58 protein-coding genes and 1 tRNA gene (1 of these 59 running past the window's edge) are annotated in these 55712 nt (G+C 74.1%); 28 read left to right on the plus strand and 31 right to left on the minus strand.

The window, feature by feature from the left end:
* Window positions 1-1281 precede the first annotated feature (1281 nt).
* The 3 genes from BM414_RS21000 (at window position 1282) to BM414_RS31000 (ending at window position 3804) form a co-directional block, all read left to right on the plus strand.
* Window positions 1282-2424 (plus strand): glycosyltransferase, encoded by a 1143-nt coding sequence (locus BM414_RS21000; protein WP_093582650.1) that lies wholly within the window; start codon window positions 1282-1284, stop codon window positions 2422-2424.
* A complete protein-coding gene (locus BM414_RS21005; protein ID WP_093582652.1) occupies window positions 2421-3407 on the plus strand; it encodes a Gfo/Idh/MocA family protein in 987 nt (328 codons plus the stop codon). Before BM414_RS21000 ends, BM414_RS21005 begins: the two co-directional genes overlap by 4 nt.
* Window positions 3408-3498: 91 nt before the next feature.
* Entirely contained in the window at window positions 3499-3804 is a 306-nt protein-coding gene (locus BM414_RS31000) for an MDR/zinc-dependent alcohol dehydrogenase-like family protein (protein ID WP_245784883.1), read from the plus strand.
* A 404-nt stretch (window positions 3805-4208) separates the two neighbouring features.
* Here BM414_RS31000 and BM414_RS21015 read toward each other — a convergent pair whose 3' ends face one another.
* Together BM414_RS21015 and BM414_RS21020 are read right to left on the minus strand one after the other, a co-directional pair.
* Window positions 4209-4919, minus strand: coding sequence for a histidine phosphatase family protein (locus BM414_RS21015; protein ID WP_093582654.1), 711 nt, complete (start codon window positions 4917-4919; stop codon window positions 4209-4211).
* Between the two features lie 116 nt (window positions 4920-5035).
* A complete protein-coding gene (locus tag BM414_RS21020) occupies window positions 5036-5776 on the minus strand; it encodes a ComF family protein (protein ID WP_139245967.1) in 741 nt (246 codons plus the stop codon).
* 178 nt (window positions 5777-5954) lie between these two features.
* On the opposite strand from BM414_RS21020, the gene BM414_RS21025 reads away from it, so the two are divergent.
* A complete protein-coding gene (locus BM414_RS21025) occupies window positions 5955-6194 on the plus strand; it encodes a hypothetical protein (RefSeq protein WP_093582817.1) in 240 nt (79 codons plus the stop codon).
* Window positions 6195-6474: 280 nt separating this feature from the next.
* On the opposite strand, the gene BM414_RS21030 is transcribed toward BM414_RS21025, so the two are convergent.
* The gene (locus tag BM414_RS21030) at window positions 6475-7359 is read right to left on the minus strand and encodes a glycerophosphodiester phosphodiesterase (RefSeq protein WP_093582658.1); all 885 of its coding nucleotides are present in this window, start codon (window positions 7357-7359) and stop codon (window positions 6475-6477) included.
* Window positions 7360-8030: 671 nt separating this feature from the next.
* On the opposite strand from BM414_RS21030, the gene BM414_RS21035 reads away from it, so the two are divergent.
* Together BM414_RS21035 and BM414_RS21040 are read left to right on the plus strand one after the other, a co-directional pair.
* Window positions 8031-8450: a tyrosine-type recombinase/integrase gene (locus BM414_RS21035; RefSeq protein WP_093582659.1), complete on the plus strand. Its 420-nt coding sequence runs from the start codon at window positions 8031-8033 to the stop codon at window positions 8448-8450.
* 355 nt (window positions 8451-8805) lie between these two features.
* Window positions 8806-9045, plus strand: a complete 240-nt coding sequence (locus BM414_RS21040; RefSeq protein WP_093582661.1) for a hypothetical protein — start codon at window positions 8806-8808, stop codon at window positions 9043-9045.
* A gap of 2 nt (window positions 9046-9047) precedes the next feature.
* On the opposite strand, the gene BM414_RS29565 is transcribed toward BM414_RS21040, so the two are convergent.
* Window positions 9048-9278: a WhiB family transcriptional regulator gene (locus BM414_RS29565; RefSeq protein ID WP_175551716.1), complete on the minus strand. Its 231-nt coding sequence runs from the start codon at window positions 9276-9278 to the stop codon at window positions 9048-9050.
* A gap of 346 nt (window positions 9279-9624) precedes the next feature.
* Between BM414_RS29565 and BM414_RS21050 the strand changes: the two genes are divergently transcribed.
* On the plus strand, window positions 9625-9846 hold the full coding sequence (locus BM414_RS21050) for a hypothetical protein (protein ID WP_093582665.1): 222 nt from the start codon (window positions 9625-9627) through the stop codon (window positions 9844-9846).
* A 60-nt stretch (window positions 9847-9906) separates the two neighbouring features.
* Here BM414_RS21050 and BM414_RS21055 read toward each other — a convergent pair whose 3' ends face one another.
* From BM414_RS21055 to BM414_RS21100, 10 genes are all read right to left on the minus strand, one after another.
* The gene (locus BM414_RS21055) at window positions 9907-10497 is read right to left on the minus strand and encodes an NYN domain-containing protein (RefSeq protein WP_093582667.1); all 591 of its coding nucleotides are present in this window, start codon (window positions 10495-10497) and stop codon (window positions 9907-9909) included.
* Between the two features lie 468 nt (window positions 10498-10965).
* Window positions 10966-11160, minus strand: a complete 195-nt coding sequence (locus BM414_RS21060; protein ID WP_093582669.1) for a hypothetical protein — start codon at window positions 11158-11160, stop codon at window positions 10966-10968.
* Window positions 11161-11196: 36 nt separating this feature from the next.
* Window positions 11197-12576 carry a phage major capsid protein gene (locus BM414_RS21065; protein ID WP_175551717.1) on the minus strand — a complete coding sequence of 460 codons (1380 nt, stop codon included), beginning with the start codon at window positions 12574-12576 and terminating at the stop codon, window positions 11197-11199.
* 165 nt (window positions 12577-12741) lie between these two features.
* Entirely contained in the window at window positions 12742-13050 is a 309-nt protein-coding gene (locus BM414_RS21070) for a hypothetical protein (protein ID WP_093582672.1), read from the minus strand.
* Entirely contained in the window at window positions 13047-13319 is a 273-nt protein-coding gene (locus BM414_RS21075) for a hypothetical protein (RefSeq protein WP_139245969.1), read from the minus strand. The genes BM414_RS21070 and BM414_RS21075 overlap by 4 nt, the downstream gene beginning before the upstream one ends.
* The gene (locus BM414_RS21080; protein WP_093582676.1) at window positions 13316-13606 is read right to left on the minus strand and encodes a hypothetical protein; all 291 of its coding nucleotides are present in this window, start codon (window positions 13604-13606) and stop codon (window positions 13316-13318) included. The genes BM414_RS21075 and BM414_RS21080 overlap by 4 nt, the downstream gene beginning before the upstream one ends.
* Window positions 13607-14271: 665 nt before the next feature.
* Window positions 14272-14700, minus strand: a complete 429-nt coding sequence (locus BM414_RS21085) for a hypothetical protein (RefSeq protein WP_093582678.1) — start codon at window positions 14698-14700, stop codon at window positions 14272-14274.
* Window positions 14701-15048: 348 nt separating this feature from the next.
* Window positions 15049-16371 (minus strand): AAA family ATPase, encoded by a 1323-nt coding sequence (locus tag BM414_RS21090; protein ID WP_093582680.1) that lies wholly within the window; start codon window positions 16369-16371, stop codon window positions 15049-15051.
* Window positions 16368-16847: a hypothetical protein gene (locus tag BM414_RS21095; protein WP_093582682.1), complete on the minus strand. Its 480-nt coding sequence runs from the start codon at window positions 16845-16847 to the stop codon at window positions 16368-16370. The genes BM414_RS21090 and BM414_RS21095 overlap by 4 nt, the downstream gene beginning before the upstream one ends.
* 97 nt (window positions 16848-16944) lie before the next feature.
* A complete protein-coding gene (locus BM414_RS21100) occupies window positions 16945-17127 on the minus strand; it encodes a helix-turn-helix transcriptional regulator (RefSeq protein ID WP_093582684.1) in 183 nt (60 codons plus the stop codon).
* Between the two features lie 106 nt (window positions 17128-17233).
* On the opposite strand from BM414_RS21100, the gene BM414_RS30335 reads away from it, so the two are divergent.
* Together BM414_RS30335 and BM414_RS21110 are read left to right on the plus strand one after the other, a co-directional pair.
* On the plus strand, window positions 17234-17719 hold the full coding sequence (locus BM414_RS30335; protein ID WP_217644854.1) for a helix-turn-helix domain-containing protein: 486 nt from the start codon (window positions 17234-17236) through the stop codon (window positions 17717-17719).
* 2 nt (window positions 17720-17721) lie between these two features.
* Window positions 17722-18834, plus strand: coding sequence for a tyrosine-type recombinase/integrase (locus BM414_RS21110; protein WP_093582686.1), 1113 nt, complete (start codon window positions 17722-17724; stop codon window positions 18832-18834).
* A gap of 23 nt (window positions 18835-18857) precedes the next feature.
* Here the strand turns inward: BM414_RS21110 and BM414_RS21115 are convergent.
* Both BM414_RS21115 and BM414_RS21120 read right to left on the minus strand, forming a co-directional pair.
* A tRNA-Ala gene (locus BM414_RS21115) sits at window positions 18858-18930 on the minus strand.
* Window positions 18931-19024: 94 nt separating this feature from the next.
* A complete protein-coding gene (locus BM414_RS21120) occupies window positions 19025-19954 on the minus strand; it encodes a M23 family metallopeptidase (RefSeq protein WP_245784884.1) in 930 nt (309 codons plus the stop codon).
* A 503-nt stretch (window positions 19955-20457) separates the two neighbouring features.
* On the opposite strand from BM414_RS21120, the gene BM414_RS21125 reads away from it, so the two are divergent.
* From BM414_RS21125 to BM414_RS21140, 4 genes are read left to right on the plus strand one after another with little or no spacing between them, the layout of a single operon-like run.
* Window positions 20458-21903, plus strand: a complete 1446-nt coding sequence (locus tag BM414_RS21125; protein ID WP_093582687.1) for a mannitol dehydrogenase family protein — start codon at window positions 20458-20460, stop codon at window positions 21901-21903.
* Complete coding sequence (locus BM414_RS21130; protein ID WP_093582689.1) at window positions 21900-22679, plus strand: HAD family hydrolase; 780 nt, start codon at window positions 21900-21902, stop codon at window positions 22677-22679. The genes BM414_RS21125 and BM414_RS21130 overlap by 4 nt, the downstream gene beginning before the upstream one ends.
* Complete coding sequence (locus tag BM414_RS21135; RefSeq protein WP_093582691.1) at window positions 22676-23803, plus strand: CDP-glycerol glycerophosphotransferase family protein; 1128 nt, start codon at window positions 22676-22678, stop codon at window positions 23801-23803. The genes BM414_RS21130 and BM414_RS21135 overlap by 4 nt, the downstream gene beginning before the upstream one ends.
* Window positions 23790-24611: a phosphocholine cytidylyltransferase family protein gene (locus BM414_RS21140; protein WP_245784885.1), complete on the plus strand. Its 822-nt coding sequence runs from the start codon at window positions 23790-23792 to the stop codon at window positions 24609-24611. The genes BM414_RS21135 and BM414_RS21140 overlap by 14 nt, the downstream gene beginning before the upstream one ends.
* A gap of 42 nt (window positions 24612-24653) precedes the next feature.
* Here the strand turns inward: BM414_RS21140 and BM414_RS21145 are convergent, their stop codons facing one another.
* Genes BM414_RS21145 through BM414_RS21165 form a run of 5 tightly spaced genes read right to left on the minus strand, consistent with a single transcriptional unit; the run spans window position 24654 to window position 29608 of the window.
* Window positions 24654-25730: a hypothetical protein gene (locus tag BM414_RS21145; protein WP_093582693.1), complete on the minus strand. Its 1077-nt coding sequence runs from the start codon at window positions 25728-25730 to the stop codon at window positions 24654-24656.
* Window positions 25727-26395 carry an SCO family protein gene (locus BM414_RS21150; RefSeq protein WP_093582695.1) on the minus strand — a complete coding sequence of 223 codons (669 nt, stop codon included), beginning with the start codon at window positions 26393-26395 and terminating at the stop codon, window positions 25727-25729. The genes BM414_RS21145 and BM414_RS21150 overlap by 4 nt, the downstream gene beginning before the upstream one ends.
* The gene (locus BM414_RS21155; protein ID WP_093582697.1) at window positions 26392-27123 is read right to left on the minus strand and encodes a YcnI family copper-binding membrane protein; all 732 of its coding nucleotides are present in this window, start codon (window positions 27121-27123) and stop codon (window positions 26392-26394) included. Before BM414_RS21155 ends, BM414_RS21150 begins: the two co-directional genes overlap by 4 nt.
* A 29-nt stretch (window positions 27124-27152) precedes the next feature.
* Window positions 27153-28967: a copper resistance CopC/CopD family protein gene (locus tag BM414_RS21160; protein ID WP_093582699.1), complete on the minus strand. Its 1815-nt coding sequence runs from the start codon at window positions 28965-28967 to the stop codon at window positions 27153-27155.
* Entirely contained in the window at window positions 28964-29608 is a 645-nt protein-coding gene (locus tag BM414_RS21165) for a zf-HC2 domain-containing protein (protein WP_093582701.1), read from the minus strand. The genes BM414_RS21160 and BM414_RS21165 overlap by 4 nt, the downstream gene beginning before the upstream one ends.
* Window positions 29609-29677: 69 nt before the next feature.
* Between BM414_RS21165 and BM414_RS21170 the strand changes: the two genes are divergently transcribed.
* The 4 genes from BM414_RS21170 (at window position 29678) to BM414_RS21185 (ending at window position 33319) form a co-directional block, all read left to right on the plus strand.
* Window positions 29678-30244 (plus strand): sigma-70 family RNA polymerase sigma factor, encoded by a 567-nt coding sequence (locus BM414_RS21170; RefSeq protein WP_093582703.1) that lies wholly within the window; start codon window positions 29678-29680, stop codon window positions 30242-30244.
* Window positions 30245-30336: 92 nt separating this feature from the next.
* Entirely contained in the window at window positions 30337-30954 is a 618-nt protein-coding gene (locus BM414_RS21175) for a DUF47 domain-containing protein (protein ID WP_093582705.1), read from the plus strand.
* Between the two features lie 47 nt (window positions 30955-31001).
* Entirely contained in the window at window positions 31002-32003 is a 1002-nt protein-coding gene (locus BM414_RS21180) for an inorganic phosphate transporter (protein WP_093582707.1), read from the plus strand.
* A gap of 311 nt (window positions 32004-32314) precedes the next feature.
* Complete coding sequence (locus BM414_RS21185) at window positions 32315-33319, plus strand: sulfite exporter TauE/SafE family protein (protein WP_093582709.1); 1005 nt, start codon at window positions 32315-32317, stop codon at window positions 33317-33319.
* A gap of 59 nt (window positions 33320-33378) precedes the next feature.
* Here BM414_RS21185 and BM414_RS21190 read toward each other — a convergent pair whose 3' ends face one another.
* The 5 genes from BM414_RS21190 to BM414_RS21210 form a co-directional block, all read right to left on the minus strand.
* Window positions 33379-34356 (minus strand): NAD-dependent epimerase/dehydratase family protein, encoded by a 978-nt coding sequence (locus BM414_RS21190; RefSeq protein WP_093582710.1) that lies wholly within the window; start codon window positions 34354-34356, stop codon window positions 33379-33381.
* A 75-nt stretch (window positions 34357-34431) separates the two neighbouring features.
* Window positions 34432-34932, minus strand: a complete 501-nt coding sequence (locus tag BM414_RS21195; RefSeq protein WP_093582712.1) for a DUF5994 family protein — start codon at window positions 34930-34932, stop codon at window positions 34432-34434.
* Window positions 34933-35155: 223 nt separating this feature from the next.
* The gene (gene typA, locus BM414_RS21200; RefSeq protein WP_093582714.1) at window positions 35156-37048 is read right to left on the minus strand and encodes a translational GTPase TypA; all 1893 of its coding nucleotides are present in this window, start codon (window positions 37046-37048) and stop codon (window positions 35156-35158) included.
* 221 nt (window positions 37049-37269) lie between these two features.
* Window positions 37270-37620 (minus strand): hypothetical protein, encoded by a 351-nt coding sequence (locus BM414_RS21205; RefSeq protein WP_093582716.1) that lies wholly within the window; start codon window positions 37618-37620, stop codon window positions 37270-37272.
* A gap of 205 nt (window positions 37621-37825) precedes the next feature.
* Entirely contained in the window at window positions 37826-38383 is a 558-nt protein-coding gene (locus BM414_RS21210; protein WP_093582718.1) for a YceI family protein, read from the minus strand.
* A gap of 87 nt (window positions 38384-38470) precedes the next feature.
* Here BM414_RS21210 and BM414_RS21215 point away from each other — a divergent pair, with 87 nt between their 5' ends.
* The 4 genes from BM414_RS21215 (at window position 38471) to BM414_RS21235 (ending at window position 44355) form a co-directional block, all read left to right on the plus strand.
* The gene (locus BM414_RS21215) at window positions 38471-38977 is read left to right on the plus strand and encodes a MarR family winged helix-turn-helix transcriptional regulator (protein ID WP_093582720.1); all 507 of its coding nucleotides are present in this window, start codon (window positions 38471-38473) and stop codon (window positions 38975-38977) included.
* Window positions 38978-39057: 80 nt separating this feature from the next.
* Window positions 39058-40917 carry a helix-turn-helix transcriptional regulator gene (locus BM414_RS31660; protein ID WP_217644855.1) on the plus strand — a complete coding sequence of 620 codons (1860 nt, stop codon included), beginning with the start codon at window positions 39058-39060 and terminating at the stop codon, window positions 40915-40917.
* 192 nt (window positions 40918-41109) lie between these two features.
* Window positions 41110-41883, plus strand: coding sequence for an ABC transporter ATP-binding protein (locus tag BM414_RS21230; RefSeq protein WP_217644856.1), 774 nt, complete (start codon window positions 41110-41112; stop codon window positions 41881-41883).
* Between the two features lie 3 nt (window positions 41884-41886).
* Complete coding sequence (locus BM414_RS21235) at window positions 41887-44355, plus strand: FtsX-like permease family protein (protein WP_093582724.1); 2469 nt, start codon at window positions 41887-41889, stop codon at window positions 44353-44355.
* Window positions 44356-44399: 44 nt separating this feature from the next.
* Here the strand turns inward: BM414_RS21235 and BM414_RS21240 are convergent, their stop codons facing one another.
* The 3 genes from BM414_RS21240 to BM414_RS21250 are packed head-to-tail and all read right to left on the minus strand — an operon-like array spanning window position 44400 to window position 47490.
* A complete protein-coding gene (locus tag BM414_RS21240) occupies window positions 44400-45284 on the minus strand; it encodes an enoyl-CoA hydratase-related protein (protein WP_093582726.1) in 885 nt (294 codons plus the stop codon).
* Window positions 45281-46273, minus strand: coding sequence for an acyl-CoA dehydrogenase family protein (locus tag BM414_RS21245; RefSeq protein WP_093582728.1), 993 nt, complete (start codon window positions 46271-46273; stop codon window positions 45281-45283). The genes BM414_RS21240 and BM414_RS21245 overlap by 4 nt, the downstream gene beginning before the upstream one ends.
* The gene (locus BM414_RS21250; protein WP_093582730.1) at window positions 46270-47490 is read right to left on the minus strand and encodes an acyl-CoA dehydrogenase family protein; all 1221 of its coding nucleotides are present in this window, start codon (window positions 47488-47490) and stop codon (window positions 46270-46272) included. The genes BM414_RS21245 and BM414_RS21250 overlap by 4 nt, the downstream gene beginning before the upstream one ends.
* Window positions 47491-47598: 108 nt before the next feature.
* Here BM414_RS21250 and BM414_RS21255 point away from each other — a divergent pair, with 108 nt between their 5' ends.
* From BM414_RS21255 to BM414_RS21275, 5 genes are all read left to right on the plus strand, one after another.
* The gene (locus BM414_RS21255; RefSeq protein ID WP_245784886.1) at window positions 47599-48243 is read left to right on the plus strand and encodes a TetR/AcrR family transcriptional regulator; all 645 of its coding nucleotides are present in this window, start codon (window positions 47599-47601) and stop codon (window positions 48241-48243) included.
* A 34-nt stretch (window positions 48244-48277) separates the two neighbouring features.
* Complete coding sequence (locus BM414_RS21260; RefSeq protein ID WP_093582732.1) at window positions 48278-49012, plus strand: class I SAM-dependent methyltransferase; 735 nt, start codon at window positions 48278-48280, stop codon at window positions 49010-49012.
* Window positions 49013-49083: 71 nt separating this feature from the next.
* Window positions 49084-50655, plus strand: a complete 1572-nt coding sequence (locus BM414_RS21265) for a long-chain-fatty-acid--CoA ligase (protein WP_217644857.1) — start codon at window positions 49084-49086, stop codon at window positions 50653-50655.
* Window positions 50656-50819: 164 nt separating this feature from the next.
* Window positions 50820-52592 carry a class I adenylate-forming enzyme family protein gene (locus BM414_RS21270; protein ID WP_093582734.1) on the plus strand — a complete coding sequence of 591 codons (1773 nt, stop codon included), beginning with the start codon at window positions 50820-50822 and terminating at the stop codon, window positions 52590-52592.
* Between the two features lie 76 nt (window positions 52593-52668).
* Entirely contained in the window at window positions 52669-53721 is a 1053-nt protein-coding gene (locus BM414_RS21275; protein WP_175551718.1) for a potassium channel family protein, read from the plus strand.
* 17 nt (window positions 53722-53738) lie between these two features.
* Here the strand turns inward: BM414_RS21275 and BM414_RS29570 are convergent, their stop codons facing one another.
* On the minus strand, window positions 53739-53915 hold the full coding sequence (locus tag BM414_RS29570) for a hypothetical protein (RefSeq protein WP_175551719.1): 177 nt from the start codon (window positions 53913-53915) through the stop codon (window positions 53739-53741).
* A 137-nt stretch (window positions 53916-54052) separates the two neighbouring features.
* Here BM414_RS29570 and BM414_RS21285 point away from each other — a divergent pair, with 137 nt between their 5' ends.
* Entirely contained in the window at window positions 54053-54382 is a 330-nt protein-coding gene (locus BM414_RS21285) for a YybH family protein (RefSeq protein ID WP_093582738.1), read from the plus strand.
* Between the two features lie 44 nt (window positions 54383-54426).
* Here BM414_RS21285 and BM414_RS21290 read toward each other — a convergent pair whose 3' ends face one another.
* Window positions 54427-55284: an NAD(P)H-binding protein gene (locus BM414_RS21290; protein ID WP_093582740.1), complete on the minus strand. Its 858-nt coding sequence runs from the start codon at window positions 55282-55284 to the stop codon at window positions 54427-54429.
* Between the two features lie 88 nt (window positions 55285-55372).
* Between BM414_RS21290 and BM414_RS21295 the strand changes: the two genes are divergently transcribed.
* On the plus strand, window positions 55373-55712 hold the 5' portion of the coding sequence (locus tag BM414_RS21295) for a winged helix-turn-helix transcriptional regulator (protein ID WP_093582742.1). The gene runs 35 nt beyond the window's last position; only the first 340 of its 375 coding nucleotides appear in the window; the start codon lies at window positions 55373-55375; its stop codon lies off the right edge, out of view.

Raw genomic sequence — 55712 nt, forward strand, 5'->3', positions numbered from 1 at the left:
GGCCGGCGTGGTCGGAAAGCCGGCGTCGGCCAGCGGCCGGCCGACCTCGTCGATCACCGCGGCGTGGTGCACGTCGCTGTGGGTGTCCACGCCGACGGTGACAACCCGCCGGGTGCTCGTCATGCTCGTCATGTCGTCTCCCGCTCGCACCGGTGATGGCGACGCGCGTCCGGGCGGGCCGGTCGGACAAGACAGTGATGGGCGCCTCTCGCACAGGCTCCTATGAGGTCACGGCCACCCGTCCGGACGTGCGCACGGACGCCACCGGGCACGGCCGACAGATCTCAGCCAAGACAGCCAGGCGTCGGTCAGCACTCAGGGTCAGACCGCGCCCGATGGCGCCGGGGACATCCTCACTGTCAGATGCGCACGACGATGGACATCTACAGCCACGTCGTGCCTGCCCTGGCCCGCGAGGCGGCCGACCGCATGGGAAGCCTGCTGCTGCCAGACGGAACGGGGCGAACTGCAACCACAACTGCAACCAGAGACGACTCAGGCCGTTCCCCCGAGGGGGAACGGCCTGGTCATCGGGGTGGAGCTGAGGGGACTCGAACCCCTGACCCCCACACTGATAGCTTCCGGCAGCTCCTCGCCATGAGGCGAGGTCACGGCGTCGGAGCTGCTGAAAAGGCGTCCTGAGCAGCGCTTTCAGCGCGCTGGTTGACGATGGGGGCTGTCAGCTCGGGAGGGCCGTTCCGTGTCCTTGTGCGGACTGCGTGCGGACTACTTCGCGGGACCGCGGAGCCGTCAGGATGCCGAGGAGCGGCGGCTTCCACATCCCTGACAGGCGCTTCGAGCGAGAGGCTCTCCCCTGGTTCGCCGTGTCGACTCCACGGTCCCGGTACTCACCAACCGTTCGCCAAGCGGTTGACTCGGGACCTCGAGCCAGCAGCGGCCCGCGGATCAGGTGCCTCCCGCGGGCCCTCCGGCTGACTCGGGCCGACTGCAGTTGGGCACAGGCGCAGCTCCGGACCCTGACCTCGGGGCCGTCCTGCGCCCTGACCGGCTGCCCGACCGGGCACGATCGCCAGTTCTTCTCCAGTGCCCCAGCGGAGGGTCTGTCGGACCGCCGGATGAGGGCTTGAAGCCGCCGGCGCCGGACCCCACCGCATCGGCCCCGAACCCGGTTCCGTGGGCAGTCGCACGCTCACGACCATCGAGGTCGCGGTCCACGCCTCGGACGACAGCGGGGTCTGCAGGAGCGGTCCGTGGAGGCTCTGGCGTGCGTTCGGCGAGGTCAGCCGATAGTTTGCACGCCCCCAGCGTGCGGAGGCGTGGATGGCCGAACCTCGTTCGATCTGCTTCTACACGCCCTCGACAGACCCGTCGGGCATGGGGGCGCACGTGCTGGACCTGATCGCCGCATTCGCCGGCACGGTGGACGTGTCCTTGATGGCGCGCGCGCTCCCCCAGACGCAGTGGCTGCTGGATCGAGCCAGGGACCTAGGCGCAGAAACGGTGCCTCTGCCGTCCCCGCGCGACCCGCGATTCGCGCCCCTGGTCACCGCGTTCCTCGCGGCACGTCCGGCCGACGTCTTCCACTGCCACGTCGGGACCGGCAGCGAGAACTGGGACGGGGTCCGGCTGGCCCGGACCGCCGGGTGCCCGGTGGTGGTGCAGACCCAGCACCTGCCCTACGCCCTCTCCTCCCCGCGCAGGCGGCAGGCGTACTTCCGCGCGATCGCGCCGGTGGACCGGCTCATCGCGGTCTCCGCCGGACTGCGCCGGACCTACGAGCGGATCGGGGTACCGACCGAGTCGTTCACCACGGTGGCGAACGGAATCGCACCGCTGGTGCACCCGGTGCCGCGGGCGGAGGCGCGGCGTGTCCTGGGGCTGGACGCGCACCAGCCGGTGGTGGTGACCGTCGGCAGGCTCACGCACATGAAGGCCCAGTGGCAGCTGCTCGACGCGGCGCCGGACCTGGTGGCTCGCTTCCCGGGCCTGGCGGTCGTTCTGCTCGGTGACGGTCCGTTGCGGGAGGCCCTGGTCGAGCGGGCAGCCTCCCTCGGTGTGGCCCATGCCGTGCGGTTCCCCGGGCACCGTCCCGACGCCCGGCTGCTGCTCGCCGCCGCCGACGTGTTCGTCCTGCCGTCGAAGTGCGAGGGGATGCCGCTGGCCGCGCTGGAGGCGATGGAGGCCGGGCTGCCGGTGGTTGCCACCCGTGTGGTCGGCAGCGAGGAGGTGGTCGTGGACGGCGTGACCGGAGCACTGGTGCCGTTCGGCCGCCCGGCCGAGCTCGGTGCCGCGCTCGCGGAGCTGCTTGCCGACCCGGCGCTGCGGCGGCGGCAGGGCGCCGCCGCGCGGCGCCGGTACCTGGCCGGGTTCACCCGGGACCGGATGGCGCAGGAGACGGCGGCGGTCTATGCGGAGCTGCTGCAGACGGCGGCCCAGCCGGCACTGACCGGGAGCGCGAGATGACACGGCTGCGGGTGGCCTGCGTGGGCACCGGCTTCATCGCCGGCCAGCACCTGCGCGCGCTCTCCGAGATGGCCGACGTGCAGATCGTGGCGGTCGCCGACACGCAGCCGGAGCGCGCGGAGGAGGTCGCCACCCGGTACGAGGCCCGCTCCTACGCCGACGGAGCGACCCTGCTGGCGACCGAGGAGCTGGATGCGGTCTGGCTGTGCGTACCGCCGTTCGCGCACGGCGCCCTGGAGGCCGCCGCCATCGCCCGCGGGCTGCCCTTCTTCGTGGAGAAGCCACTGGCGCTCGACCTGCCCACCGCCCAGGGCATCGCCGACCAGCTGGCCGGCACCGGGCTGACCACCGCCGTCGGGTACCACTGGCGGCACCTGGACGTCGTCGAGCGGGCCGTGGAGCTGCTCGCCGGGACGCCCGCCCAGCTCGTGACGGGCTACTGGTGGGACAAGACGCCGCGCGTGCCGTGGTGGCCCCGGCGGGCGTACTCCGGTGGTCAGGTCATCGAGCAGACCACCCACATCTTCGACCTGGCACGCCACCTCGCCGGCGAGATCGACACCGTGACCGCGGCCGAGCGAGCCGCTCCCGATGGCGGGGAGGACGTCCCCACGGCGGCCTCGTCGCTGCTGCGGTTCGCCTCCGGCGCGGTCGGCTCCATCTCCTCGGCGCGTGTGCTGGCCGGACGGCACCGGGTAGCGCTGCACGTCGTCGCGGACGGACTCGTGCTCGAGGTGTCCGAACGCGGCCTGACCGACCACGAGCTGCGGGTGGGCACGGAGCACGGTGCGGAGGTGCTGCGGTCCGAGCAGGACCCGATCACCGCCGAGGACCTTGAGTTCGTCGACGTCCTGCTCGGCCGGGCGGCGCGCACCCGCGTGCCCTACGAGGAGGCGCTGCGCAGCCACGCCCTGGCCTGCGCCGCGGACCGCTCCGCCCGCGAGTGGACACCGGTGCACCGGGGGGAGGGGGGATGGCAGTGACCGGTCGCACCGTGCGGTCGATCGCCGTCCTCGGCCCCGGCCGCACGGCGATCATCGACGACATCGAGCCCGAGCCGGGGCCCGGGCAGGCGTGGGTGAGCACCGAGTGGTCGGGGATCAGCGCCGGGACCTCGCCCAGATGGGCCCGATTCGCGTCAACGGACTGCTGCACGCCGCGGCGGCGCTCGAGGGGCCGCGAGCCACGCTCGACGCCGGCGTCCGGGACCGGCACGTGCTGGTCGTGGGCGCGGGCGTCATCGGCCTGCTGAGCGCACTACTGGCGGTCCGCCACGGCGCGGCGTCGGTGTCGGTGGCCGAGCCCTCGGCACAGCGGCGCGCGGTCGCCGGGCCCTCGGCCTCGACGCCGTGGACGATGCTGACGGCAGCGCCTGGCTGACGATCAAGCACCGCTGGTGGCACGGCCCAGGGGACGCCGGCGCCGACGTCGTCCCTGCAGTGCCGCGGCCACGACGCCGCGCCGGCCACGGGGCTCCGCTCACTGCGGCCGCAGGGCGTCGTGGTCGACCTGGGCTCCTACCAGGACGGAGCCGGGGCCGTGTGGAGCTTCGTGACCCCGCGCCGCGTGTCGGCCTCCCGCCGCCGTCCTCTCGGCCTCCCGTGATCGACCTGACTGAGCTGGACCCCCCGCCGGCTGACTTCCCCGGCTGCACGGCGTGCCCGTACCTCGGGACCCGGCACTCCGGCCGTCTGCTTCGCCTGCGCCCACGGTGGGCCGACCCACCGGTGCCCGTGCGGCCTGCCCGGTGTGCGGCCAGGTGCAGGGTCCCGGCCACCCCCTGCTCACGCGTCCGTAGCGGAGTCCCCTCCGGGGAGCGGCACAGCATCACGCGGCGGGGCGGCCGGCAGGTCGCTACTGGTCAGGTGGTCGGCGTCGTTGAAGGAGACCAGCTTCCACTCGGGCTCGCCGGCGGAGGAGGGCCGGTGCCGCCAGTGCGTGAGGCTGGTGTTTGACGGCGCGCAGTCCACCCGGTTCCCGCTGGCGCCCAGGCCGAAGGCCAGCGCGAACGACGCCTCCACGACCCCGGCGTGGCACACGGCGACCACCGTTTCGTCCCGGTGTCGGGCGACGAGACGGGACAGGGCGCCGCACGCACGGGCCAGAAAGGTCGCCCAGCTCTCGCCGCTCGGGGAGAACTCTCGGTAGGGGTCCCACGTCCCCGGCGTCTCGTCGCCGCCGCGGTACCGGGCCCGCCACTGCTCCACGGTGAGCCCGTCGGCCTCTCCGGGTCGCAGCTCCTGCAGACCGTCGTCCCGCAGCACCGGCAGGCCCAGCGCCCGCGCGACGTACTCGGCGGTCTCCAGCGCCCGCGGGAGGCTGCTGGAGACGAGCCGGTCGGCGGGCACCGGTCGGTACCGCAGCCGGTGCTCCAGTAGCCGGGCCTGCTTCCGCCCCCGGGCAGTCAGGCCGGCGTCGCCGTGCATCCCGCCGATCACCGGCTCGACGTTCGCCACGGCCTCGCCGTGTCGCACCAGGTACAGCTCCGTCGCCACCAGGCCTCCTCCGGGAGCCCCGTGGCTCCGTTGCGACAGCGTGTCCCACCGGGCGCTGCCCTGCCGCGGGAGGCGGGCGGATCCTGGTCCCCGCTGCACGGGGCCGCCGACCGACCTCAGCCGCCCTTGCGACGAGCGAGGACCAGACCGGCCACCTCCGCCGCGCCGGCCTCGAGCAGCACCCGCGCCATCTCCCGGAGCGAGAAACCCTCCGAGTACACGTCGTCGAAGACCAAGAGCCGCCGTCCGGCGACCCGCGCGGGCTCGGGCACCGACAGCGCAGCGCGCAACTCGCCCTCGGCGATCCTCCGGCGCTCCTCCGGGCTGATGCCGAGAAACCGTCCAGTGGGTCCCGACTTGGCGATGAGGCCCGGCGCGAACGGCCACGCGGGTCCGTCGCACCGGGCCGCCTCGACGATCACCCGCAGGTAGTCCCACAGCCGGTGCGCCCGGGGACCGACGTAGATGGCGCCGGTGGTGATCAGGTCGTAGCCGGCCAGCTCCTCGCGGTTGTCCTCCAGGAAGCCGACGAGGATGCGCCCCAGGACCTTGGCCAGGTCGCGCTCCTCCCCGTACTTGAACCGGTAGATGGCGCTCCACATCTCATCCGCCCGGCCCGACACGGTGTACAGGCGGGAGAAGTAGCGGTCGTCGAGACCGCACACCGTGTTGGAGCACGAGCCGCGCTCATCGACGACCTGACCGCAGACGATGCAGGTCGGCCCGTCGGGTGCCGCGCCGCCGACGATGGCGCACGCGAAGCAGATCGCCGGCGTCCCCGTCGTCCGATAGGCGCACGCGGCGCAGGCGTCGAACCCCGCCGGTGCCGGGCCGAGCGGCTCCAAGTCGATGGGCATCGTCACCTCTCCCGGACCTCCGGCACCGCTCGATGGAGCAGGCGGACTCTAGGGGAGGTCCTGGGCCACGCACAGCTCCGAGCGACGACGGGCACGCGGAACACCGAGCACGGACAGGTGGACACGACCGACTGCCGGCGAGTAGACCGAACGCCTCACTCGAGTGAAGGAGCGGGACATGACCAGTGGTAGCGGCCAGGAGGCTGGACAGGTCACCGGCACCCAGGACAAGGACTACAACCTGATCTGGTTCACCGAGCAGTGCCTGAGCAATGCGCTCCGGTTGGAGACCTACGTCCAGGACGCCGACCGCGACGGCGACAGTGAACTCGCCGACCTCTTCCGGAAGGCGCAGGCAGAGAGCCGTAAGGGTGCTGAGCAGGGCAAGCAGTTGCTCAAGTCCCGGCTCAACGGTTGAGCCAACCAGACGAACAGTCACAGGTAGGCGCTCCGACGGCCTCTCAGGGGCCGCCTGGTGCCACGAGTCGGCACGCCGGTCACCACGAGGGCAGGACTCGAGGCAGAGTCGACGCTGACACAGTGCCATGCAGCTCGTCCGTCGAAGGCCGCCTCACGGGCGGTGGTACGGGAGAGGCCCGCCGCTCGACAGCGCCGCATCAGCCTGCGGACCAGGCCCCACCGTCGAACCGAGCGCCGCGCTGACCTCCAGACCGGACACCCTCGGCGGCCCGGTCCGATCACACCTGCCACCGGACCTCGTGACTCCAAGGGCGAGAGCTGAGACAGCGACCGTGCGCCGATGTCTGTTCACGGATCCCGAGGGTGGTGACCGGTAGCCCACCGGCGGCTCTCTCAACGCCCCGGATCCCGCTGAGGACCGCAGAGGTGCGGAGCCGCGCGAACCCGATCGGGTCGTCGGTACAGATCATGTCGACGCCCAGCCGGGTCATCAGCCGAGCCTCGTCAGGGTCGTTCACGACCCCGACAGAGACCAGCAGACCGAGCCCGCGCACCCGGTGCACGACGTCACGGTCCCGACGGACGTGGACCGGGTTGAGGTGGACGTCGGTCAGCCCGCGGTCCCTGGCACGCCGGGCGGCGACATCGGGATCCACGTGGGGCGCGACGATGAGTGCTCCGGACACCGAGCCGCAGCCGGCCAGTGAGGCGGCGGCGTGCAGGTCGAACGACGTGGTGGTGACCCGGTCGACGCCGGGGCGGTGCACCCGGCGGGCGTGGAGCAGGCCGGCAAGGAGCCCAGCCGCGCGGGCGGCGGCGGCTCCTCCTGCCTCGGGCTTGACCTCGGTGACGATGAAGGCATGCCAGCGGGCGGCGACGTCGAGTGCCTCGGTGAGGGTGGGGATGCACTCACCGTTCGGGAGCCGGAGTTCGCGGAGTGCGGCGAACGGGGTCTGTCCTACGACCGGGCCGGTTCCCGGGCCCAGACCGAGGACCCGGCTCAGGTCCGGGTCGTGCGCCAGCACGAGTACGCCGTCGCTGGTGGCCTGGACGTCGACCTCCACCCCGTCGGCGCCTGCCTCGAGTGCGACGCGGATGGACGGCAGGGTGTTCTCAGCGCGCTGCGGACAGCTCGGGGTGCCGCGGTGACCGACGATGCGCATGCCCGAGACACTGGTCAGCGATCACGGCCGTCCCGTGACGCTGACACGTGATGTCGATGGCGCGCTCGTGAACCAACCGGTGACGCCAGAGCCGATCGTCACCGCCATGCAGGGCTCCGCGCACTGGAGGTGGCTCCCCACGGGCGGCGGGCGCACTGCAGAACTGCGGGGCCAGGAGGCACACGACTCTTGCACTCCCGGTCAGGGAACTCGTTGTGACGGGTTTCAGGACGTCGCCTTCGACGGTAGGGCCGACCGGTCACCCAGTCGTCGGTGTACGGCCACCGGCAGCGTCACCACCGGGCCGGCGGACGGGGTCACCGAGACATCCGCCTGGACCGACGCATCGACTCGAGCGCTGCGCGGGAGAGCCAGCGGCAGCAGGACCACCAGCGGTGGCGCAGCAACGTCAGCCGTTACGACGACCTCGCTCGGATCTCTTTCGCGGCCAGCTCTCACAGGTGCGAAGTCACCCGGCCTCGTGGGCGGCGGCGGCGGCGAGCGTCGGAGGAGGGCAGACGACTTGCCTGGTTGCTCGGTGGCCTTGCCGAGCCTGATCCGCTCAGCCGCCAGTCATCCGTCGGTCACGGACGCGCCGGGCAGTGCAGCCAGGCGATCAGCTCGCCGTGCAGGGCTGCGTTCGAGTACAGGCCGCCACCACGATCGCGCGCATGTCCACCGGTTGGGTCCGTGAAGCACCCGCCCGCCTCCTGGACGAGCAGAGTCCACGGCGACTCGTCGAGGCCCGCGCCGGCAAGAGCTCCGACGATCTCGTCTTCACCGCACCCCGAGGCGGCGTGATCATGCTGCGCAACTGGCGACGTCGCCTGTTCGACCCCGCGCTCCGACGAGCCGGCCTGGGTGACGTCACGCCGCACGAGCTCCGGCACACGGCAGCCAGCCTCGCCGTGGCCGCCGGAGCCAACGTCAAGGTCGTCCAGCGGATGCTCGGGCACGCCAACGCGACCATGACCCTCGACGTGTACTCAGGTCTGTTCAACGGCGACCTGGACGCCGTTGCCGACCGGTTGGACGCCGCCAGCACTGACCGCGCGCCAAGATCATGCGGACTGATTTCGGACCAGACCTGACCACGGCTGACGAACGACGAGGGCCTGACCTGCGAACCGCAGGTCAGGCCCTCGTCAACGGGTGGAGCTGAGGGGACTCGAACCCCTGACCCCCACACTGCCAGTGCCTTTTGAGGGGACGCGTTGACCTGCACGGTTGCTCGTTTACCGGGGCTAAGCAGCACTTATGGCTCTCAGTGTTCCCCACTAGTAATCGTCCCTAACCGACGTTCTGTGCCCCGGATGTGCCCCGTGCTGAGGTCACGTGCCGATGGGGCTTGTGCTGTAAGGGACGGTAGAGGACCGTTTCGGTTCGCGGCGGTGTTTCCCCCGAGCGCCGCCGGAGCCTTCCTCCTTCGTCATGTGGAGAAGCCCCATGGCCGAGGCCAGCAGCCCGGACATGCTCGTGCTGTGCGGCGGTGAGGTGTGGTTGCTATTCCGCGACCTGCCCGACCTGGCGGTGTGCATGGTCCTGCCCGACCCGGGCGACGGGGTGCTGCGGATCGTCGTCGACCCGTCCAAGCCCGACGCGATGGCACACGTCCTGCTCATGCTGGCCGAGAACTGCGACGAGCCGATCACCATCGGCCAGCTGCCCCGGCCCCACCTGAACTGAGTTCAGGCGGCGTCGGGCCGGGCCAGCTGCAACCGCTCACGCGGCAATAGCCCGCCCCAGATGCCGCGTCGTTCGCCGGCGGCCACCGCGTAGGCCAGGCACGCGACCCGGGCCGGGCACATCCGGCAACCGGCCACAGCGTCCGCATACTCATCGCGGCTCTCACCACGGATGGGCCACCACTGCTCCGGATCGCCGATCGCACACGGCGCCGGCCCGGTCGCGGCGAGCACGTCGGCGAGCTCCGACCAGGCTGCCTGCGCCTGCGGAGGAATTGCAGTGTGCGAGGGACTTACATCGGCCACGGTGACCAGTCGACCATCGCAGGCGGAAAGGTGCCACTCCGCGAGGGCAACGAGACTGTGCGTAATGGCCCGTGGGGTGCCGGGCTGCGACGTCCTAACCGCGATGAAGCCGCCCGCGTCGCCGCTCCCGGCCTTCCGACACCCCGATCGGGGCAACGAGGTTACCTGGTAGGACTTGCGATCAACGGAACCCGAGCGGACCGTTTGAACTGGCCCCGGCCGCCGCCCCCATCGCCGGCCGAGGCCATCCCGTTACGTCACGTGGAGAAGCCCCATGACCGACGACGGCGTCGGCGAGGTTCGGAAGGTCACCGACCAACTCCTCATCCGGTCCGTGGCGGCCGGCCTGTTCGAGATGACGGGCGTGGATTCCACTGGCGTCCAGAGCTGGATCGTCGACGTGGCCGACCTCCAACGGCTCGTCGACCGGCTCGTCGAGAGCCTGCGCAGCGGGGACGCGCTCGATGGCCGGCTCGGCCTGGAAGACCAGCTGTAGCCCAAACGCTGCCCGACGTTGAGCCCCGCCGTCGTGGTGACCGGCGGGGCCTAAGTCGTGTCATGCCTTTGTGTAGTCGGTCAGATCCTCAATAGAGTGGAACTCAGCCTCGCTAATGAAGTGGCACCACGGAAGCTGGGTGTTGGGGAACCGGAGACGCTTAGCGCCAGCCCATGTGGCCAGCTCGATGTGTCCAAGTCGGCCGTTGTAGACCGTCTCGATAGCGGGCATCAGGTCGGTGTCAGAGGAGACGACGATTGCGGCGTCGTACTCCTTACGCATAGCCATGGCGACTACGTCGACAGCCAGGGCGACATCGATGCCCTTCTCCTGGGCACGACTGATTGGCCAGTCGAACGGATACCGCAAGGGGCGTCGCACAACCGTCACCAAGCCACTGCGTTCCCAATCCGACGTCTGTCGATCGTTCGCCGCAGCGGCGCCGGGCTGATGGGCAGGCGCGGGGCGTCCGCGATAGATCCGTACACCCTCAAGCTGGGAGGGGTGCTTTCGGCGCCGAACGAGCAGTTGCGCTAACCGAAGCGGGTCAACATGCCCCTGGGCGGGGTGGGCGTTGGGTGGGAAGAACTGGCGAAGCGCCCAACCATGGACGTTCTGGTAGTCGATGAAGACGATGACACGGTTCAGCACCCGAGCCCCCCGACCGGCTCGCTAGCAAGAAAAATCCCCGCCAGTCCCGGAGGACGACGGGGAGGAATGACCTCAATATAGCTACGGGGTTGACACGGGTCAAGCCATGTCGGCGACGTCGCCCCCAGGGGGTGGCCCAGGCAGGGGGCCCGCCCACGGCGAGGGAGCGGGGGCCCTGTCGTTCGGCGCTGGTCGGGTCTCTGGCGGCCTGGAGGACGCTTATCCGGGCCCTGACGTTGTGGCAGCGCCCCCGGACCAACGGCGGGAAGGGACGGGGGCGCTGCGGTAGTGGTGGCGCGCTGGACGGCTACAAACGGGGCCAAAGGTGACCCCTCGCACGACCCATGCTTTCCCGTACTCCGCCGCTGATCACACGCTTAGGACGGCGGCGGGTGAGTTTGACGCACGCACCACGATGGTGCAGCGCCCTCCCGGCCGGGGCCTAGTTCGGCCAGGGGGGCGCTGGTCTCAGAGGTGCCCGGCGTCGCCGATCCCGCCGTCGGCGGACGGGACTGCGGTCACGACCTCGCCGACCCGGCGGTCACCCTCGGTGGCCTCCGCGACGGCGCACTCGGCGGCGGCCTTGGACGACGCGGTGACGCGGTGGACGGTCTGGTGACCGTCCTCGCGCTGCGTCAAGACCTCGAACAGCTCGTCAGGCATGGGGGAATCCTCTCAGCTCAGGGGGTCGGAATGCCGTCACGCGGTGAGCACGCGGACGGCATCGGGGATGACGAGATCCCCGCCAGTGCGGAAGAACAAGATCATGCCGGACTGTCCGGTCGGACGACGCCCGGCCGGCCCGAACAGGTGCGGAACGATGCTGACCACCGACCCGAGACGATCCGCCACCACATAGGCGGCCTTCACGTCGCCGTACACCGCGATCCGGTTGGCCTGCCCGGCGGTGACGGTGCCGTCGATCTCAGACGTCTCGGTGAACGGCCGACCGGCCAGCGTGGCGCCGTCGAGCACGTCACCGTCACCGCCCTGGGCCTGCCGGATGACGTCCAACAGGTCCTCGGAGAGCAGCCAGCGCGCGTTGGGGCGGAAGCGCACCGGAAGGGCGGCCTTGGTGCGGTAGAGGTCGCCGAGCGCGAACGTGTCGGCCCCGGCCGTGTTGACCGTCTTCCCGGCGGCGACGGCGGCCGTCACCAGCCCGCGAGGCTGCCCGACACCGGTGCCGTTGACGAACGCCTGCGCCTGCAACCGCTCGGCGGCGTCGGCCAGGAGCTTGCTCATCTCGCCGACGAAGTTGACCGCGTCGGCCGCGATCTCCCACGAGTAGGGGATGAACGAGTCGCCCCGGTGGGCGACCACCGACACATCGGCCAGCACGGGGCTGTCATCGTCGACCTCGCCGGCCTCGGGCCGCCAGTGCGCGGTGGTGCCTTCCGAGGTGACCCCGGTCCAGCGGTCGGTCACGATCTGCTTGACGTTGAGCACCGACCGGAGGCCCCGGTTGGACGTCGAGTCCCCGACCATGATTACCGCCGGGTCGAGCTCCAGCGGCACCATGACATGCCCGGTGGCGTCGGCACCGATGGCCATAGCGCGCTGGAGGGACTGCACGGCGCCGAACGCCTGCCGCTCCGCATCCGTCCACTCATGGGACCCGAGCTGCGGGTTACGCGCGATCTTGCGGAACGCGCTGGAGTAGGCGGGGTCACCGGCGGTGCGGACGTACCTCGCGGCGGCGTCGCCGTCGTCACCGGAGATCAGGCCGGCGACGGCGTCCAGCATCCGGCGGTCCATGTGCTCGGCGCTGCGTTCGAGCTGGTCGAGCACGTCCAGGGCGCGGCCCCGGCCCTCGCCGACGACACCGTCGAGGCGGGCACGCCGACCGACGGCAGGGACGGCGTCGCGGGGCGAGCCGCCCTCCATGCGGAACTCGCCACCGCCACCAGCCAGGGCACGGGACACCGACAGTGCCGTCCGGTCCTCGGCGTGCTCCAAGGCCAGACGCTCACCGTCCAGCCGGTCGAACTCCTCCCCCAGGGCCTCCAGCTCGGCGGCCTGCGGGGCAGTGAGGGACGGGTACTTGGCGAGCGCGGACGTGCGGCTGACGATTTCCTGCATGCGGGCGAGGATTTGCCTGCGATTCATGGTCACTCCAGGGCATGGCAAGGGGGTCAAGGTGATGACCTCCGCTTGGCCGATCCCTGGATCGGCGGGCCCTGGCCCACGCTGCGGCGGTGAGGCGCGCATAGTGCCCGACGGGGCGGCTCTGCGTCGCAATCCACATCATAGCGGCGGCGGTGACAGTTCCCGGAGATCGCTCTCCAGCCACGCCGCCGCGGCGACCGCGGACCCGTGCTGCCGGATGGCGCCCTCCGCGGCCAACCGCAGCAACTCGCCGACCATCGCGGCCACCGGGTCGAAGCGTTTCTGGTCGGCAGCCCACCCCAACGGATCGGTGTCGAAGCTCCGCGCCGTCGGAAGCACCCCGGCCAGCATCGCCTCCATGGCCGCGTGGTCGCCGCGGAGCCCCGCCACGAGCAACGCGACGGCCCGCCGACGGTCATCGGTCAGGCCACCACCCGCGGCGCTCACGACCGGCCCCCGCCGTCGTCGTCGGACTCCGGGAAGAGCGCCCGCCAAACAGTCTCCGTATCGACCTGCGGGCGGGCGTTCAGCCACCGCCGGACCGAACGCGCCCACCGACACCACCCGTACACAAAGGCGCGCTCCGCCGGGGTCCACTCCGCGGCGCTGTCCGGCGCCGGCTCCCGCGCCTGCGGATCATCGGCCCACTGCCGCACCCGGAACACGCGGAGCGACACGGGCAGCGCCGCCAACGGGTCCTCGCCGGGGACGGTCACGCCGGCCACCCCCCGCGGGGCCGGTCACCGTGGATCGCGCGCAGCTGCGCCAGCTTCCCGCCCTGCGCGGGCGGCGGCACGGGTGCGTCCAGCGGCGCGAGCTGGTCGAGCAGGCGCGCCAACAGGGTCCGTTGCCGGGCGGCCTCCGCGTGGCACAAGCGACGCTCAGAAGTGGACACCTCGGGATCGTCGGCCACCGACGCCAACCAGTCGGCGGCGTCGGCCGTGTGGCTCGCCTCGGTCAAGAGGGGGAGCTGGTGCCGCTCCAGGGTCCGCTCCGCGAGCACGTCTCGCCACAGGCGACGTCCAGCGGTCCCCAGACCGGACGGAGGGGGCGGTTTTCGGGTCTTACCAGGCATTTCTCACACTCCGTAACGTGATCGTTCTCAGCGGGCTTGCTCAGGGGCAACGGGGGGATCTCCGGGAACCGGCGGCCCGGTGATCCTGGCGGCGGTCACGCGCCCCCCCCGCCCCGTGATTCCGCAGGTCAGGGGGCCGGGCGGAAAGAGGAAGGTGACACCTTCCTCTTTCAGACGTAGGTCCACTTGCCGCCGCTGCCTGGCTGGTCGTGACTCCCCTGCCGGCTGCGTCGTGCCTCCCTGGCCTCTGCCTGGGCTCGCTTGCGCACCTGCCGGGTGGTGAGGGTGGCCTTGCATCGGTCGCACCGTGCGTCGGCCTTCGGGCGGCGGCGCGGGATGCCGGCATGGCAGTCCGGGCAGTGAAACCGGCTCGGTGGGTCGGTGTGCGGCGGGTGTTCGGGCTCGGTCCAGGGCTCGGGATTGGCCCAGGGTTCGGGCTCGGGTGGCGGTGGTGGTGCGGCGGGTGTTCGGGCCAGTGCGGTACGCCGGTCCCGTCGTGCCCGTGCGTCCGTGGTGGTGACTGTGGGTGTGGTGGGTTCGTCGGTGGTGTCGCGTCGGTTGGGCAGCGCGGGTCGCGGTGGCGAGTCGTGTCGTCACGCGTTCGTCCTCGTGCGTGTCGTCGTGGTCGTGAGTGCGTTGGCTGCTGCGCCGATGGCTGCGGCGACGAGCAGTGCGCGTCGCTCGTCGTCGTCGTGGTCCGCCGTGGTCGGCATGAGCAGGCGCAACGGCAGCAACGCGAGGACGGTCACGGACAGGGCGTCGGTGACCGGGCGGTCTATCCATCCGCGGGTGTGTAGCTGGTGGACCGCGTCGGCTACCTGATCCGCGGTCGACTGCGTGTGCTCACAGAGTGTTGCGTGCAACGGAATGCGCGGGACGTGCGCACCGGCAGGCGCGTCGGTGCTGGTGGTGGAGAGGGCGGCGAGGGCCCGGCCGGTGCGGGTCACGTGGGCTGGTAGCCCGGCGGCGGTGAGGGCGGCGAACCAGCGGGCGGCGGTCGGGGCTGGGGTGTCGGGGGTCATGGGGGGTTGGTGCTCCTCGGGTGGGGTGGTGGTGTCGGGCTGAGTGGGGGTGCCTGCCTGCTGTGCGGGGGTGGGGTGCCTGCCTGTTGGTGGGGGGTAGGGGCTCCTGTCGGGAGGGCGGTGGGGGGCGCGCGAGGCGGGGGCAAGATCACCAGCCCGCCGGTGCGTCGCGTATCCCCCCGCTGCCGCCATGTCACGTGGCACGTGTCCCGCTACGGGGCGGGGGTCCATACGCGAGGGGGAGGGGGTGTCCTCGCGGCGAGGGGGGTGGGGCGTGCACCAGGTGCAGCCGGTGCCGTGGCAGGCGGAGCAGGTGTCCCAGGGGTGGGCCATCAGGTCTCCTCGAAGTCAGAGGCGGGCGGGGGCGGCGTGCTTGGCGGCGATGCACAGGGCGCACTTGCCGGTTGTCGTCATCACCGACGCCGGGTGGCCGCAGTCGGGCGAGGTGTCCTCGACGAGGCGGAGCTGCCCGCGGGCGTGACCGTCTTGGTCCGCAGTCGGCTCAGTCGGGCCACTCCCTGAGGGTTGGCCCAACTGAGCCGACTGTGCAGGCGGGTCGGGATAAATGCCCGGGTCAACCCCAGTTGGGCCACGCCCTCCAGTTGGGCCACCCTGTACGTATTGGGTCGAGGGTGGCCCGACTGGCAGGCTCCAGGTGGCGACGGCCGGATAGCCGTATCGCTCGGAGACGACTCCGGCCCGGGCAGCGGCGCGCTTGAGGGTGCGCTCGCTGAACCGCTCGGCGGCGGCGGCCTTCATCACGTCCTTGCGCGGCGCCTGCCCCCCGTTGGCCTTGAGGTAGCCGGTGAGCCAGTCGACGGCCTCGTCGCGTTCGGTGCGGGTTTCGTCGTCGGCGGCGTCCCGCAACAGGGTGGCCGCGGTGTGGTCGACCGGCCCGTCCTCCCACTGGACGCGAGCGCAGCCGTTGGTCGGGTCGTCGACGAGGCGGTACGCCAGGGACGGCGGCTCGGCAGTGAGATTGGACTTCGTAACCGCGAAGATGCGGCGATCCGCGTCCTCGGGGTCGCGGGCGACGAGGTAGGCGGCGCGGGCAGCACCGACGATGCCGATGCTGCCGCCGCCGCGGTACAGAGCGTTGCTGCCGCTGGCCTTGTTGAGGTGGCGGACCAAGACGACGGTGGCGCCGGTGCGCTCGGCCATAGCGGCCAGCTGGTGCAGGACGCCGCGCACGTCCTGGTCCCGATGGGAGTCAACCTTGCCGCTGAGGTAGGCCATGAGGACGTCGACCACAACCAGCTTGATGTTCTTCTCGGTGACAACCCTCTCGATGACTGCGAGGTCCCGGGGCAGCGATGGGGGCACCTGCCGGGGAGCGCCGTCCTCATCGAAGACGACCACCTCCGTGAGGGCATGAACACGGGCGAGATCGGCGCCGGCCGCGGTCAGCCTGGGCACGATCGTGTCGGCCAGGCCGTCCTCGGCGGAGAGCAGGAGGACGCCTGCGGGGTCACCGCCGGGGGCTCCGTCGGGCCAGTCCTTGCCGGCGGAAACCCGAGCGCCCAGGTCGAGGGTGAGGGTCGACTTGCCCGTGGCCGGGTCGCCATCGAAGACGACGACCTTGCCCCGGGGGAGCCGGTTCAGCCACAGCCAAGCGACGCGCTCGGCGGTGACCTCGGCGAGGGTCGTGACGGTGCTGTCAGGCGCGCTCACGGGACAGCCCGGAGTGAGGTCGGTGCTTGGGTGAGTCGGTCGAGGAGCAGGCGCAGGCTGATGTGCTCCCGGTCTACGAGCTCACGCAGGCTTTCCAAGCTCTCGCCGTCGGCCGCCTGGTGGAAGCGGTCGGCGGCCTCGTGGAAGCGGCAGCGGAGAACGTACTCGCGCAGCTCGTGGGCCCAGAATCCCCACGCGGCGGGGATTGGAGACCGCAGGTAGAGGTCGGCGACTCGCTCCTGGAGGTCGTGGACCTCGGCGGCTCCGGTGACGACGCCGGTGGAGCGGGCGCGCCCGAACACGGCGACCGGGTGAGGGGCCACTCCGTCGGCCACCAGGGTTCGCGCGACCTGCACAATCTGACGGAGGCGGTGGTCGGTGAGATCGGCGTCGTCGACGAGCGCGAGGGCCTGTTGGGCATCGCCCAGGTCGCTGGTCAGGACGGCGGCGACGAACAGTGTCTCGGGGCTGTCCAAGCCGGTAGAGTTGGGACTGGGTGCTGGTGACACCTGATCTCCCAGAAGTAGTAGTTGCGGCGTTCGTTCCGGATGGGGTCCGGGCCGGGCGCCGCTGCTATGCCGCCCCGTCACTGAGGTGCTTCGCTTCCCACGCCTCTACGTCGCTGAGGCGATACCTGACGTGCTTGCCGATCTTGAGACGCCGCGGCGCGGTGTTCTGGCTCTGCCAGCGATAGACAGTGGCCAGCGGGACGCCCACCCTCCGCGCGAACTCTTCCGGGCTGAGGCGCTGCTCCACCTTGGCTCTCCCTAGTTTGGCGAGATGACGTACTAGTTTGGCGATACTGCACCTCAGACTGCACCGCTGCTCGACCTTTGTCAAACAAGGCGCTACGGTTGCCAATATGGAGAAGAGGACGGCGGGTCGGCGGAAGGTCGAGCCGGGGCCTACGGCGGGCCGCGTCGCGGCGAACCTGCGCCGGCTGCGGGGAAGCCTCACCCTGGCGCAGCTGTCTGAGCGCCTGGCCGAGGTCGGGCGGCCGATCCTCCCCTCAGGGCTGAGCAAGATCGAGCAGGGGGCCCGGAGCGTCGACGTCGACGACCTGGTGGCACTTGCAGTGGTGCTGGGGGCGACCCCGAATGCGCTACTGCTACCGCCCTACGGCCAAGAGGACAGCAAGGTCGAGCTGACGGACTCCGTCGTGGTGAGCTGGCACCGGGCATGGGTGTGGGCCACCGGGGACGGGCCTCTCGACGGCCCCGCCCGGCTGTCGCAGCGGGTGCAGTGGTTCGAGATCAACAAGCCGCACAGGGTCGATGAACTGAGGCTGGACGACTTGATCGACGGCTCACACGAGACGTACCGGCAGGAACACCCCGACCAGAGCTGACCGTGGGGTCGATCGAGCGCCACGTCCGCGGCGGGAAGGTCAGCTATCAGATTCGCTGGCGTGACCCGGCCGGGAAGCAGCGCAAGGCGTCGTTCCAGCGGAAGGTCGACGCCGAACGGCGCCTGACCGAGATCGAGTCCAGCAAGCACGCGGGCAGCTACGTTGACCCGCGCGCCGGGAGGACGTCCGTCGGCGAGTACGCGGCCACGTGGCTGGAGCGGCAGGTGCAGCTACGGCCGTCCACCCGGGACCGCTATCAGACGATCCTGCGGGTGCACGTCGTCCCCGCGTTCGGCGCGTTGCCGCTGTCCCGGGTGGAGCGGTCGGCGGTGGCCTCCTGGGTGGCGGAGATGGCCGCGTCGGGGCTGGCTGCGGCGACGGTGCGGCACGTGCACCGCGTGCTGGTGATGGTGCTGAACTCGGCGGTGGCTGACGGCCGGCTGACCCGCAACCCGGCGGCGGGTGTGCCGTTGCCGCGCGCCGCGGGGCGGGAGAAGCGGTTCTTGAGCCACCCGCAGGTGGCGGCGCTGGCCGCGGCCGCCGGTGAGGACGCCACGGTCGTGCGGGTGCTGGCGTACTGCGGCCTCCGGTTCGGGGAGCTGGCAGCGTTGCGGGTGCGGAACGTGGACCTGCGCCGGCGGCGGCTGACCGTGGCCGAGTCCGCGACCGAGGTGGCGGGCCGGATGGTGTTCGGCGCGCCGAAGTCAGGGGCGGCCCGGTCGGTGCCCTTCCCGCCGTCCCTGGCCGGTGAGCTGGAGGCGGCCTGCGCCGGCAAAGCACCGGAGGCCCTGGTGTTCACCGCGCGCGAGGGCGGGGTGCTGTGGCTCCGCAACTGGCGACGACGGGTGTTCGAGCCGGCCGCGGCGGCGGCGGGTCTGGACGGGCTGACGCCCCACGGCCTGCGGCACACCGCCGCGTCGCTGGCGGTGGCCGCCGGAGCCAACGTCAAGCACGTGCAGCGGATGCTGGGGCACGCCAGCGCGGCGATGACCTTGGACGTGTACTCGGGCCTGTTCGACGACGACCTGGACGCGGTCGCCGACCGGCTGGGGGAGGCCGCGGAAGCGGCTGTGCCCCGTTCGTGCCCCGGAGACGACTCAGGCCGTTCCCCGTGAGGGAAACGGCCTGGTCGAACGGGTGGAGCTGAGGGGACTCGAACCCCTGACCCCCACACTGCCAGTGTGGTGCGCTACCAGCTGCGCCACAGCCCCGTTCCCGGCCCGCCCGGATTCGCTCGGGCCGGGGAGAACCATACCCGTTCCTCCGTCCGGCCCCGTGGCGGGGGGTCGGTGCGCGCGTCGGGCCTCAGACCTCGACGCCGCGCGCGGCCAGCCACGGCACCGGGTCGACCTTCCGGCCCGACATGCCGCCCTGGTGGACCTCGAAGTGCAGGTGCGGCCCGGTCGACTGACCGCGGTTGCCCAGCAGCGCGATCGTCTCGCCGGCCTCCACGAACTGCCCGACCTCGACCAGGATCTCCTGCATGTGGCCGTAGACGGTGACGTCGCCGTTGTCGTGGAGGACGTAGACCGCCAGGCCGAAGCCGCTGGCGGCGCCGGCCCGCAGCACCACGCCGTCGGCCGCCGCGTACTCCGGCGTCCCGAGCGGGGCGGCCAGGTCGATGCCGTAGTGGAAGGTGCCCCAGCGCGAGCCGAAGCCGCTGGTGAAGCGCGCCCCGCTGACCGGCAGCACGGCCTTGGGCCGGGCCGCCTCGGCCGCTGCCTCCGCCGCGGCGGCCTCGGCCGCCGCGCGCTCGGCGCGGCTGGCGGCCACCTCCTGCAGGCGGGCCTGCGCCTCGGCCTCGGTGATCGAGGCCATCGGCAGGAGCTCCTCGGATACGTCCTCGGTGGCCAGCTCCATCTGCACGCCCAGCTCGGAGGACGGCTCGGCCCCCGCCTGCGTCGAGCCGGGGACGCCGAGGACGCCGGCGCCGATGGCCCCGGCCACGAGGGCGGCGAGGAGGAGGTGCGGGCGGCGGTCCCGCAGGCTGCGGCGGCGGACGGGGGCAGCCTCGACGACGGGCGCCGGGGCCTCGACGACGGGCGCCGGGGCCTCGACGACGGGTGCCGGGGCCTCGACCGGCGCGAGCTCGGGCAGGACCGTGGTGGCCAGGGACGCGACGACGTCGTCGCCGGCCGCGCGCGGGACGGGCAGGACCGGCGGGAAGCCGCGCAGCGCCGACACGGGCCGGCCGGCGGGGCGCCGGTGCGCGCCGGTGCGGGGACCGGGCACCACCCCGCCGGGGTCGCTGGCGGGACGGGTCAGGAGACCCGCGGTCGTCCGGGAACTGGCCAAAGCACGTACCCCGCTCGTGGGAAGCGGCCCTGGCGGGCCCGATCAGGTTGTAACGATCCAAACACACCGTGACCCAGTCGTGACCGCGCGTGCGGCGTGTCCCCATCGGACACGCCGTGTGCTCCGTGTCACCAGGGGCGGATGGGTTTACCGACCCTCTCCGCGGACACATCAAGTGGTCCGGCGTGGAAGAGCTCGCGCCGTCCCGCACCGCCTCCGGGACCGACGCTCACCCGTCGACCCGGTGCCCACGTGAACGCACACGTCGGCAGCCGACATGCAGCACACGGGACCACGCCGACCCGTCGGGCCGCCCTCCGGGAGTCCCCGCAGGACCGGCGTGATCCCATGATCCTTCCCCGCGCGACCCGCGGCGCCCGCCCCCGGCGGTGCGACCGGCCGTGCGGTGGCACCGACCCTGGACAGGAAGGACCGATGCCTCGATGGCACAGCTCGAGCGTTTCGCGCGGCGACTCCGGCGGACCGTCGTGCCCGCACAGCCGGCGGCCGAGCCCGTCGCGCGTGTCCGGCCGCTGACCAGCGCGACGCTCGAGCAGCACGGGACCCGGCTGACCGTCCCCACCTACGACCGCGCGGCCCTGACCCCCGCCGTCGTCCACCTGAGCGTCGGCGGCTTCTCCCGCGCCCACCAGCTCATCTACTTCGACGAGGTCGCGCAGCGGCGGATCTCCAGCGGGTGGGGCGTGGTCGGCGTCGGCCTGCGGGCCCGGACGCTGCAGGAGGCCCTCGCACCGCAGGACAACCTCTACACCGTCGTCGAGCGCAGCCCCGACGGCGAGCGCGCCCGCGTCGTGGGCGTCCTGACCGACTACCTGTTCGCCCCTGACGCCCCCGGCGCCGTCCTCGACCGGCTCGCCCACCCCGCTGCCGCGCGCACCGTCTTCGGGTTCCTGGTCGAGGCGCTCGACCGCCGCCGGCGGGCCGGAACGGCCCCGTTCACCGTCGTGTCCTGCGACAACCTGCACCGCAACGGCGACGCCACCCGCGCCGCCGTCGTCGGGTTCGCGGCCCTGCGCGACGAGGTCCTCGCCCGGTGGATCGCCGACCGGGTCGCCTTCCCGAGCAGCATGGTCGACCGGATCACCCCGCAGACGACGCCCGAGGAGCGGGCCGCGGTCGCCCGGCGGCACCGCGTCGACGACCGCTGGCCGGTGATCACCGAGCCGTTCTCGCAGTGGGTCATCGAGGACACCTTCTGCAACGGCCGCCCCCCGCTGGACCAGGTCGGCGTCCGCTTCGTCCGGGACGTCACCGCCCACGAGCTGATGAAGACCCGGCTGCTCAACGCCAGCCACTCGGCGCTGGGCTACCTGGGCACGCTCGCCGGCCACGAGCGCATCGACGTCCTCATGGGCGACCCGCTGTTCGCCGCCTACGTCACGCGGCTGATGGACGACGAGGTGACCCCGCTCATCCCCGTCCCGGAGGGCATCGACCTCGCCGAGTACAAGGCCACGCTCCTGCAGCGCTTCGCCAACCCGGCCATCGCCGACCGGCTGTCCCGGCTGTGCCGCCGCGGGTCGACCAAGCTGCCGCACCACCTGCTCCCCTCGCTGCGCCAGGCGCTGGCCGAGGGGCGCCCGCACGCGCTGCTGACGCTCGCGCTGGCCGGCTGGGTGCGGTACCTGCAGCGGGTCGACGACGACGGCCGGCCGCTGCCGGTCGAGGACGACCGCGGCCCGCACCTGCAGGCCCTGGCCCTCGCCGGCGGCACCGACCCGCGGCCGCTGCTGGCCGAGGAGTCGGTGTTCGGCGACCTCGGGTCGGTCCCCGGCTTCGCCGACGAGCTCGCCGGCGTCCTGCGCCGCCTGGAGCGCGACGGCGTGCGCGCGACCGTCGCCGCCGCGACCCGTGCGAGCGCCCGGTGACCGCCTCCCCCACCAGCGGCACGGCCGCCACCCTGCCGCGCGACGTCGTCGCCGGCCTCACGCACCTGCTCTGCGACGCCGACGGCAACCTCTTCCCCTCCGAGGAGCCGGCCTTCGTCGCGTCGGCCGAGGTGACCAACCGCTTCCTCGCCGAGCTCGGCGACCCCCGCCGGTACACCCCGGAGGAGCTGCGCCTGGCCACCACCGGCATGAACTTCCGGACGACGTCGACGCGGCTGGCCGCCGAGGCCGGCCGGCCCGAGGTCGACGTCGAGCCGTGGGTGGCCGAGGAGAAGCGCGCGGTGACCGCGTACCTCGGCGCGCACCTGCGCCCGCACGAGCCGACGACCGCCGCCCTGACCGCGCTCGCCACGCCGCTGCGGCTGGCCGCGGTCAGCTCCAGCGCGCTGGCGCGGCTGGCGGCCTGCTTCACCGCCACCGGCCTCGACGGGCTGATCCCCGCGGACCAGCGGTTCAGCGCCGAGGACTCCCTGCCGGTGCCCACCAGCAAGCCCGACCCGGCGGTCTACCTGTACGCCTGCGAGCAGCTGGGCATCGCCCCGGCGGCGGGCCTGGCCGTGGAGGACTCCGTCCCCGGAGCGCTCTCCGCGGTCCGCGCCGGGTGTCCCACCGTGGGCAACCTGCTGTTCGTCCAGCCGGCCGAGCGCACCGACCGGGAGGCCGCGCTGCGCGAGGCCGGGGTAGTCACAGTCGTCTCGTCCTGGCAGGAGCTCGCCGACCTGCTCCTGCCCGTCCTGACCGGAGGTGACCGATGAGGATCGTCTACACCAGCTTCCGCGGCCTGTTCTCCGACAGCCCGCGTGCCGTCTACGAGGCGCTCGCCGCACGCGGCGACGACGTCACGCACACCTGGCTGACCGCGCCGGTCGCCGAGGACGCCTTCCCGGCGGAGGTCGAGACGATCCCGTTCGGCGGCTCGGAGAGCATCGCCGCGCTCGAGGCCGCCGACGTCGTCGTCTCCAACGACCACGTGCCGTTGGACTGGGAGAAGCGCCCCGGCGCCTTCTACCTGCAGACCTGGCACGGCACCCCGCTCAAGCGCATCCACAACGACGTCCTGTGGGCCCCGGAGGGCCGGCTGGCCTACCTCGAGCACGACATCGCCCGCTGGGACGCGATGCTCTCGCCCAACCCGTACAGCACCGCCCGGTTCCGCCAGGCGTTCGGCTACCGCGGCCCGGTCCACGAGACCGGCTACCCCCGCAACGACCTGCTCTCCAGCCCGGAGCGCGACACGGTGCGGGCGCGGGTCCGCGCGGGGCTCGGCATCGACGAGGGCACCCGGGTGGTCCTGTACACGCCGACCTGGCGCGACGACCTGGTGTTCGAGGGCACCGGGGAGCGGGACTTCGACTTCCCCGTGGACCTCGCGGACTTCACCGACCGGCTCGGCAAGGACCACGTGCTGCTCCTGCGGCTGCACAACATGGTCTCCGACCGGCTCGAGTGGGTCGAGGGGATGCCGGTGCGCGACGTCTCGTCGTACCCGGACATCCGCGACCTCTACCTGGCCGCCGACCTGCTGGTCACCGACTACTCCTCAACGATGTTCGACTTCGCGATCACCGGGAAGCCGATCCTCCTGTTCACCTACGACCTCGACGAGTACCGCGACCGGCTGCGCGGCTTCTACGTCGACATCGGGGAGCTCGCGCCCGGCCCGCTGCTGTCGACCAGCCGCGAGCTCGTCGACGCGGTGGCCGACCTCGACACCGTCGCCGCCGCGCACGCCGACCGGTACCGGGCGTTCCAGGAGACCTACACCGCGCTCGAGGACGGGCACGCCACCGACCGCGTCCTCGACCTGTTCTTCCCGCCCGGCGGCCCCGCCGGCGCGGACCCGACGACCCGAGAGGGGGACGACAGTGCGCATCGTTGAGCTCGCGCAGACCACGGGGGTTGCCGCCCTGGAGGCGCTGACCGCCCGGACCGGCACCCGCACCGAGACGCACCCCGTGCAGGTGGTCATCCTGGCCGCCGGGATGGGGACCCGGCTCGGGCGCCCGCTGCCCAAGCCCCTGACCCCGCTGGTGGACGGCCGCAGCATCCTGCACCGCCAGCTCGACACGCTCACGCAGGTGCTCGGCCCCGCCGTCGACGTCACCGCCGTCGTCGGGTTCCAGTGTGAGCTGCTCATGCAGGCCGCGCCCGACCTGCGGTTCGCCTACAACCCGCACTTCGCGCGGACCAACACCTCCAAGAGCCTGCTGCGCGGCCTGCGGACGACCCGCTCCGGCGGCGTGCTGTGGCTCAACGGGGACGTGGTGTTCGACGCCGCCGTCCTCGAGGCGGCGCTGCCGGCGATCCAGGCCGACCAGAGCTTCGTCTGCGTGGACACCTCCGTCGTCGGCGACGAGGAGGTCAAGTACACCCTCGACGAGGACGGCTACATCGCGGAGCTGTCCAAGACGGTGACCGGCGGCCTGGGCGAGGCCGTGGGGATCAACTACGTCTCCGCCGCCGACAAGGCCGCGCTGGCCGAGCACCTCGAGGCCTGCGGGGACCAGGACTACTTCGAGCGCGGCATGGAGACGGCGGTCATCGAGGCCGGCCTGCGGTTCCGCCCGCTGGACATCTCCCGGTGGACCGCCGTGGAGGTCGACTTCGAGGCCGACCTGGAGCGGGCCAACGCGATGCTGTCCAGCAACCGGGCGCGCCTGCACCCGGTGCCCGGCGGCACGCGCTGAACCCCCGGGTGCCGGGCCGCCCAGCGGCCCGGCACCCGTCGTTCAGCCGACCGGCTGGGGCTCCGGCTCGGGCCTCGACCGGTCGGGGTCGCGGAAGCGCCGCGCGGCGGCCAGCCCGCCGACCACGAGTCCGGCCCCGCCGGCCACGAGCACGGCGACGGCGACCCGGGCCAGGAGCCCGGGCCCGCCGGTGGCCACGTTCGCACTCCAGAGCACGTCGACGTCGGGCAGCCCCTGCACCAGCAGCAGCCAGCCCAGCACCACCGCGCACAGCCCGGCCACGACCCCGCGCCCGCGGTGGGCCGCGGCCAGCCCGAGCGCCGCCACCAGCGCCGCGGTGACGGCCGGCAGCAGCGCCGACACCACCGCCGCCGCGTGCGAGGACACCGTCACCGGCGGCTCCGGCGTGCCCACGGCGTGCCACAGCGCGGCGGCCCCGCCCAGCGCCATCGCTCCGCCCAGCAGTCGCGGCGAGCGGGCGAGCAGCCCCGCGGCCGCGACGACGGCGGCCAGTGCCAGGTGCAGGCCCCAGGTGAGCGTCGTCGACGGCGGCGGGCTCCAGGTGAGCTCGCCGCGGACGGTGACCGCCGTGTCCCCGTGCCGCATCGGGACGGTCCAGTCGAACACCGTGTGCGCGCGCGTCGGGTCGGCGGCCACCGCGGGCGGCAGCTGCTGCTCGCTCATCCAGTGCGTGCGGTGGTCGTGCCACGTGTACTGCGGCTCGGTGGACACCTGCACCCACTCCGGCTCGGCCCGCGGGTCAGCGTCCTCGGGCAGGCTGACGCGGCCGTAGCGGTCGAGGTTGATGGTGGTGGCCGGGCTGTGCGCGTTGCGCCAGACACCGTCCGGGCCGATCCGCAGGTACGGCTCGTCGGAGTAGCCGGGCACCGTCAGCTCGGTGCCCGTGGTGTTGACCACCTCGAGCGCGTCACCGAACTGCAGCACCCGCACGCTGACGCCCGGCACCGCCGGCTGCACCGAGGTCACCCGGCCGTCGAAGTCGCTGCCGGCGACCTCGCCGCCCACGTGCGCACGCGCTGGTCCGGCGAGGGCCAGGGTGGCCAGCACGCCGAGCAGCACGACCAGCAGCCGCGCGCCGGCGGCCGCGGCGCCGCTCACCCCGCGTCGGCGACCGCGGCCAGGTCGCCGGCGATGTCCCGGGCGGTGTTGCCGGCGTCGAAGGCCACGTGCGCCTCGTCGTCGGCTCCGTACAGCAGCAGCAGCGAGCTGTGCAGCCGGCCGGCGTCCTCCGCCAGCGGCACGCCGGCGGACAGCTGCGCCTGGTCGATCGCCTCCTGCTCGCCGGTGAGCCCGATGAACTGCGTGGGCAGGTCGGCGTCGAAGCGGTCGAGGTACTCGCCGAGCACCGGCGGGCTGTCGGCGGCGGGGTCGGTCGTCACGAAGACGACCTGAACCTGCTGCGCCAGTTCCGGGTCGGTGTCGCGCAGCGCGAGGGCGACGTCGGCCATCGTCGACGGGCAGACGTCCGGGCAGTTCGTGTACCCGAAGAACAGCAGCGTCGGGCGACCCGCCGTGGCGGTGGCGAAGTCGTAGGCCGCGCCGGACTGGTCGGTCAGGGTGAAGGTCGGCCGCTGGAACGGGTCGCGCAGGTCGATCCCGGCGTACTCGTCGCCGGGACCCTCCAGCGAGGCGACCGGGCCGTCCGAGTGGTCGTGCCCCTCGGCGGCCGCCGCCTGGTCACCGCCGTCGGAGCCGCAGGCGGACAGGGCCAGGCCGGCAGCGAGGAGCAGCGCGGTGGTCCGGCCGCGCGCGGGAGCGGTCACGAGGACACGGTACGTCGGCCCGCCCGGTACCCGAGGACGACGCCCGCGAGCCCGACGGCCAGCGCCAGGATGGCGAGGAAGAGCGCCAGGCCGGCCGGCTCGTTGCTGACCGGGCCGCCGTGCCCGTGCTCGTCGGAGGACGCCGCGGTGACGGTCTCGGTGGCGGTCGCGTCCGACGCCAGCGAGAGGGTGGGCGCCGGCTTCTCCGGCTCCTCCTGGCCGTCGACGGTCGGCTCGATCCAGGCCGACTCGGTGCCGTCGCTGTAGGTCTGCACCGCGGGGAAGGACAGCGTCTCGGCATCGGGGAACGGCCCGCCGGACAGCGCGAACTCCTGGAACTGGCCCGGGGCGATCCCGCCGCCGGCGTCGGCGCGGAACTCCACCACGGAGACGTAGCTGGTGATCTGCTGCCCGTGGGAGTCCATCGGCTGGTCGAGCTGGGCGGAGGTGGTGCTGATCGTCCAGCCCGGCACCGGCTGCGCCTGCAGCGAGGCCATCGCCTCCTCCTCCGGGATCGAGATGCGCAGCGAGACGGTGCTCGCGGTGTCGCTCTCGTTGGGCACCCGGAAGGTCAGCTTCCCGTAGCCGCCGGCAGTGGCGTCGGCCGACGAGACCGTCACGTGCGCCGACGCGCCGGTGGCGACCACGACGGACGCGACCAGGGCGGTCAGGACGGCGGCCAGGACGACAGCGGCACGGGCCAGCGGTCGCAGGGTGGTCGGGGACACTCTTCTCCTCGTTTCGTCGGACACGGGTCTCAGCGCACCGGGAAGTCGGTGCTGGCAGTGGTGGCGGTGAACTCGTCGAGCCGGACGGTGACCGCTGCGGTCCAGGTGCCGGCACCGGGGATGGACATCCCGTCGGCCACCCAGTGGCCGGGGCCGGCGGGCTCCAGGTCGACGTCGAGCGGGCCGATCTCCTGCTCGGGCTCGGTGAGCGTCACGCGCAGGTCGGCCGGCTGGGCGAGCTGCCCGTCGTCGTCGAAGAGGTAGAGGTGCAGCGTGTTGGCGCCCGCCCGGGCCGGGTCGATCGACAGCTGCACGCTGCCGGACTCCCCCGCCGCCGACTCCAGCGGCAGCGTGACGTCGACCGGCTCGGCGATCGTGGCGCGGGCCGGCGGGGTGCCCACGAGCACCGCCGAGAGGACCAGGACGACGGCGGCGACGGCGGCCTCGACGAGGACCGAGCGGCGCAGCGGGGCGACGTCCTCGACCGCACCGCGGGCCTGCACCGCCGCGCGGGCCCGCGCGGCCTCCACGACCGGGCCCTCCTCGGCCCCGGACGGGCCGGCGGCGGCGGCGGCGAAGGCGTGCGCCGTCACCCGCCGGCGGCCGCCGGGCCGCGCCCGGGTCACGCCCAGGTGCTGCTGCACCCAGACCCGCGAGACCCCCGCGGCGGCCAGGAGGAGGAGCACCAGCGCCAGCTTGGCCAGCAGGACCCAGCCGTAGGTGGTGGACACCAGCGCGGCCGGCGAGCCGACCTCGCGCACCGACTGGACGACGCCGGTGACCACGAGCGCGGCCACCGCGCCGGAGGCGACCCGCGACCACCGCGGCAGCGCCGCGGCCAGCTCACCGGCCTCGACGCCCGGCCGCACCAGCCCGGCCAGCAGCGCGGCCAGCCCGCCCAGCCACAGCACCATGGCCGCCACGTGCACGGCGGTGACGGCCGTGGCGAACACCGGGAGGCTCCCGGCCACCGGGTGCCCGACCGCCGCGGTGGTGAGGACGACACCGCCGCCGAGCACGGCGAGGCCGGCGGCTTCCTGGGACTGCGGCGGGGCGGCCCGGCGCCACAGCGGCACGAGCAGCGCGGCGAGGACGAGGGCGAGCGCGCCGCGGCCGAGCGTGGTGAGCCCGAAGGACGACGACCCGGTGGCGCCCACCAGCGTCGGGTCGAGCAGCGAGCCGAGCCCCGCACCGGCCGCGTAGGGGCCCTGCAGCAGGAAGGTCAGCACCGCGGCTCCCGCGACGGTGAGGAGTCCCGCGGTGGTCAGCAGCCGCATCCGCCGCGACGCCCACCCGGCCGGCCAGCACAGCAGCAGGAACGCCGGCACGCCCAGGCCCACGGCCTCGCCGGCGAAGCCGAGGCTGCGCGCGGCGGGCAGCGCGGCGGCCACGAACGGGTCGGCGTCGGGATCGGTCGCGACCGCCCCGGCGTCGGCGAGCTCGCCGTCACCGACGACGAAGGCGAACGCCCCGCTGATCGGGTGGGAGTCGGCGGAGACGACCCGGTAGGTGACGACGTAGCTGGCGTCGGGCAGGTCGCCGCGCAGCGGGACGGTCACCGTGTCGCCCTCGACCGTGGCCGCGCCGGTGTCCACCCGGGCGCCGTCGTCGCCGAGGACGCGGGCGTAGCCGGCGCCGAGCGAGACGCCCTCGGTGAAGCGCAGGGTCACCTGCGCGGGCACCTCGTCGAGGCGGGCGCTCTCCCCCGGGTCGGTGGAGACCAGCTCCGCGTGCGCGGAGGCCGGCCCGGCGGTGGCCACGCCCAGGCCCAGCCAGCCGGCGACCAGGACGAGCAGCAGCAGGCCCGGCCGCGGCGAGCGGCGGGCCGCGACGGTCGTGCTCACGCGACCACCCGACGGGCGCGCGCCGGAGCCGCGGCCCGGCGCGGCCGCTGCCGCCAGGCGAGGACGGTGATGAAGACCACGCCCGCGAGCAGCAGGAGGTGGGCCGCGGCGCGGTCGGCGTGCACGTGGCCGGCCTGCAGGTCGCGCACGGTGGTCACGGTGAGCAGCACGGTGAAGGTGGCGAGGAACGGCAGCGCACCGGCGGCCAGTCGCGGCGCCGCGGCGACGGCGAGGAAGGCGGCGGCGACGGCGAGGTTCCAGGCGCCGGTCTCGTGCGCCACGTGCACCGGCGCGCTCATCGACGCCGATCCGCCCGCCAGCGCGGGCCAGGCCAGCCCGGCCTGCGCCACGCCGACCGCGAGCAGGGCCAGGCGCAGCGCAGCCTGCACCAGCCGGGCGCGCGCGGCCGCGGCAGTGCCCGGCAGCTGCTGCGGCAGCGCGCCGAGGACGGCGGCGGTGAGGTCGGGCACCGGCGAGGCCGGGGCGAGCCGGGCCCGGCGGGTCACCCCCTCGACGGCGCCGGCCCACCCGTCACACGCGGGGCACGCGGCGAGGTGGCGGTCGAGGTCGGCGGCGGGCATGCCGAGCGGCTCGCCGTCGAGTCGCGCGGAGACCGCCTCGCGGAACGGGGCACACTGCATGTCGTAGTAGTCGTCGCGGAGGGCCCGTCCGGTTCCCGGTTCGACGGGGAATCCGCACGGAGGTGGGACGTGGACGAGCTCGAGCGGGTCGCGGCTGCCGCCGTCGACGGTGACCCCCTCGCTGCCGCGACCCTCGTGCGGGCCACCCAGTCCGACGTCTGGCGGCTGTGCGCGGCGCTCGGCGACCGTGAGTCCGCCGACGACCTGACGCAGGAGACCTACGCCCGCGCGTTCGCGTCCCTGCACCGCTTCGAGGGCCGCTCCTCGCTGCGGACGTGGCTGCTGGCCATCGCCCGCCGGGTCTGCGCCGACGCCGTCCGCTCCCGGCGCCGCCGGCGGCTCACCCTCGTCCGCGACGACGCCGACCTCGAGGCCCTCGGCCGCACCGACGGCGCCGACCGCGTGGGCGAGGGCGCCGCCGTCACCGACCTGCTGGGCCGGCTGGACCCCGACCGCCGCGAGGCCTTCGCGCTGACCCAGCTGCTGGGGCTGTCCTACGCCGAGGCCGCCGAGGTGGCCGGCTGCCCGGTCGGGACCATCCGCTCGCGGGTCGCCCGGGCGCGGGCGGACCTGGTCGAGGCGCTCGGGGACGCCCGGGAGGGGGACGGACGCGGCTCGCGGGTGACCGTGAGCTGAACCACGGCCGAACGGGTACCTATGCTGCCCGACGGCCGTACGACCGCAGGACGCGGCGGGCGACCTCCCACCCGCCGATCCGGAGCCCCGCCGTGCCCTTCCGCCTGACCCCCAGGGACTCGAGCTTCTACGAGCTGTTCACCGCCTCGGCGCAGAACCTGGTGGAGGCCACCGACGTGCTGAGCGTGTTCATCCACGACCACGCCCGCCGGGGCGAGCTCGCCGAGCGGCTGCGCGACCTCGAGCACGCCGGGGACCAGTCGACCCACGCGATCTTCCGGCAGCTGAACTCCAGCTTCGTCACGCCGTTCGACCGCGAGGACATCTACAGCCTGGCCAGCCACCTCGACGACGTCATGGACTTCGTCGAGGCCGCCGCCGACCTCGTCGTCCTCACCGGGCTGGGCACCCTGCCGGCGGAGATGAGCCAGCAGACCGCGCTGCTGCAGCGCGCCGCCGAGACCACCGCCGCGGCGATGCCGCGGCTGCGCACGATGAAGGGCCTCCCCGACTACTGGATCGAGGTCAACCGCATCGAGAACGAGGCCGACAAGCTCTACCGGCGGCTGCTCTCCCGGCTCTACAGCGGCGAGTTCGAGGCCCTCGAGGTGCTGCGTCTCAAGGAGGTGGCCGACCAGCTCGAGGAGGCCGCCGACGCCTTCGAGAAGGTGGCCAACGTCGTGGAGTCCATCGCGGTCAAGGAGTCCTGAGCTCCGTGGACCTCCGCTGATGGACCCCCGCTGATGGACCTCCGCTGATGGACGCGGTCCTCGTCGCGCTGGTCGTCATCGTCGTCGTCGCCCTGGCCTTCGACTACACCAACGGGTTCCACGACGCCGCCAACGCCATCGCCGTCGCCGTCTCCACCAAGGCGCTAACCCCCCGGGTGGCGCTGGCGCTCGCGGCGGTGATGAACCTCGTCGGCGCACTGCTGTCCACCGAGGTCGCCAAGACCGTCGGAGAGGGGATCATCGACCCGCCGGTGGGCGGCGAGGGGCTGGAGATCGTCTTCGCCGCGCTGGTCGGGGCGATCACCTGGAACATGATCACCTGGTACTTCGGGCTGCCCTCGTCGTCCTCGCACGCCCTCATCGGCGGGCTGGTCGGCGCGGCGCTGGCCGCGGCGCACTCGGTGCAGTGGATGGGGATCCTCGACAAGGTCGTCATCCCGATGGTGCTCTCGCCGCTGGTCGGCTTCGGCCTGGGCTACCTGTTCATGCTGGCCATCCTGTGGACCTTCCGGCGGGCCAACGTCTCCCGCGCGAACCGGGGCTTCCGCTACGCGCAGATCGTCAGCTCGGCCACCATGGCGCTGGGGCACGGCCTGCAGGACGCCCAGAAGACGATGGGCATCATCACGCTGGCGCTGTTCACCGCCGGGGAGATCGACGACTTCGAGGTGCCCCTGTGGGTCGTGCTGGCCGCCGCCGGCGCGATCAGCGCGGGCACCTACGCCGGCGGCTTCCGGATCATGCGCACCCTCGGCCGCCGGATCATCCAGCTCACCCCCGCGGGCGGCTTCGCGGCGCAGACGGTCGCCTCCAGCGTCATGGTCACCACGGCGACGGTCTTCGCCGTCCCGGTGTCGACCACGCACATCACGACGACGTCGATCATGGGCGTCGGGTCGACCCGGCGGCTGTCGGCGGTGCGGTGGGGCGTGGCCGGCAACATCGTCGTCGCGTGGGTGGTCACCCTGCCCGCCGCCGGCGCGGTGGCGGCGCTGGCCTACTTCGTGACCGACCTCGCCGTCGGCTGAGCCCTCCGCCCGCGGGCTCCCGGCCGGCCTGGGCGGGAGCCGTCGCGGCGTGCCCGCGGAGTGACGGGCGCCACCCGGACCTGCCGGTGGCATATCCCGATCGATCTGGTAGACATTGACCCCGTGGCGGCGACGGCGGTGCTCCTGGTGGGGCGGATCCACGTCGACCTGCTGCGCGTGTGCACGGCCACCTGTCCGGGCCGCTGAGCTCCGCGCCCCGTCGGCGCACCCTCCCCGCACGTCCCGCGACGAGTCGCGCACTGCTGCGCGCCCGCGGTCCCCGCCACGCCTGAGACCAGGAGCCCCACCCCGTGAAGACCCTCATCGTGCTCGCGCTCGCCGGGCTGGGCGCCCAGCTCGTCGACGGGAGCCTGGGCATGGCCTACGGCGTCACGTCGACGACGCTGCTGCTCGCCCTCGGCACCAACCCCGCGGCCGCCTCGGCGACCATCCACCTCGCCGAGATCGGCACGACGCTCGCCTCGGGTCTCTCGCACTGGAAGTTCGGCAACGTCGACTGGAAGGTCGTCGCCAAGGTCGGCGTCCCCGGCGCCGTCGGCGCCTTCGCCGGCGCGACCGTGCTGTCCACCCTCTCCACCGAGGTGGCCGCGCCGGTCATGTCGCTGATCCTGCTGGCGCTCGGCGCCTACCTGCTGGTGCGCTTCACCTTCCGCGGGATCGACCGCCGCAACCTCGGCAAGCCGGTCCGCAAGCGCTTCCTCGGCCCGCTCGGCCTCGTGGCCGGCTTCGTCGACGCCACCGGCGGCGGCGGCTGGGGCCCGGTCGGCACCCCGGCGCTGCTGGCCAGCGGCCGCATGGAGCCGCGCAAGGTGATCGGCTCGATCGACACCTCCGAGTTCCTCGTCGCGCTGGCCGCCAGCCTCGGCTTCCTCTTCGCGCTGGGCTCGCAGGGCGTCGACTTCGCCTGGGTCGCGGCCCTGCTGCTCGGCGGCCTGGTCGCCGCGCCGCTGGCCGCGTGGCTGGTGCGGCACGTGCCGCCGCGGCTGCTCGGCTCGCTGGTCGGCGGGATCATCGTCCTGACCAACAGCCGCACGTTGCTGCGCAGCGACTGGATCGACGCCTCCGACCCGGTGCGGTACTCGCTCTACGCCGTGATCTACGCGGTCTGGGCCGCGGCCGTCGCCCACTCCTTCCGCCAGTACCGCAAGGACCGGGCGCAGGAGTCCGCCGACGCCCTCGCCGCCGAGGCCGCCCGCCTGGCCGAGCAGCCGGAGCTGCACACGCCCGACGCCGCGGACGCCGCGGACCTCGAGCGCAGCCTCCGTGCCGGCCGCCCGGCGGACCCGCGCGACTAGCGGCTCCACGGCTCCGCGAGAGGCCCCGTCTGGTCCGCCGGGCGGGGCCTCCCGCCGTCTCAGCGGGCGGCGAGCAGCGCCGACTCGAGCTCCTCGGGCAGGCCCGGCTCGGGCAGGCCATGCGGCGTGGGCTGCCGCTCCGGCGTCCCCTGCAGCCAGGCCCAGGTGTCGGCCACGGTCTCCTGCACCGGCCGGCTCGGCAGGCCCAGCGCCCGGGCGCGGGTGGTGTCGACGTCCCAGGCCGTGCGGGCCGCCTCCCGGGGCAGCCACAGCGGCAGGTGCAGCCACGGCTCCACACCGGCGGCCAGCGGGTCCTCCTCGGGCACCGCGGCGAACTCCGCGTCGCTGCCGGTGGCCGTCCGGCACTCGGCGAGCAGCCCTCCGAGCGTGGTCATCCCGGCCGGGCCGGTGGTGTTCACCGGACCGCTCTCCCCGCGCTCGGCCATCTCCACCAGCCACCCGGCCAGGTCCCGGACGTCGACCAGCGCGATCGGCTGGTCCAGCGCGTCGGGGACGACGACTCGGCCGCCGCGGGCGATGCGCTCCAGCCACCACGGCAGCCGGCGCACGTTGTCGTGTGGCCCGACGATCAGGCCGGCGCGGGCGGTGAGGAACCGGCCCGGCAGCGCCGCACCCAGCACCCGCTCGGCGTGCGCCTTGACCGGGCCGTAGTCGTCCTCGTCGCTCTCCCACACCGGTTCGTCCTCACCCCGGATCGGGCCCGGCGGCCACGTCGAGTAGGCGTTGAGGCTGCTGGTGAACGCGTAGCCGCGCACGCTCCCGAGCGCGGCCGCGGCGTTGTCGGCGGCCGGCCGGGACTGGCAGGAGGTGTCGACGACGAGGTCCGGCGCCCAGCCGTCCAGGGCGCGCGGCAGGGCCTCCGGGTCGTCCCGGTCGCCGTGCAGCGCGCGGACGCCGTCCGGGGGCCGGCCGGTCAGCCCGCGGGTGAAGGTGGCCACGTCGTGACCGCGGTCGAGGGCCGCCGTCACCACGTGCCGGCCGAGGAAGACGGTGCCGCCGAGGACGAGGAGTCGCATGGCCGCAGCCCAGCGCAGCCGCTCCCCCGCCGTCCAGCCGGTTCACGGACGGCGTAGGGCTCGGCGGACGGCCCGCTACACGGCGCGGGTGACCACCGGGAGGTCGGGCACCTGGGGCAGCGGCTGGGAGCGCGCGGCGGCCAGCACCATCTCCGGCGAGCGCGGCAGGCCGCGGCGGGTGCACAGCCGCAGCGCCCGCACGCCGGTGATGACGTCGGTCTCCGGCGGCACGACCAGCAGGTGCGCGACGCGGTTGCCGCCACCCCAGGTCAGGCAGACGACCCCGGCGTCCATGCTGCGGAAACCGCCGGTGCGCACCACGCGGCCGTCGACCACGAGCTTGCGTGGCGCCGGCAGCCACGGCTCCAGCGGGTAGGTGAAGCGCTCGACCCGCACGCCGCGCCGGTCGAGTGCGGCGACCAGCTCCGGCACCTCGACGGCGAGGTCGCGCGTGCGGGGGTACCAGGCGCCGTCGAAGGTGTTCTCCCCCGACCCCGCGTCGGCCCGCAGGCTCACCCGGACGTCGATGCCGCCGCGGAAGCCCTCCGCCCCCCACACTCCCTGGGTCGTCGTCATCGCTGTCCCCGCCTCCCGCTCAGGTGCACGGGCCCGCGTCCGGGTCCGCACGACGACCGTAGGTCGGCGCGTCGCCGGGTCCCCGTGCGGCGGAGTCGGGCCTGTCGGACCCCACCGGCTCGCCGTCACCGCAGGTCACGGACTGATCACGAGGCTGCGGGCCCCGACAGCACGGAACCCCCGACCGGCGGACCGGACGGGGGCTCCTGTGGGGTGTCGGCGCTCAGGCGGGCTTGGGCTTGCGGTTCTTCGCCTTGCCGCGCTCGGTCTGGTCGAGCACCACCTTGCGGATGCGGACCGAGGCCGGGGTGACCTCCACGCACTCGTCCTCGGCGCAGAACTCCAGCGCCTGCTCCAGGTTCAGGATGCGCGGCGGGATGAGCCGCTCCAGCTCCTCGGAGGTGGACTTGCGCATGTTGGTGAGCTTCTTCTCCTTGGTGATGTTCACGTCCATGTCGTCCGGACGGGAGTTCTCACCGACGATCATGCCCTCGTAGACGTCCGTGCCCGGCTGGACCATGAGCTGGCCGCGCTCCTGCAGCGAGAACATCGAGTAGGTCGTCGCCACACCCTGGCGGTCGGCGACCAGCGAGCCGGTCGGCCGCGCGCGCATGTCGCCCAGCCACGGCTCGTAGCCCTCGAGGTTGTGGTTGAGGACGCCGGTGCCGCGGGTCTCGGTGAGGAACTCCGTGCGGAACCCGATCAGGCCGCGCGAAGGGACGATGTACTCCATCCGCGCCCAGCCGGTGTCGTGGTGCACCAGGTTCTCCAACCGCCCGCGCCGGGTGGCCAGCGCCTGGGTCAGCGTGCCGACGTACTCGCCCGGCGTGTCGATGGTGACCCGCTCGACCGGCTCGTGGACCTTGCCGTCGATGACCTTGGTGACCACGGTCGGGCGGCCCGCGGTGAGCTCGAACTCCTCGCGGCGCAGCTGCTCGACGAGGATGGCCAGCGCCAGCTCGCCACGGCCCTGCATCTCCCAGGTGTCGGGACGCTCGGTGGGCAGCATGCGCACCGAGACGTTGCCGACCAGCTCCTGGTCGAGGCGGTTCTTGATCAGCCGCGCGGTCAGCTTCTTGCCGGAGCGTCCCGACAGCGGCGCCGTGTTGATCCCGATCGTGATGGAGATCGACGGCTCGTCCACGGTGAGCGGCGGCAGCGGCCGCGGGTCGTTCGGGTCGGCGAGGGTGTCGCCGATCATGACGTCCTCGATCCCGGCGATGGCCACGAGCTCGCCGGGGCCGGCGCTCTCGGCCGGGGTGCGGGTGAGCCCCTCGGTGACGAGCAGCTCGGTGATCTTGACGCTCTTGATGCTGCCGTCGGTCCGGCACCAGGCGACCGTCTGTCCGCTCTTCATCGTCCCGGAGTGGATGCGCAGCAGCGCCAGCCGGCCGAGGTAGGGCGAGGCGTCGAGGTTGGTGACCTGCGCGCGCAGCGGCTCCTCGGCGTCGTAGACCGGTGCCGGGATGGTGTCGAGCAGGGTCTTCACCAGCGGCGCGAGGTCGGGGCTGTCGGGGCTGGTGCCGTCGGCCGGCCGGGTGAGCGAGGCCTGCCCGGTCTTGCCGTTGCTGTAGACGATCGGGAAGTCGAGGTTGTCGACGTCCATGCCGGAGTCCTCGAGCAGCTCCATGAACAGCTCGTAGGTCTCGTCGACGACCTCGCCGATGCGGGCGTCGGAGCGGTCGGTCTTGTTGACCACGAGGATCACCGGCATCCCCTTGCCCAGCGCCTTGCGCAGGACGAAGCGGGTCTGTGGCAGCGGGCCCTCGGAGGCGTCGACGAGCAGGACGACGCCGTCGACCATCGACAGGCCGCGCTCGACCTCGCCGCCGAAGTCGGCGTGGCCCGGGGTGTCGACGATGTTGACGACGACGGGGTTGCCGTTCTCGTCGGCCAGGTGGATCGCGGTGTTCTTGGCCAGGATGGTGATGCCGCGCTCACGCTCGAGGTCCATCGAGTCCATGACGCGGTCCTGCGTGGAGTCGTTGTCCGTCCCCTCGCCCTTGGCGCGCCCGAGGGCGCCTGCCTGGCGGAGGAGGGCGTCGACCAGGGTGGTCTTCCCGTGGTCGACGTGAGCGATGATCGCCACGTTGCGCAGGTCGTCGCGGGTGGGCATGCGGAAGGGCACCTCAGGAGGTCGGGGGATCCCGCGGCGGCTGCGCTCGCGGTACCACGGGTAACGGCCGCCGGCCCGGCGACCTTCCCACTCTAGGCGCTCGGACCGCCGGCACCTCCGGCTGCGGCCGGTCGGCCACCCTGTGGACCACCCCTGCGGCGGCGATCGTGACCAGACTCACGGCCTCGGACGGACTCCGCGCCATCCCGCGCCGGGGGCGGTCAGCCGGCGAGCCGTCCCGGCTGCGGCCGGTCGGCCACCGCGTAGCTGACCCCGGCGGCCGCGAGCGTCACCAGACCGACCGCCAGCCACGACGCCATCCCGACGCCGAGTGCCAGGACGTGCGCGAGGACGAAGGCCCCGACGTACGAGGCGGCGAGCCCCAGCGCGACCGCCCAACCGCGACGCTGCACCCACAGATGGGCGGCACCCAGCCCGCCGGCGAGGAACACCGCACCGCCGAGGGCGCGGATGCCGGTGCCCTGCGCGACGCCGAACCCGGCCGCCAGCCCGACGGCGACGAGGACGGCGGAGGACAGCCGGGTGCGGGCGCGGGTGAGCGACGTCGTCATGCCGCCAGTGTCCCCTCGGGACGGGAGTGCGGATGACCAGGTGGGCTGATCGTGCTGCGTCCTGGCTCACGGTCGACGGTGAGCCGGGACGCGCCACGGTGAGCCAGGACGCGCGAGGGCCCCGGACGCACGTGGCGTCCGGGGCCCTCCGGCCCCGTCCCGGGGCCCGCCGCGAGCGGAGCGAGGGGTGGGGAGGACGGGGTCCTTACCGGAGCACGGCCTCGATCTCGAGCTCGACGTCGATCTTGTCGCCGACGACGACGCCGCCGCCGTCCATCGGCATGTCGATGTCGACGCCGTAGGCCTTGCGGGAGATGGAGGTCTTGGCGCTGAAGCCGGCGCGGTAGCCGCCGTAGGCGTCGGGGCCGAAGCCGTTGAGCTCGAGGGCCAGCGTGACCGGCTTGGTGATGCCCTTGATGGTCAGGTCGCCCTGGACGCTCCAGTCCTCGCCGTCGGCGACGACGCCGGTCGAGCGGAAGGTCATCACGGTGTGGTTGCCGACGTCGAAGAAGTCCGCGGAGCGGATGTGCGCGTCGCGCTGCTCCTGGCGGGTGTCGATCGAGTCCATGTCGATGGTGGCGGTCACCGAGGAGGCGGCCGGGTCCTCGGCGGTGACGAGCTCACCGGAGAACTTCGTGAAGTAGCCGCGGACCTTGCTCACCATCATGTGGCGCACGGAGAAGCCGACGGTGGAGTGGGCGGCGTCGATGTCCCAGGTGCCGGCGACGTACCCGGGGATCTGGACGGCGGTGGTGCTGGTCATGACTGGACCTCTCGATGGTTGAACGCTTGACTTTCGCGGTCCGTAGCGTAGTTGAGCGCTTGACTATTCCGCCAGTACCCTGGAGGCATGACGACGCAGGTGTCACCCGGTGCGGGGCCGGCGCCCGAGCCGCCCGTCGGGGAGCCGCGCTGGCTCGACGCCGAGGAGCAACGGGCCTGGCGGGCCTGGCTCTACAGCACCCAGCTGCTCAACGACCGGCTCGACCGCGAGCTGATGCGGGCCACCGGCATCCCGCACACCTACTACGAGATCCTCGTCCAGCTGTCGGAGACCCCGGACCGGCAGATGCGGATGAGCGAGCTCGCCGACCGCTGCCTGTCCTCCCGCAGCCGGCTGTCCCACGCGGTGTCCCGGCTGGAGGAGCGCGGCTGGGTGCGCCGGCAGGAGTGCGCCGAGGACGGCCGCGGACTGCTGGCCGTCCTCACCGACGAGGGCTTCGCCGCCCTGGAGGCCGCGGCGCCGATCCACGTCGAGGGGGTGCGCACCCACCTGTTCGACCAGCTCACCCTCGAGCAGGTCGCGGCGATGCGCGACCTCGGCGAGACGCTGCTGCGCCACCTCGACCCCTCCTGAGGGCCTCCTCCCGCGGCACGACGGGCGGGTCCTCCCCCGGGTGGACGACGGACGGCGCGGCGCTGCCTAGGGTCGTCCCGATGGACGAGCGCCCTCTCCTCGAGACCCTCGCGGCGAGGCTGCGCGAGCGGCCCTTCGAGGTCGACGCCGCGATCGCCGCCGCGGTGGGGCTGGTCACCGTCGTCGCGCCGGCGCAGACCTACCACGGGGCCGAGTTCCCCGCCTTCGTCCTCGGCGTGCTGCTGGTCGCGCCGCTGGCCTGGCGGCGGCGGGCACCGGTCCCCGCGGCCGCCGTCGTCACCGTCGCGGGCCTGCTCGAGCTGGTGGCGGGCACGGACTTCCTCGCCGCGAACGTCGCCGCGCTGATGATGGTCTACGCGCTGGCCGCCTACGCGCCGCCGTGGGCCGCGCGGGCGGGCCTGCTCCTCGGCCTGGCCGGCGCCGTCCTCGCCTCGCTGCGCTGGTACTCCGCCGACTCCAGCGACGCGCTGCTGGTCACCGTCGGCGCCATCGCCGTCTCCGTCGTCGCGGCGTGGGCGCTGGGCCGGCTCCGCCGCTCCCGCCTCGGCGAGGTCGTCGGCCTGGCCGAGCGGGCACGGCTGCTGGAGGTCGAGCGCGACCAGGAGATGCGGCTGGCGGCCACCGCCGAGCGGGCCCGCATCGCCCGCGAGATGCACGACGTCGTCGCCCACTCCCTGTCGGTGGTGATCGCCCAGGCCAACGGCGGGCGCTACGCCGGGCGCACCGACCCCGAGGCGGCCACCGGTGCGCTGGAGGCGATCGCCGGCACCGGGCGCCAGGCGCTCACCGACATGCGCGCCCTGCTCGGCGTGCTGCGCGAGGACCGCCGCGAGGAGTACGCCCCGCAGCCCGACGTCGCCGCGATCCCGGTCCTGGTCGACGACGTCCGGGCCAGCGGGCTCGACGTCGACCTGCTGGTGGAGGGCGAGCCGCGGCCGATGGCGGCCGGCCCGCAGCTGGCCGCCTACCGGATCGTGCAGGAGTCGCTGACCAACGTCCTCAAGCACGCCGGCCCCGCCTGCCGGGCGTGGGTGCGGCTGCACTGGCGGCCCGACGTGCTGGAGCTGTCGGTCCTCGACGACGGCCGCGGGGCCGGGGCGGTCACCGGCGACGGCCGCGGGCAGGGGCTGCGCGGGATGGCCGAGCGCGCCCAGCTGCACCGCGGGCGCCTGGAGGCGGGGCCCGCGGCGGCGGCGGGTTCGGCGTGCACGCGGTGCTGCCGCTCGGGGGGCACGGTGATCCGGGTGGTCCTGGTCGACGACCAGCAGATGGTGCGCGCGGGCTTCCGCATGGTCATCGACTCCCAGCCCGACCTCACCGTCGTCGGCGAGGCCGGCGACGGTGAGGCGGCCGTGGCGCTGCTGCGGTCCACCCCCGCCGACGTCGTCCTCATGGACGTGCGCATGCCCGGCACCGACGGCATCGAGGCGACCCGCCAGGTGACCGCGCTGCCCGACCCGCCGCGGGTGGTCGTGCTGACCACCTTCGACCTCGACGAGTACGTCGTGGCCGCGATCGGCGCAGGGGCCAGCGGCTTCCTGCTCAAGGACGCCCCGCCGGAGGAGATGCTGGACGCCGTCCGCACGGTGCACGCCGGCGACTCGGTGATCGCGGCCAGCTCCACCCGCCGGCTGCTGCAGCACGTGGCGCCGATGCTGCGCGGCGCGGCGCCCACGACGGTCGGCGGCGGCACGGAGCTGACCGAGCTGACCCCGCGCGAGCGCGAGGTGCTGGTGCAGATGGCGCTCGGAGCCACCAACACCGAGATCGCCCAGCGGTTGTTCGTCAGCGAGGCGACGGTGAAGACGCACGTCGGACGGGTGCTGGCCAAGACCGCCTCGCGCGACCGCGTGCAGGCCGTCGTCCTGGCCTACCGCACCGGCCTCGTCTCCCCCGCCGACCTCCTCCGGGACGCCTGAGCGGTCCCCGAACGGCAGAGAGGGCCATTTCTGCCGCCCGGGCCCACGGACGTACGACCGGGGGATGACGGCGGGCTCCGACCGCGGGGGCAGGGCCGCCGGCCGGCGGTTCACCGCTGACGACGACGCGGGAGGACGCCGCCGCCCGCGAGGGTTCCTCCCGTCCCGAGAAGCGATCCGCGGAGGTCCGAAGTGTCCGTCCCCGTCATGACCGTCCCCGGCGAGCCGCCGGCGTCGGTGTCGTCCGCCGCCGTCCGCGCCACCGGCCTCACCAAGGTCTACGGCTCCGGCGAGACCGCCGTCCACGCGCTGGCCGGCGTGGACGTCGCCTTCGCCCGGGGTGAGTTCACCGCGATCATGGGCCCGTCCGGATCGGGCAAGTCGACGCTCATGCACTGCCTGGCTGGGCTCGACACCGCCACCTCCGGGCAGGTCTTCCTCGGCGACACCGAGCTGACCCGGCTGCGCGACGACGAGCTCACCCGGCTGCGCCGCGACCGGATCGGCTTCGTCTTCCAGGCCTTCAACCTGCTGCCGGTGCTCGACGCCCGCGAGAACGTCGTGCTGCCGATGCAGCTGGCCGGCCGCCGCCCCGACCCGGCCTGGTTCGACGCCGTCATCGCCCGCCTCGGCCTGCGCGAGCGGCTGCGCCACCGCCCCTCGGAGCTCTCCGGCGGCCAGCAGCAGCGGGTCGCCATCGCCCGCGCGCTGCTCCCCCGCCCCGACGTCGTCTTCGCCGACGAGCCCACCGGCAACCTCGACTCGCGCAGCGGCGCGGAGGTGCTCGACCTGCTCCGCAGCAGCGTCCGCGAGACCGGCCAGACCGTCGTCATGGTCACGCACGACCCGACGGCGGCCTCCTACGCCGACCGCGTCGTGCTCCTGGCCGACGGCCGCCCCGCCGGCGAGGTCGACCGGCCCACCGCCGCGTCGGTGCTCGAGGCGCTGCGCGGGCTCGGGGACTGACCGGTGCTGTCCACCACCCTGGCCGACCTGCGCGCGCACCTGCCGCGGCTGGTCGCCGCCACGCTGGCCGTCGTCATCGCGGTCGCCTTCGTCGTCGCGACGCTGGTGCTCAACGAGACCTCCCGCGCGACGCTGCTGCGCGCCGCCGGCGCCGAGTACGTCGGCACCGACGTCGTCGTCACCACCACCGACGGCTCCTCGCTGGCCGGCGCGGCCGACGCCGTCGCGGCCGTCCCCGGCGTGCGGGCCGTCGACCCCACCGCCTCCGCCGACGTCCAGGCCCGCTTCCCCGGCCGGTCCGAGGCCTACCTGCGGGTGCAGAGCGTCGCCGCCGACCCGGAGCTGCGCTGGCAGACCGTCACCGCCGGCGCCCTCCCCGACCGGCCCGGCGAGATCGCGGTCGCCACGACGACCGAGGCCGCCGTGGGCGACGTCGTGGCCGTCACCGTCCACGACCCCGCCACCGGCGAGGTCACCTCCACCACCGACGCCACCGTGACCGGCCTGGTCGACCTCGGCGGCGACCCCAGCGCCGGCCTGTTCGCGCGCGGCTTCGCCGTGCCGGACCAGGTGACCTCCTGGGGCGCGTCCGAGCCCACCGAGCTCCGGGTCGCCGGCTGGCCGCGCACCGAGCCGGAACTCCTGGCGGCGGCCGTGGCCCCGGCGCTGGGCTTCGCGGCGGTCGAGGTGCGCACCGGCGAGCAGGCCGCCGAGGACGCCGTCGCCGGCGTCACCGGCAACCGCCTCGCCCTGGCCGCGGTCCTGCTGGTGTTCGCCACCGTCGCGGTCCTGGTGGCCGGGCTGGTCATCGCCAACACGCTGGCCGTGCTCGTCGCCCAGCGCACCCGCGACCTGGCGCTGCTGCGCTGCGTGGGCGCCACCTCCCGGCAGGTGCGGCGCAGCGTGCTCGTCGAGGCCGCGGCCACCGGGCTGGCCGCCTCGGCGCTGGGCGTGGGCGCCGGCGTCGGGCTGGCCGCGCTCGTCTCGGCGCTGGTCGGCACCGACTCGCCGCTGCCGCTCGAGGGGGTCAGCGTGCCGCTGTACGCCGTCGGCGCGGGACTGGCCGTCGGCACGCTGACCACGCTGCTCGCGGCCCTCGGCCCGGCCCGCGCGGCCACCCGGGTGGCGCCGCTGGCCGCGCTGCGGCCCGTGGACGCCGCCCCGTTGCGCAGCCGCAGCGGCCTGCTGCGGTTCGCCGCCGGGCTGCTGCTCGTGCTCGGCGGCGCCGCGCTGATGGCGCTCGGCGTCCTGACGGCGGACGTCCACCCGTCGCTGGCCGGCGGCGCGGCGAGCTTCCTCGGCGTGGTGCTGCTCGCCCAGCGGGCGGTGCCGCCGGTGGTGGCCGCGGCCGGGCGGGCGCTGGGCCGCGTCGGCGGGGTGCCCGGCCGGATGGCGGCCGGCAACGCCTCGCGCAACCCGCGCCGGACCGCGGCGACGGCGACCGCGCTGCTCATCGGCGTCACGCTGACCACCGCGATGGTGGTGGGCGCCGCCTCCACCCGGGCCACCGCCCAGGCGGGCCTGGACGCCGCCTACCCCGCCGACGTCGAGATCGGCGCGTACGGCGAGCTGCCGGCGTCGCTGCTGCCGCGGCTGGAGGACGTCGACGGCGTGGCCGGCGGGACGGCGCTGCTGGGCGTGGACGTGACCGGGCCCGACGGGCAGCCGCTGTGGGTGCAGGGCGTGGACGCCGCCGCGGCGACGCCGGTGCTGCGCAGCACCGCCGACCTGCCCCTCCCCGCGTTCGGCGAGGCGCTGCTGCCGCAGTGGGCCGCCGACGGCTACGGCCTGCGCACCGGCGACACGCTGGACCTGCGGATGGGTGAGCGCAGCCGGGCGCTGACCGTCGTGGTCGAGGACACCGACTTCGGGACACCACTGCTGAGCGCGGCCGACCTGCGGAGCCTGGCGCCCGACGCGACGCCGGCGACGCTGTGGCTGCGACTCGACGACGGCACCGGCCAGCGCGACGCCATCGACGAGGTCACCGAGCTCACCGGCGCGGCGGCTCCCGATGCCTACGTCACCGGCCTGGCCGGCGAGCGCGCCGCCATCGACTCCGTCCTCGACGCACTGCTGCTCGTGGTCACCGGCCTGCTCGGCGTCGCGGTGCTCATCGCGCTGATCGGCGTGGGCAACACGCTGGCGCTGTCGGTGGTCGAGCGGCGCCAGGAGAACGGCCTGCTGCGAGCGATGGGCCTCACGCGGGGACAGCTGCGCGGGCTGCTGGCGTGGGAGGCGGTGCTCGTCGCCGGCGTCGCCGCGGTGCTCGGCGTGCTGCTCGGCGGCGCGTACGGCCTGATCGGGACCGCGTCGGTGCTCGGTGGCCAGGACGCGGTGCTGCTCGATGTCCCGTGGCTGCAGGTCGGCGGCATCGTCGTGGTGGCGACCGTCGCCGGGCTGCTGGCCAGCGTGCTGCCGGCCCGCCGGGCCGCCCGCACGGCCCCGGTCGCCGCGATCGCGGCGGGCTGAGCCCGCCCCGCCGTGCACCCCGGAACGGGGTGCACGGCGGGGACTCAGGGCAGGACGTCGTCCGGGGGCCGCGGCCAGCGCGGCACCCCGGCCACCGCGCCCTCGCCGAGCGGCGCGCCGAACTCCGCGGGCCGCTTGGCGAGGAAGGCGGCCACGCCCTCGGCGGCGTCGGGCCCGCTCCCGAGCTCGGCCAGCGCCCGGGACTCGACCCGGTGGGCGTCCCAGGGCGAGGGCGCGCCGAGCATCGACCAGAGCATCTGCCGGGCCGCGGCGACCGCGATCCCCGAGGTGTTGTCGGCGATCTCGTGGGCCAGCTCCAGGGCGGTGGACAGCAGGTCGGCGTCGGGGACGACCCGGCTGACCAGCCGCCCGCGCAGCGCCTCGGCGGCGTCGAAGACCCGGCCGGTCGCCACCCACTCCATCGCCTGGCTGATGCCGACCACCCGGGGCAGGAACCACGACGACGCCGCCTCCGGCGTGATGCCGCGGCGGGCGAAGACGAACCCGAAGCGCGCCGACTCCGCCGCGATCCGCACGTCCATCGGCAGGACCATCGTCGCGCCGATCCCCACCGCCGGGCCGTTGACCGCGGCGATCACCGGCTTGCGCAGCACGGCGAAGGGCAGCGAGGCGACGCCGCCCCAGTCCCGCGCGACGCCGTCGACGGTCCCCTGCACCGGCGGCCCCTCCGCCCGGCCGCGGTCGGCGAACGTCCCCGACCCCGCGCCGAGGTCGGCGCCGGCGCAGAACGCCCGCCCGGCCCCGGTGACGACGACGACCCGCACCGCCTCGTCGGCGTCGGCGGCCGCGGCGGCCTGCCCCAGCTCGCCGGCCATGACCGGCGTGAAGGCGTTGAGCCGGTCGGGCCGGTCCAGGGTGATCGTGGCGACGCGGTCGGCGACCTCGTACCGCAGCTGGGTGGGGTTCACCCCAGGGCGCCGGCGACGGCGAGCCGGGCGACGGCGTCGAGGTGCTCGGCGGCGTCCCCGAGCAGCAGCCGGTCGACCTTGGCCCGGCGCCAGTACAGGTGCGCGTCGTGCTCCCAGGTGAACCCGATCCCGCCGTGCACCTGCACGACCGTCTCGGTGGCCCGCTCGGCGACCTCGGCGCCGTAGGCCTTGGCGGCCGCGGCGGCCAGCGGCAGCTCCGCGGGCGAGTCGTCGGCCGCCCACGCCGCCCACCACACCAGAGAGCGCAGCTGGTCCACGCCCACCCACGCGTCGACGAGCATGTGCTTGACCGCCTGGTAGGAGCCGATGACCCGCCCGAACGCCTGCCGCTGCTGGGCGTAGTCGACACCCATCAGCACCGCGCGGTCGGCCGCGCCGAGGTCCTCCGCGGCCATGACCACCGCGCCCACCTGGCGGGCCCGCGCCCACAGCTCGCCGGCGTCCTCGGTCAGCACCCGGCGCGAGGTCATCCGCACCGAGGCCAGCCCGCGCGTGGCGTCCATCGGCCGGCCCGGGGTCACCTCGCCCTCGCCGACGACGAGCGCGCCGCCGTCGAGGCCGAGGAAGAGGGTGGCGTCGGCCGCGTCCAGCGAGGGCGCCGAGCCGGTGACCGGCCCGTCGAGCACGGCGATCGCGGCCGACCCGTCGGCGAGCTGCGCGGCGAGGTCCGGCGCGCCCTCGAGCAGCACCGCCGCCCGCGCCGCGGTGACCAGCGAGGGGCCGGCCAGCACCGCGCCGGCCTGCTCCGCGACGACGGCGAGGTCGAGCACGCTGCCGCCCGCGCCACCGGCGGACTCGGGCACCGTGATGCCGAGGAAGCCGATGTCGGCCAGCGCCTTGCGGCCGGGCGCGGGGACGCCGTCACCCTCGAGGGCGGCCCGCGCGGCCGACAGCGGGACCGACCCGGTGAAGAACTCGCGGGCGCCGGCGGCGGCGTCGCGCTGGTCGTCGGAGAGGTCGAAGTTCACCGTCGTCCTCCGGAGGAGAAGGGAGCGCTCTTGTCGGTCCGGGGCTCCGGCGGCAGGCCCAGCACCCGCTCGCCGAGGATGTTGCGCAGCACCTGGTCGGTGCCGCCGGCGATGGCGATGCCGGGCACGTAGGCCTGGGCGCGCTGCCAGCTGTCGTCGCCGTCGGCGGTGGCGCCGAGCACCGCCTCGTCGCCGAGCAGCCGCACCCCGGCGTCGGCGACGAGCCGGGCCGCGGCGGTGCCGCCGAGCTTGCCGGCGCTGGCCTCGGGGCCGGGCAGCCCGCCCTGCGACAGCGTGGTGAACCGCCGGTAGCCGGTGTACCGGGCGGCCAGCGAGGCGACCAGCGCCCGGCCGACCGCCTGCCGGGCCAGCACCTGCTGCTCCGGGGCGAGGGCGGGCAGCCGGTCGCGGGCGTGCGCGGTCAGCGACTCCGGCGACGGGCCGATGTCGCTGCCGGCGCCGCCGATGGCCACCCGCTCGTTCATCAGCGTGGTCAGCGCGACCCGCCAGCCCTCACCGGGCTCGCCGAGGCGCTCGGAGTCGGGGATGCGCACGTCGTCGAAGAAGACCTCGTTGAAGTCGGCCCCGCCGCTCATCTGGCGCAACGGCCGCACGGTCACGCCGGGGGCGTGCATGTCGACGACGAACATCGTCAGCCCGGCGTGCTTGGGCCGCTCCGGATCGGTGCGGGTGAGCAGGATGCCGTAGTCGGCGACGTGCGCCAGCGTCGTCCAGACCTTCTGGCCGTTGACCACCCAGTCCTCGCCGTCGCGGACGGCGGACGTGCGCAGCGCGGCGAGGTCGGACCCCGAGCCGGGCTCGCTGAACAGCTGGCACCAGACGTCGTCGGCGCGCAGCAGCCGGGCGAGGTAGCGCGAGCGCTGGTCGTCGCTGCCGTGGGCGATGACGGTGGGCCCGCACATGCCGATGCCGATGTGGTTGATCAGGGTGGGCACCCGGGCACGGCCGAGCTCCTGACCGACGATCGCCTGCTGCACCAGCGTGCCGCCCTGGCCGCCGTACTCGCGCGGCCACGGGACGCCGACCAGCCCGGCCTCGGCCAGCACCCGCTGGGTGTCCCGGAGCTCGGCCTCGCGCGAGCGGGCGTCGACCGGCTCCCCCGGGGCGACGTGCAGCAGCTCGCTCGCGTGCTCCTGCAGCACGCTGCGGACGTGCGCCCGGAAGGACGCCTCCTCCGGGGTGTCGTCGAAGTCCACGCGGGGCCCCCTCGTCGTCGGGCGGTACGCGCCGCAGCGTGACAGCGGTCCCCCTCGACGGTCAACGGTGACTGTTCAGCGCCGCCGCGAGGGCCTAGCCTGCCGCAGGTGAGCGCCGACGCCGTGTCGTACGACGGTCCGCGCAGCCGGTCGACCCGCACCGCCGACAGCCGGGCGCTCATCCTCGACGCCGCCGTCGCCTGCCTCGTCGAGTCCGGGTACGCCGGCGCCTCGACCCTCGCCGTCCAGGCCCGCGCCGGGGTGTCGCGCGGCCGGCTGCTGCACCACTTCCCCTCCCGCGCCGAGCTGCTGGTGGCCGCCGCCGGGCACCTGTCGAGCACGTCGCTGGCGGAGGTGCAGGAGCGCGCCGCGGCGGTGATGGCCGACGAGCCGGCCGGACCCGAGCGGATCGACCGGGCCATCGACCTGATGTGGGCGACGTTCCAGGAGCCGCCGTTCTGGGCGGCGATGGAGCTGTGGACGGCGGCGCGCACCGATCCGCAGCTGCGGGCGGCGCTGCGGGTCGAGGAGCGCCGGCTGCGCGCGGCGATCCGCCGGGTGGCCGACGGGATCTGGGGCCCGGAGATCGCCTCCGCACCGCACTACGCCGAGGTGTGCGAGCTGCTGTTCACCAGCATGCGCGGGGTGGCCTGCGTGTACGCCTTCGCCGACCGGCCGGCCGCCACCGATCCGCACCTGGCGCTGTGGAAGGGGCTCGCCGCGCGGATGCTGTCCACGCGCCCGGAGGACTGACGTCGGCGTCCGCCGCGGGCAACGATGTCCGGGCATGGACGACGTCCGGAGCACCGTCGCCGGCACCGGCTACGTGCTGGGCAACGACGACCCCGCGCTGTCCCGCGTCGACGCGCTGTCCCGCGTCCACGCGCCGGCCACCGCGGCCTGGCTGCACCACGCGGGCCTGGCTCCCGGGACGTCGGTGGCCGACCTGGGCTGCGGCACCGGCGCGGTGGCCCTGGCCGCGGCGCGGCGGGTCGGCCCCGCCGGTCGCGTCGTCGGCGTCGACACCGCCCCGCAGCCGCTGGCGGTGGCCCGGCGCCGGGCGGCGGCGGCCGGGCACCGCGGCGTCGTCCTCGAGCAGGCCGACGTCACCACGTGGGAGCCGCCCGGGCCGGTGGACGCCGTCCTCGGGCGCCTGGTCCTGCTGCACCTCCCCGACCCGGTGGCGCTGGTCGGCGCGGATGGCCCGGCTGGTGCGCTCGTCCGGCTGGGCGTCCCCGCGGACCTCGGCCTGCGGCTCGATGCGGTCTTCCGGGACGCCGGCCTGCCCGACCCCGTGCTGGTCACCGGCCAGCCGCTGGAGCGGGGCGGGAGCGCGACCGGGTGGTCGATCGTGGGCGGGGACGTCACCGCGCTCGCGGACGCCTTCGAGCGCACCGGGACCGCGACGGCTGCGGAGGTCGGTCCGGCCGACTTGGAGCAGCGGCTGCGCGCCCAGGCCGCCGACGCGGGTGCCGTGCTGGTCGACCCGCTGGTGGTCGGGGCGGTGGCCCGGGTGCCCTGACGGTCACGGTTGACCGCCGAGTCCCGCCGCCAGCAGCATGACGCAGGTCACACCCGGACCCAGGAGGACCCGTGAGCGTCCCGATCCCCCACGTGCAGGGCCGCGGCATGACCGCCGCCGACCAGCTGGCCCGCTGGGCGGGCCGGACCCCCGACGCGTGGGCACTGCGCTTCGACGGCGGCGGGCGCACCTACGCCGAGCTCGACGAGCGGGTCACCCGGCTGGCCCGCGCGCTGGCCGACCGCGGCGTCGGGACCGGCGACCGCGTCGCCGTGCTCGGGCTCAACTCGATGGAGGTCTGGGAGACCTACCTGGCCGGCGTCCGGCTCGGCGCGATCGTCGTCCCGGTCAACTTCCGGCTGGTCGCCGACGAGGTGGCCTACGTGCTCACCGACTCCGGCGCCACCGCGCTGGTCGTCGACGCCGCGCTCGGCGAGGTGGCCACCAAGGCCCGCGAGCAGGCGCCCGGGGTGACCACGGTGCTCACCATCGGCGGGGACCTCGAGGAGGCGGTGGCCGCGGCCTCGGCCGAGGCGCTGGAGATCGAGGTCGACGAGGACGAACCGGCGTTCATCATGTACACCTCGGGCACGACCGGCCGGCCCAAGGGCGCCGTGCTGACCCACCGCAACCTGCTCGTGCACGTCTTCAGCCAGGTCACCCACCTCGGCTGGGCCCCCGACGACCGGGTCGGCGTCCCCGGGGCACCGCTGTTCCACATCGCCGGGCTGGCCGGCGGCCTGCCGCCGCTGCTCCTCGGCGGCACGCACGTGATCCTCAGGTCCGGCGGGTTCGACCCGGTGGCCACCCTCGACCTCGTCGAGCGGGAGCGGGTCAGCAACATCTTCCTGGTGCCCGCGATGTGGGCCGCGGTGGTCGCCGTGCCGGGCATCGCCGACCGTGACCTGTCCTCCCTGCGGCGGATCTCCTGGGGCGCGGCCCCGGCCTCGACCACGCTGCTGCGCACGATGATCGACACGTTCCCGCAGGCCGAGGTGATCACCGCCTTCGGGCAGACCGAGTGCAGCCCGGTGACCTGCCTCCTGCGCGGCGAGGACTCGATCCGCAAGATCGGCTCGGTCGGGACGCCGATGCTCAACGTCGAGGTCCGCGTGGTCGACGACGCGATGCGGGACGTGCCGCAGGGCGACGTCGGCGAGATCGTCTACCGCAGCCCGATGGTCATGCGCGAGTACTGGGGCAAGCCCGAGGCGACGGCGGAGGCCTTTGCCGGCGGCTGGTTCCACTCCGGCGACCTGGTCCGGCAGGACGAGGACGGTTACCTCTACGTCGTCGACCGCAAGAAGGACATGATCATCACCGGCGGCGAGAACGTGTACTGCGCCGAGGTGGAGGACGTGCTCGCCGCCCACCCCGGCGTCGCCGAGGTCGCGCTCATCGGCGTCCCGGACGCGCGGTACGGCGAGGCCCCGCTGGCCGTCGTCGCCCCGCGCGACCCGGCGTCCCCGCCCACGCCCGAGGAGCTCGGCGCCTGGTGCCGCGAGCGGCTGGCCCGCTACAAGCACCCGCGGGAGTACTCGATCGTGCAGGCGCTGCCGCGCAACCCCAGCGGCAAGGTGCTCAAGACCGCCCTGCGCGCCGAGCACCGCGCCGGGTCCCTGGTCTCCGACCCGGCCGTCTGACGGAGGACCCCGTCCTCTCCACGCCTCGCACGCTCGGCGCGAGCCCCTGGACGGGGCCGGCGACTGTGCGGTGCGCACACCTGGCGCTGTGCTGACCGCTGCTCGACAGCGGATGTGAGCTGTACCACCCTGGCGGGCGCACCGACCCGGACGGAAGGACACGCATGACCGCCACGCACCCAGCGAGCACGGCCGCGCAGGAGCCCGCTCCTCCGCAGGAGCGCGCCGCCGGCTGGCCGCCCGGCCTGCCGCGGTCGCTGGAGTACCCGCTGGTGCCGGTGGGCTCGATCCTGCGCGCCGCCGTGCGGCGCTGGGGCACGCGTGCGGCGTTCGTCGACCACGACGTCGAGCTCACCTTCGAGGAGCTGGGCCGGCGGGCCGCCGCGGTCGCCAACTGGCTGGCCGACGCCGGCGTCGGGCGCGGCGACGTCGTCGCGGTGCACCTGCCGAACTGCCGCCAGTACCCGGCGGTGTACTACGGCGTGATGATGGCCGGCGCCGTCTTCTCCCCCACCAACCCGCTGCTGCTCGCGGCCGACCTCGCCGCCCAGCTCACCGACGCCGGCGCCACGGTCCTGGTCACCTGGGACCAGGTGCTGCCCTTCGTGCGCACCGCGCTGGAGGCCACGCCGGTGCGGACCGTCGTCGTCACCGGCGAGGCGCACACCCTCGACTTCGCCGCCCGGCTGGACGGCCTCGAGGACGGCGACGTCGACCTGGCCGACCTGTTGGCCGCCGACCCCACCGACCGGCACCTCGACGCCGGGCTCGACCCCGCCGCCGACCTCGCCCACCTGGCCTACACCGGCGGCACGACCGGCGTGAGCAAGGGCGTGGAGCTGCCGCACCGCAACGTGGTCACCAACGTGCTGCAGTCGGCGTGCTGGACGTCGGGGTCGCTGCCCGAGCTCGACGAGGCCGGCGACGTCACCCTGCGCCAGGTCGTCGGCGAGGACGAGTACCCGACGCGGCTGGGCCGGGCCGTGCTGATCAACCTGACGCCGTGGTTCCACGCCATGGGCGCGATCGGCTACCTCAACGGCATGGTCATGGGCGGCACCACGACCGTCATCCACATGCGCTTCGACCCGGTCAAGTACGTCGAGGACGCCCAGCGGTACCAGGTGACCTCGATCGGCGGCGCCCCGCCGGTGTTCGTGGCGCTGCTGCAGGTGCCCGGCTTCACCGAGCACGACTGGTCGCACGTCCGCGGCGTCTCCAGCGGTGCCGCGCCGCTGCCGGTGCCGCTGATCGAGCGGCTGCAGGCCGTGCTGCCCAACGCCGTCATCGGTGAGGGCTACGGGCTGACCGAGGTGACCATGCAGGCCACCGGCAACCCGTCGTTCCGCTCGGGCACCCGCAAGCCCGGCACCGTCGGCCTGCCGGTGTTCGACACCGAGATCACCGTCCGCCCGCTCGGCGGCGGCGACCCGCTGCCCGCCGGGGAGCGCGGCGAGGTGTGCATCCGCGGCCCGCAGGTCATGCGCGGCTACGCCCACCGGCCGGAGGCGACGGCGGAGTCCATCGACGCCGACGGCTGGTTCCACACCGGCGACGTCGGGGTCCTCGACGAGGACGGCTACCTGTCGATCGTCGACCGCACCAAGGACATGCTGCTCTACAAGGGCTACAACGTGTTCCCGCGCGAGCTCGAGGAGATCCTCTTCGGCGTCCCCGGGGTGGCCGGCGCCGCCGTCGTCGGCCGGCCCGACGAGACCGCCGGTGAACTGCCCGTGGCCTACGTCGTCCGCAGGGCCGACGACGCCGGGGCGGCGCTGACCGCCGAGTCGGTGATGGCCGCGGTCAACGACCGCGTCACCCCCTACAAGCGGCTGCGCGACGTGGTCTTCATCGACGCCATCCCCGTCTCGGCGGCGGGCAAGGTGCTCAAGCGAGAACTGGCCGCCCGGGAGCGGGAGTCCGTCGCGGGCGGGTGAGTCCCGTGTGACGCGAGCGGGTGGCGTCGGCGTCCGTTGCGGCGACCGGCGTCACCCGCTCGCTATCGTCCGCGCTGTGATCGGCGGACACGGGTCGGAGGACCCCCACACCGGGGTGCAGATCGCCCACGAGGAGCCGTCGCCGGTACGCCAGGTGTGGCGCCGCGTGGTGCTGGCCGCGTTCTTCCTCGGCCTGACCGTCCTCATCGTCTGGATCGACCGGGAGTCCTACCGGGACGGCGACGAGGTCGGCATCACGCTGCTCGACGCCGTCTACTACTCCACGGTCACGCTCTCCACCACCGGCTACGGCGACATCACGCCCATCACCGAGGGCGCGCGGCTGGTGAACATCCTGTTCATCACGCCGCTGCGCGTCATGTTCCTGATCGTGCTCATCGGGACGACCCTCGAGGCGCTCACCACGCGCTCGCGCGAGGAGTTCCGCATCCGACGCTGGAGGTCCCGCGTGCGTCAGCACGTCATCGTGTGCGGCTACGGCACCAAGGGGCGCAGCGCCGTCCGCTCGCTGCGGGCCACCGGCACGCCGCTGGAGAGCATCGTGGTCGTCGACCCCGACTCGCGGGCGATCGACGAGGCGAACTCGACCGGCCTGACCGGCGTCGTCGGCGACGCCGGCCGCACCGACGTGCTGCGCCGGGCGCACGTGGAGCGGGCGCGGGCGGTGATCGTGGCGGCCAACCGCGACGACGCCGCCGTCCTCATCACCCTCACCGTGCGCCAGCTCAACCCGAGCGTGCCGATCACCACGAGCGTGCGGGAGGAGGAGAACGCCCAGCTCCTGCGCCAGTCCGGGGCGGACACGGTGATCACCACCTCGGCCACGGCCGGCCGGCTGCTGGGCCTGTCCACCGACAGCCCCCGTGTGGTCTCGGTGGTCGAGGACCTCGTCACCGGCGGGCAGGGGCTGGACCTCTCGCAGCGCACGGTGAGCTCCGGCGAGGTCGGGCTCGGGCCGCGCGACCTGCGCGACGTGGTGCTGTCGGTGACCCGCGGCGGGCGCACGCTGCGCTTCGACGACCCGCTGATCGGCACGCTGCAGAGCGAGGACGTCCTGGTGGTCGTCCGCTCGCACGGCCCCGACGGCCAGGTCTACGCGCGCACGTAGGTCCGGCCGGGACACGGTCAGACCGGGAGCGCGGCGAGGTCCTCGGCCAGCCGGGCGTCGGACAGCACGAGGTCGCTGGCGGTGGTGAGCCAGCCGGCCACCAGCAGCAGCGGCCACGACTGCTCGTCGTCGGCCGAGGCGGTGACCGCGACCAGACCGGCCTGCGCCACGGCGCGGCACGCGAGTGGGTTCATGTCCCCCGGGATCGGCACCGGCGCCGGTCCACTCCAGTCGGGCGGCGCACCTCACCCCGAGGGATGAGATCGACGGGTCCGCGGGGTCTGACCCGCATGGACGAGAACGAGTACGTCGTGCGCGGGCTGCTGGAGACGTGGGCGCGGGCCGTGCGGAAGGCCGACGTCGACGCGGTCACGGCCGTGGTTCCCGGCCCCGTCCCGGGGCCCGCCCTGAGCCTGCGAAGGGTGGGGAGGACGGGGTCCTTCCCCAGTGGCGGCTGTTCTGGGACGCCCAGGGCGAGGGCGTCCTCGAAGTCTCGGACCTGACCGTGGTGGCCGGGGACGACGTCGCCCACGCCCACGGGCTGCTGCGCGTCGGCGCGGCCGGCACCGAGGGCTTCCGGGTGCGGCTCACCGTGGGGCTGCGCCGGGTCGAGGGGCGCTGGCTGATCACGCACGAGCACCACTCGGTGCCGGCGGGCTGAGGACCGTCGGCCGCGGCGGGCCGCGACCGACGGTCCTCCGAGGCTCAGCCCCGGGCGGCGCGGACGGCGTCGGCCAGCGGGGTCACCGGCCGGCCGAGGAGGGCGGCGAGGTCGGCGTCGCCGGTGTCGAGCTCGCCGCGGGCGATCGAGGCGTCGATGCCGGCGACGAAGCCGGCGGTGCCGGCGTCCAGACCGACGCCCTGCAGGGTCGCGACGAGCTCCTCGGCCGGGAGGTCGCGGTAGCGGACCGTCGTCCCGGTGACCTCGGTGACGGCGGCGGCGAGGTCGGCCAGGGTGACGCCGGGGCCGCCGAGCTCGCGTACGACGGTGCCCTCGTCGTCGGCCAGCAGCGCGGCCGCCGCGGCGACGGCGTAGTCGGCACGCGGGGCGACCGAGACCCGGCCGTCGGCCGCCGCGCCGACGATCTCGCCGGTGGCCAGGTACTCGTCGAGCCGCGAGGTGTAGTTCTCGAGGTACCAGCTGTTGCGCAGGACCGTCGCCGGGACACCGGAACCGCGAAGTGCGTCCTCGGTCCCGCGGTGCTCGGGGGCCAGCGGGTTGGTGGACGCGTCGGCCCGGGCGATCGAGGTGTAGACGATCCGCTGCACCCCGGCCGCGGCCGCCGCCTCGATCACCGCGGTGTGCTGGGCGACCCGCTGCCCCGGCTCGCTGCCGGAGACCAGCAGCAGCCGGTCCACGCCGGCCAGCGCGGCGGCCAGTGTGTCGGGCTGCGCGTAGTCGCCCTGCCGCACCTGCACGCCGCGCCCGGCCAGGTCGGCGGCAGCCTCCGGACGGCGGGCGACGGCGACGACGTCGGACGCGGGGACGCCGCGGTCGAGCAGCTCCTCGACGGCGCGGCGGCCGAGGTGGCCGGTGGCTCCGGTGACGGCGTAGGTGGTCATGCGGGACTCCCTCGATACGTGACTCGGTCGGGGGCGCTAACCGTGAGGAAGTGCCTGCCATTCCGCCACCGGCCGTAGGCTCCCCCGTGTGACCGACCCGTCGCCCGCGCTCGTCAGCGACGTGTTCGCGCGCGACTGCACCTCGCGCTCGGCCTTCGAGGACGTGACCGCGAAGTGGGCCTCACTGGTGCTGCTGGCCCTGCACGAGGGCGGCTACCGGTTCAACGCGCTGCGCCGCCGTGTGGACGGGGTGAGCGAGAAGATGCTGTCGCAGACGCTGCAGTCCCTGGAGCGCGACGGCATGGTCACCCGCGACGTCGTCACCGCGATCCCGCCGCGGGTCGAGTACGCACTCACCGCGCTCGGGCAGCGGGTCGCCGGCCGGCTGCGCGACCTCGCCGACGTGCTCGAGGACGCCGTCCCCGAGG

Source organism: Geodermatophilus amargosae (assembly GCF_900116515.1).
Lineage (GTDB): Bacteria > Actinomycetota > Actinomycetes > Mycobacteriales > Geodermatophilaceae > Geodermatophilus > Geodermatophilus amargosae.

Bases quoted from the DNA above. Each gene is read 5' to 3' on its own strand.
- BM414_RS21290 (WP_093582740.1), bottom strand. From the start codon at position 55,284: ATGACCACCTACGCCGTCACCGGAGCCACCGGCCACCTCGGCCGCCGC.
- BM414_RS31660 (WP_217644855.1), top strand. From the start codon at position 39,058: ATGGACGAGCGCCCTCTCCTCGAGACCCTCGCGGCGAGGCTGCGCGAG.
- BM414_RS21020 (WP_139245967.1), bottom strand. From the start codon at position 5,776: ATGCCCATCGACTTGGAGCCGCTCGGCCCGGCACCGGCGGGGTTCGAC.
- BM414_RS21180 (WP_093582707.1), top strand. From the start codon at position 31,002: ATGGACGCGGTCCTCGTCGCGCTGGTCGTCATCGTCGTCGTCGCCCTG.
- BM414_RS21065 (WP_175551717.1), bottom strand. From the start codon at position 12,576: ATGCAGGAAATCGTCAGCCGCACGTCCGCGCTCGCCAAGTACCCGTCC.
- BM414_RS21125 (WP_093582687.1), top strand. From the start codon at position 20,458: ATGGCACAGCTCGAGCGTTTCGCGCGGCGACTCCGGCGGACCGTCGTG.
- BM414_RS21165 (WP_093582701.1), bottom strand. From the start codon at position 29,608: ATGCAGTGTGCCCCGTTCCGCGAGGCGGTCTCCGCGCGACTCGACGGC.
- BM414_RS21005 (WP_093582652.1), top strand. From the start codon at position 2,421: ATGACACGGCTGCGGGTGGCCTGCGTGGGCACCGGCTTCATCGCCGGC.
- BM414_RS21205 (WP_093582716.1), bottom strand. From the start codon at position 37,620: ATGACGACGTCGCTCACCCGCGCCCGCACCCGGCTGTCCTCCGCCGTC.
- BM414_RS21195 (WP_093582712.1), bottom strand. From the start codon at position 34,932: ATGACGACGACCCAGGGAGTGTGGGGGGCGGAGGGCTTCCGCGGCGGC.
- BM414_RS21260 (WP_093582732.1), top strand. From the start codon at position 48,278: ATGGACGACGTCCGGAGCACCGTCGCCGGCACCGGCTACGTGCTGGGC.
- BM414_RS21040 (WP_093582661.1), top strand. From the start codon at position 8,806: ATGGCCGAGGCCAGCAGCCCGGACATGCTCGTGCTGTGCGGCGGTGAG.
- BM414_RS21085 (WP_093582678.1), bottom strand. From the start codon at position 14,700: ATGACCCCCGACACCCCAGCCCCGACCGCCGCCCGCTGGTTCGCCGCC.
- BM414_RS21060 (WP_093582669.1), bottom strand. From the start codon at position 11,160: ATGCCTGACGAGCTGTTCGAGGTCTTGACGCAGCGCGAGGACGGTCAC.
- BM414_RS21030 (WP_093582658.1), bottom strand. From the start codon at position 7,359: ATGCGCATCGTCGGTCACCGCGGCACCCCGAGCTGTCCGCAGCGCGCT.
- BM414_RS21210 (WP_093582718.1), bottom strand. From the start codon at position 38,383: ATGACCAGCACCACCGCCGTCCAGATCCCCGGGTACGTCGCCGGCACC.
- BM414_RS21035 (WP_093582659.1), top strand. From the start codon at position 8,031: ATGTCCACCGGTTGGGTCCGTGAAGCACCCGCCCGCCTCCTGGACGAG.
- BM414_RS21190 (WP_093582710.1), bottom strand. From the start codon at position 34,356: ATGCGACTCCTCGTCCTCGGCGGCACCGTCTTCCTCGGCCGGCACGTG.
- BM414_RS21050 (WP_093582665.1), top strand. From the start codon at position 9,625: ATGACCGACGACGGCGTCGGCGAGGTTCGGAAGGTCACCGACCAACTC.
- BM414_RS30335 (WP_217644854.1), top strand. From the start codon at position 17,234: ATGGAGAAGAGGACGGCGGGTCGGCGGAAGGTCGAGCCGGGGCCTACG.
- BM414_RS21135 (WP_093582691.1), top strand. From the start codon at position 22,676: ATGAGGATCGTCTACACCAGCTTCCGCGGCCTGTTCTCCGACAGCCCG.
- BM414_RS21270 (WP_093582734.1), top strand. From the start codon at position 50,820: ATGACCGCCACGCACCCAGCGAGCACGGCCGCGCAGGAGCCCGCTCCT.
- BM414_RS21000 (WP_093582650.1), top strand. From the start codon at position 1,282: ATGGCCGAACCTCGTTCGATCTGCTTCTACACGCCCTCGACAGACCCG.
- BM414_RS21025 (WP_093582817.1), top strand. From the start codon at position 5,955: ATGACCAGTGGTAGCGGCCAGGAGGCTGGACAGGTCACCGGCACCCAG.
- typA (WP_093582714.1), bottom strand. From the start codon at position 37,048: ATGCCCACCCGCGACGACCTGCGCAACGTGGCGATCATCGCTCACGTC.
- BM414_RS21215 (WP_093582720.1), top strand. From the start codon at position 38,471: ATGACGACGCAGGTGTCACCCGGTGCGGGGCCGGCGCCCGAGCCGCCC.
- BM414_RS29570 (WP_175551719.1), bottom strand. From the start codon at position 53,915: ATGAACCCACTCGCGTGCCGCGCCGTGGCGCAGGCCGGTCTGGTCGCG.